This is a genomic window from Acidimicrobiia bacterium, assembly GCA_036396535.1.
Lineage (GTDB): Bacteria > Actinomycetota > Acidimicrobiia > Spongiisociales > UBA5794 > DASWKR01.
In genome coordinates, this window is record DASWKR010000057.1 from 56,725 (window position 1) to 114,395 (window position 57,671).

The 57,671-nt window shown below is 67.7% G+C and carries 51 protein-coding genes and 1 pseudogene (2 of these 52 only partly in view); 26 read left to right on the plus strand and 26 right to left on the minus strand.

What is annotated here, in order from left to right:
- The 7 genes from pyrB to VGC47_10095 all read left to right on the plus strand — a co-directional run.
- Positions 1-865: the 3' portion of an aspartate carbamoyltransferase gene (pyrB, locus tag VGC47_10065; protein ID HEX9855650.1), read on the plus strand. 89 nt of this gene lie to the left of the window's left edge; 865 of the gene's 954 nt are visible here — the last part of the coding sequence; the start codon falls outside the window, past its left edge; the stop codon is at positions 863-865.
- A 3-nt stretch (positions 866-868) separates the two neighbouring features.
- Positions 869-1,807, plus strand: coding sequence for a carbamate kinase (gene arcC, locus VGC47_10070; GenBank protein ID HEX9855651.1), 939 nt, complete (start codon positions 869-871; stop codon positions 1,805-1,807).
- Positions 1,804-3,039 (plus strand): threonine synthase, encoded by a 1,236-nt coding sequence (thrC, locus tag VGC47_10075; GenBank protein ID HEX9855652.1) that lies wholly within the window; start codon positions 1,804-1,806, stop codon positions 3,037-3,039. The genes arcC and thrC overlap by 4 nt, the downstream gene beginning before the upstream one ends.
- Before the next feature lie 407 nt (positions 3,040-3,446).
- Entirely contained in the window at positions 3,447-4,907 is a 1,461-nt protein-coding gene (locus tag VGC47_10080; GenBank protein HEX9855653.1) for a pyridoxal-phosphate dependent enzyme, read from the plus strand.
- A 225-nt stretch (positions 4,908-5,132) separates the two neighbouring features.
- Positions 5,133-5,933, plus strand: a complete 801-nt coding sequence (locus VGC47_10085) for an isocitrate lyase/phosphoenolpyruvate mutase family protein (GenBank protein ID HEX9855654.1) — start codon at positions 5,133-5,135, stop codon at positions 5,931-5,933.
- 48 nt (positions 5,934-5,981) lie between these two features.
- Complete coding sequence (locus VGC47_10090; GenBank protein HEX9855655.1) at positions 5,982-6,803, plus strand: LLM class flavin-dependent oxidoreductase; 822 nt, start codon at positions 5,982-5,984, stop codon at positions 6,801-6,803.
- Positions 6,804-6,972: 169 nt separating this feature from the next.
- Positions 6,973-8,265 carry a hemolysin family protein gene (locus tag VGC47_10095; protein ID HEX9855656.1) on the plus strand — a complete coding sequence of 431 codons (1,293 nt, stop codon included), beginning with the start codon at positions 6,973-6,975 and terminating at the stop codon, positions 8,263-8,265.
- Here the strand turns inward: VGC47_10095 and VGC47_10100 are convergent.
- The 13 genes and pseudogenes from VGC47_10100 to xdh form a co-directional block, all read right to left on the minus strand.
- Positions 8,250-8,828, minus strand: a complete 579-nt coding sequence (locus VGC47_10100; protein HEX9855657.1) for a TetR family transcriptional regulator — start codon at positions 8,826-8,828, stop codon at positions 8,250-8,252. The two genes, VGC47_10095 and VGC47_10100, sit on opposite strands and share 16 nt — an antisense overlap.
- Positions 8,825-9,682: an ABC transporter ATP-binding protein gene (locus VGC47_10105; GenBank protein ID HEX9855658.1), complete on the minus strand. Its 858-nt coding sequence runs from the start codon at positions 9,680-9,682 to the stop codon at positions 8,825-8,827. The genes VGC47_10100 and VGC47_10105 overlap by 4 nt, the downstream gene beginning before the upstream one ends.
- Positions 9,679-10,494 carry an ABC transporter ATP-binding protein gene (locus VGC47_10110; GenBank protein ID HEX9855659.1) on the minus strand — a complete coding sequence of 272 codons (816 nt, stop codon included), beginning with the start codon at positions 10,492-10,494 and terminating at the stop codon, positions 9,679-9,681. The genes VGC47_10105 and VGC47_10110 overlap by 4 nt, the downstream gene beginning before the upstream one ends.
- The gene (locus VGC47_10115) at positions 10,491-11,525 is read right to left on the minus strand and encodes an ABC transporter permease (protein ID HEX9855660.1); all 1,035 of its coding nucleotides are present in this window, start codon (positions 11,523-11,525) and stop codon (positions 10,491-10,493) included. The genes VGC47_10110 and VGC47_10115 overlap by 4 nt, the downstream gene beginning before the upstream one ends.
- 363 nt (positions 11,526-11,888) lie before the next feature.
- Positions 11,889-12,137 carry a hypothetical protein gene (locus tag VGC47_10120; GenBank protein ID HEX9855661.1) on the minus strand — a complete coding sequence of 83 codons (249 nt, stop codon included), beginning with the start codon at positions 12,135-12,137 and terminating at the stop codon, positions 11,889-11,891.
- Between the two features lie 207 nt (positions 12,138-12,344).
- Positions 12,345-12,440, minus strand: a pseudogene (locus tag VGC47_10125) (IS1 family transposase).
- A gap of 430 nt (positions 12,441-12,870) precedes the next feature.
- Complete coding sequence (locus VGC47_10130; GenBank protein ID HEX9855662.1) at positions 12,871-13,308, minus strand: hypothetical protein; 438 nt, start codon at positions 13,306-13,308, stop codon at positions 12,871-12,873.
- Positions 13,309-13,526: 218 nt separating this feature from the next.
- Positions 13,527-13,730 carry a hypothetical protein gene (locus tag VGC47_10135; protein HEX9855663.1) on the minus strand — a complete coding sequence of 68 codons (204 nt, stop codon included), beginning with the start codon at positions 13,728-13,730 and terminating at the stop codon, positions 13,527-13,529.
- Positions 13,731-13,854: 124 nt separating this feature from the next.
- Complete coding sequence (locus VGC47_10140) at positions 13,855-14,655, minus strand: alpha/beta fold hydrolase (GenBank protein HEX9855664.1); 801 nt, start codon at positions 14,653-14,655, stop codon at positions 13,855-13,857.
- The gene (locus VGC47_10145) at positions 14,652-15,323 is read right to left on the minus strand and encodes a GNAT family N-acetyltransferase (GenBank protein ID HEX9855665.1); all 672 of its coding nucleotides are present in this window, start codon (positions 15,321-15,323) and stop codon (positions 14,652-14,654) included. The genes VGC47_10140 and VGC47_10145 overlap by 4 nt, the downstream gene beginning before the upstream one ends.
- 27 nt (positions 15,324-15,350) lie before the next feature.
- Complete coding sequence (locus tag VGC47_10150) at positions 15,351-17,156, minus strand: 4Fe-4S dicluster domain-containing protein (GenBank protein HEX9855666.1); 1,806 nt, start codon at positions 17,154-17,156, stop codon at positions 15,351-15,353.
- A 2-nt stretch (positions 17,157-17,158) separates the two neighbouring features.
- The gene (locus VGC47_10155; protein HEX9855667.1) at positions 17,159-18,184 is read right to left on the minus strand and encodes an amidohydrolase family protein; all 1,026 of its coding nucleotides are present in this window, start codon (positions 18,182-18,184) and stop codon (positions 17,159-17,161) included.
- Positions 18,181-20,763: a selenium-dependent xanthine dehydrogenase gene (gene xdh, locus VGC47_10160; GenBank protein HEX9855668.1), complete on the minus strand. Its 2,583-nt coding sequence runs from the start codon at positions 20,761-20,763 to the stop codon at positions 18,181-18,183. The genes VGC47_10155 and xdh overlap by 4 nt, the downstream gene beginning before the upstream one ends.
- Before the next feature lie 119 nt (positions 20,764-20,882).
- On the opposite strand from xdh, the gene VGC47_10165 reads away from it, so the two are divergent.
- From VGC47_10165 to VGC47_10200, 8 genes are all read left to right on the plus strand, one after another.
- On the plus strand, positions 20,883-21,251 hold the full coding sequence (locus VGC47_10165; GenBank protein ID HEX9855669.1) for a metallopeptidase family protein: 369 nt from the start codon (positions 20,883-20,885) through the stop codon (positions 21,249-21,251).
- Positions 21,252-21,298: 47 nt separating this feature from the next.
- Positions 21,299-21,538, plus strand: a complete 240-nt coding sequence (locus VGC47_10170) for a thiamine-binding protein (protein ID HEX9855670.1) — start codon at positions 21,299-21,301, stop codon at positions 21,536-21,538.
- Positions 21,535-21,897, plus strand: a complete 363-nt coding sequence (locus tag VGC47_10175; GenBank protein ID HEX9855671.1) for a helix-turn-helix domain-containing protein — start codon at positions 21,535-21,537, stop codon at positions 21,895-21,897. Before VGC47_10170 ends, VGC47_10175 begins: the two co-directional genes overlap by 4 nt.
- A 31-nt stretch (positions 21,898-21,928) precedes the next feature.
- The gene (locus VGC47_10180; protein HEX9855672.1) at positions 21,929-22,726 is read left to right on the plus strand and encodes a hypothetical protein; all 798 of its coding nucleotides are present in this window, start codon (positions 21,929-21,931) and stop codon (positions 22,724-22,726) included.
- Between the two features lie 137 nt (positions 22,727-22,863).
- Positions 22,864-24,201 (plus strand): BMP family ABC transporter substrate-binding protein, encoded by a 1,338-nt coding sequence (locus VGC47_10185; GenBank protein ID HEX9855673.1) that lies wholly within the window; start codon positions 22,864-22,866, stop codon positions 24,199-24,201.
- A gap of 107 nt (positions 24,202-24,308) precedes the next feature.
- The gene (locus tag VGC47_10190; GenBank protein ID HEX9855674.1) at positions 24,309-25,778 is read left to right on the plus strand and encodes an ATP-binding cassette domain-containing protein; all 1,470 of its coding nucleotides are present in this window, start codon (positions 24,309-24,311) and stop codon (positions 25,776-25,778) included.
- Positions 25,775-26,812, plus strand: coding sequence for an ABC transporter permease (locus VGC47_10195; protein HEX9855675.1), 1,038 nt, complete (start codon positions 25,775-25,777; stop codon positions 26,810-26,812). Before VGC47_10190 ends, VGC47_10195 begins: the two co-directional genes overlap by 4 nt.
- A 1-nt stretch (position 26,813) precedes the next feature.
- Positions 26,814-27,752: an ABC transporter permease gene (locus VGC47_10200; protein ID HEX9855676.1), complete on the plus strand. Its 939-nt coding sequence runs from the start codon at positions 26,814-26,816 to the stop codon at positions 27,750-27,752.
- Here VGC47_10200 and VGC47_10205 read toward each other — a convergent pair.
- The 5 genes from VGC47_10205 to VGC47_10225 all read right to left on the minus strand — a co-directional run bounded on the left by VGC47_10205 (position 27,742) and on the right by VGC47_10225 (position 37,520).
- Entirely contained in the window at positions 27,742-29,982 is a 2,241-nt protein-coding gene (locus VGC47_10205) for a xanthine dehydrogenase family protein molybdopterin-binding subunit (protein ID HEX9855677.1), read from the minus strand. The genes VGC47_10200 and VGC47_10205 overlap by 11 nt on opposite strands.
- Positions 29,979-31,448 carry an FAD binding domain-containing protein gene (locus tag VGC47_10210; GenBank protein ID HEX9855678.1) on the minus strand — a complete coding sequence of 490 codons (1,470 nt, stop codon included), beginning with the start codon at positions 31,446-31,448 and terminating at the stop codon, positions 29,979-29,981. Before VGC47_10210 ends, VGC47_10205 begins: the two co-directional genes overlap by 4 nt.
- Position 31,449: 1 nt before the next feature.
- A complete protein-coding gene (locus tag VGC47_10215) occupies positions 31,450-32,040 on the minus strand; it encodes a nucleoside deaminase (GenBank protein HEX9855679.1) in 591 nt (196 codons plus the stop codon).
- 229 nt (positions 32,041-32,269) lie between these two features.
- A complete protein-coding gene (locus VGC47_10220) occupies positions 32,270-35,356 on the minus strand; it encodes a GAF domain-containing sensor histidine kinase (protein ID HEX9855680.1) in 3,087 nt (1,028 codons plus the stop codon).
- Between the two features lie 145 nt (positions 35,357-35,501).
- The gene (locus VGC47_10225; GenBank protein ID HEX9855681.1) at positions 35,502-37,520 is read right to left on the minus strand and encodes an ATP-dependent helicase; all 2,019 of its coding nucleotides are present in this window, start codon (positions 37,518-37,520) and stop codon (positions 35,502-35,504) included.
- A 144-nt stretch (positions 37,521-37,664) separates the two neighbouring features.
- Here VGC47_10225 and VGC47_10230 point away from each other — a divergent pair, with 144 nt between their 5' ends.
- From VGC47_10230 to VGC47_10240, 3 genes are all read left to right on the plus strand, one after another.
- Positions 37,665-38,081, plus strand: a complete 417-nt coding sequence (locus VGC47_10230; GenBank protein ID HEX9855682.1) for an Hsp20/alpha crystallin family protein — start codon at positions 37,665-37,667, stop codon at positions 38,079-38,081.
- A gap of 108 nt (positions 38,082-38,189) precedes the next feature.
- Positions 38,190-38,516 (plus strand): cupin domain-containing protein, encoded by a 327-nt coding sequence (locus VGC47_10235; GenBank protein ID HEX9855683.1) that lies wholly within the window; start codon positions 38,190-38,192, stop codon positions 38,514-38,516.
- A gap of 1 nt (position 38,517) precedes the next feature.
- The gene (locus VGC47_10240) at positions 38,518-39,513 is read left to right on the plus strand and encodes an ATP-dependent DNA ligase (GenBank protein HEX9855684.1); all 996 of its coding nucleotides are present in this window, start codon (positions 38,518-38,520) and stop codon (positions 39,511-39,513) included.
- 57 nt (positions 39,514-39,570) lie between these two features.
- Here the strand turns inward: VGC47_10240 and VGC47_10245 are convergent, their stop codons facing one another.
- From VGC47_10245 to msrB, 3 genes are all read right to left on the minus strand, one after another.
- Entirely contained in the window at positions 39,571-40,692 is a 1,122-nt protein-coding gene (locus VGC47_10245) for a ScyD/ScyE family protein (protein HEX9855685.1), read from the minus strand.
- 118 nt (positions 40,693-40,810) lie between these two features.
- On the minus strand, positions 40,811-45,580 hold the full coding sequence (locus tag VGC47_10250) for an NAD-glutamate dehydrogenase (GenBank protein HEX9855686.1): 4,770 nt from the start codon (positions 45,578-45,580) through the stop codon (positions 40,811-40,813).
- Positions 45,581-45,660: 80 nt separating this feature from the next.
- Positions 45,661-46,041: a peptide-methionine (R)-S-oxide reductase MsrB gene (msrB, locus tag VGC47_10255; protein ID HEX9855687.1), complete on the minus strand. Its 381-nt coding sequence runs from the start codon at positions 46,039-46,041 to the stop codon at positions 45,661-45,663.
- Between the two features lie 136 nt (positions 46,042-46,177).
- Between msrB and VGC47_10260 the strand changes: the two genes are divergently transcribed.
- From VGC47_10260 to VGC47_10270, 3 genes are all read left to right on the plus strand, one after another.
- The gene (locus VGC47_10260; GenBank protein ID HEX9855688.1) at positions 46,178-46,513 is read left to right on the plus strand and encodes a hypothetical protein; all 336 of its coding nucleotides are present in this window, start codon (positions 46,178-46,180) and stop codon (positions 46,511-46,513) included.
- A gap of 50 nt (positions 46,514-46,563) precedes the next feature.
- The gene (locus tag VGC47_10265) at positions 46,564-47,718 is read left to right on the plus strand and encodes an aminoglycoside phosphotransferase family protein (GenBank protein ID HEX9855689.1); all 1,155 of its coding nucleotides are present in this window, start codon (positions 46,564-46,566) and stop codon (positions 47,716-47,718) included.
- Between the two features lie 104 nt (positions 47,719-47,822).
- Positions 47,823-48,404 (plus strand): hypothetical protein, encoded by a 582-nt coding sequence (locus VGC47_10270; protein HEX9855690.1) that lies wholly within the window; start codon positions 47,823-47,825, stop codon positions 48,402-48,404.
- 145 nt (positions 48,405-48,549) lie between these two features.
- Here VGC47_10270 and VGC47_10275 read toward each other — a convergent pair whose 3' ends face one another.
- Both VGC47_10275 and VGC47_10280 read right to left on the minus strand, forming a co-directional pair.
- Positions 48,550-49,581, minus strand: a complete 1,032-nt coding sequence (locus VGC47_10275; protein HEX9855691.1) for an ATP-dependent DNA ligase — start codon at positions 49,579-49,581, stop codon at positions 48,550-48,552.
- A gap of 18 nt (positions 49,582-49,599) precedes the next feature.
- A complete protein-coding gene (locus VGC47_10280) occupies positions 49,600-50,790 on the minus strand; it encodes an MFS transporter (protein HEX9855692.1) in 1,191 nt (396 codons plus the stop codon).
- Positions 50,791-50,949: 159 nt separating this feature from the next.
- Here VGC47_10280 and VGC47_10285 point away from each other — a divergent pair, with 159 nt between their 5' ends.
- From VGC47_10285 to VGC47_10305, 5 genes are all read left to right on the plus strand, one after another.
- Positions 50,950-51,378, plus strand: a complete 429-nt coding sequence (locus VGC47_10285; GenBank protein ID HEX9855693.1) for a hypothetical protein — start codon at positions 50,950-50,952, stop codon at positions 51,376-51,378.
- 85 nt (positions 51,379-51,463) lie between these two features.
- Positions 51,464-51,946 carry a hypothetical protein gene (locus VGC47_10290; GenBank protein HEX9855694.1) on the plus strand — a complete coding sequence of 161 codons (483 nt, stop codon included), beginning with the start codon at positions 51,464-51,466 and terminating at the stop codon, positions 51,944-51,946.
- Between the two features lie 118 nt (positions 51,947-52,064).
- On the plus strand, positions 52,065-52,610 hold the full coding sequence (locus VGC47_10295) for a sigma-70 family RNA polymerase sigma factor (protein ID HEX9855695.1): 546 nt from the start codon (positions 52,065-52,067) through the stop codon (positions 52,608-52,610).
- Positions 52,600-53,274 carry a hypothetical protein gene (locus VGC47_10300; GenBank protein HEX9855696.1) on the plus strand — a complete coding sequence of 225 codons (675 nt, stop codon included), beginning with the start codon at positions 52,600-52,602 and terminating at the stop codon, positions 53,272-53,274. Before VGC47_10295 ends, VGC47_10300 begins: the two co-directional genes overlap by 11 nt.
- Positions 53,275-53,318: 44 nt before the next feature.
- A complete protein-coding gene (locus VGC47_10305; protein HEX9855697.1) occupies positions 53,319-55,142 on the plus strand; it encodes an ABC transporter transmembrane domain-containing protein in 1,824 nt (607 codons plus the stop codon).
- Positions 55,143-55,144: 2 nt separating this feature from the next.
- Here the strand turns inward: VGC47_10305 and VGC47_10310 are convergent, their stop codons facing one another.
- The 3 genes from VGC47_10310 to VGC47_10320 form a co-directional block, all read right to left on the minus strand.
- Entirely contained in the window at positions 55,145-55,855 is a 711-nt protein-coding gene (locus VGC47_10310) for a hypothetical protein (GenBank protein ID HEX9855698.1), read from the minus strand.
- Between the two features lie 28 nt (positions 55,856-55,883).
- Positions 55,884-56,612, minus strand: coding sequence for a hypothetical protein (locus tag VGC47_10315; GenBank protein HEX9855699.1), 729 nt, complete (start codon positions 56,610-56,612; stop codon positions 55,884-55,886).
- A gap of 129 nt (positions 56,613-56,741) precedes the next feature.
- On the minus strand, positions 56,742-57,671 hold the 3' portion of the coding sequence (locus VGC47_10320; GenBank protein HEX9855700.1) for a 3-hydroxyacyl-CoA dehydrogenase NAD-binding domain-containing protein. The gene runs 1,245 nt beyond the window's last position; only the last 930 of its 2,175 coding nucleotides appear in the window; its start codon lies off the right edge, out of view; it ends in the stop codon at positions 56,742-56,744.

Below are 57,671 nucleotides of genomic sequence, written 5' to 3' on the forward strand. Positions count from 1 at the left end.
GGAACCGATCGCCAAGGAACGCATCAACGTCGACCTGCTGTCAGGGAAGACCCTGGTCACGGCGTTCTACCAGCCGTCGACGCGCACCCGTCTGGCTCACGAGGCAGCCATGCACCGCCTCGGCGGCCACGTGCTCGGCTTCTCCGACGCCAAGATGACGCGGGCCGGCGACTTCTACCAGGAGTCGATCAAGGACACCGTTCACATGCTCGAGTACTACGGCGACGTCATCGTCATGCGCCACTTCCAACAGGGGGCGCCCCACGAGGCGGCCAAATGGGCGTCGATCCCGGTCATCAACGCAGGCGACGGCTGGGGCGAGCACCCCACCCAGGTCCTCACCGACCTCTACACCGTGCGGCGCGAACGGGGACACATCGACGGGCTCACGTTCCTGTGCATCGGCGACGGACGGATGCGCACGATGCACTCGATCGGCTACGCCCTCACCCAGTTCGACTGCCAGGCGATCTTCATATCGCCGGAAGAGATGGCGATCACCGACGAGTTCAAGGCAGAGCTGCGAGAGAGGAACCTCGATTTCCGGGAGGCGGACCACGTCAAGGATGCGATCGCCGACGCCGACGTGATCTACATGGAGCCGGTGGTCCAGGCCGACTACACCCAGGGCAGGGTCGGCAAAGAGGAGCAGTACGGCACAACCCCCGACAACTATCGGGTCACCCGCCGGCTTCTCGCCGACCAGGCGAGGCGTGATGCCATCATCCTCCACTCCCTTCCGCGGATGGACGAGCTCCCCCCGGACGTGGACGCCACCAGGCATGCTCGCTACTGGCAGGAGGCCTACTACGGCGTCGTCATGCGCATGGGCTTGCTCTCCCTCGTCCTCGGGGCCATGGAGTAGCTCATGCCGACGGCCGTCGTCGCCATCGGCGGCAACTCGCTGATCCTCGATGCGGCCCACCAGACGGTCGCCGACCAATACCGGGCGGCGGGAGAGACGACCCAGCACATCGCCGGCCTCATCGAGGGAGGATGGGATGTCGTCATCGTCCACGGCAACGGACCACAGGTCGGCTTCATCCTCCGTCGCAGCGAGCTGGCAGCCCACGAGCTGCACGAGGTTCCGCTCGAGGCCTGCGTGGCGGACACGCAGGGCGCCATCGGGTTCGCCATCCAGCAGAACCTCCAGAACGACTTGCGGCACATGGACGTGAGGCGGCGCGTCGTCACGATCGTCACCCAGGTCGAGGTGGCCGCCGACGACCCCGCCTTCCAGGATCCGTCCAAGCCGATCGGGTCGTTCATGGACGAGGAGCAGGCGAGGCAGCGACTCGCCCAGGGCTGGCAGGTGCGCGAGGACGCCGGGCGTGGCTGGCGTCGTGTCGTCGCCTCCCCGCAGCCGCTGCGCATCGTCGAGCAGGAGACGATCACCGCTCTGATCGACTCCGGGGCCGTCGTCATCGCCGTCGGCGGCGGCGGCATCCCCGTCATCAGGGACGCCAACGGCGATCTGCGCGGCGTGGCAGCGGTCATCGACAAGGACCGGGCGGCGGCGTTGCTCGCCCGCGACATCCACTCCGACCTGCTCCTCATCTCGACGGCGGTCGAGAAGGTGGCACTCGACTTCGGCACGCCGGAACAGCGGGACATCGACGTGATGCGAGCCGACGAGGCTCGGCGCCGGCTGGCCGAGGGGAGACACTTCGCCGAGGGCTCGATGGCGCCCAAGATCGAGGCGGCCATCTCGTACCTCGACGATGGAGGCAAGCAGGTGGTCATCACGGACCCGGCACACCTCGAAGAGGCTGTGAAGGGAGAGACAGGCACCTGGATCGTGCCGTGAGCCACGTCACCGACCTCGTGTGCACGACGTGCGCCAAACCGGTCGTGGCCGGCGCCCTCACCTGCCAGGACGACGGAGGGACACTCGACGTCCGCTACGACTACGAAACCGTCGGCAGGGTCATGTCGCCCGACACGCTCAGCGCCGACCGCAACCCGACGATGTGGCGCTATCGGGCGCTGCTGCCGATCGAGGACGACGCCCACCTCCCGCCCCTCACCGTCGGCGGCACGCCGCTCTACGCGGCGCCGCGCCTCGCCATCGACAGCGGCGTCGGGGCGATGTGGATCAAGGACGAGACCAGGCAGCCGACAGGATCACTCAAGGACAGGGCTTCGGCGCTGGCCGTCGTCAAGGCGAGGGAAGCGGGTGCAAAGGTCGTGACCACGGCGAGCACCGGCAACGCCGCCGCCGCGCTGGCGGGAATCAGCGCCAGCGTCGGACAGGAGAACGTGATCTTCGTCCCCGATGCCGCCCCTGAGGCGAAGATCGCCCAGCTGCTGGCGTACGGGTCCCGCCTCGTGCTCGTGAGGGGGAATTACGCGGCGGCGTTCGATCTGTGTTCCGCAGCCGTGGCGCGTTACGGCTGGTACGACCGCAACACCGGCATCAACCCGTACATGACCGAAGGCAAGAAGACGGTCGCCCTCGAGATCCTCGAGCAGCTCGAGTGGTCGGCCCCGGACGTGATCCTGGTGAGCGTCGGCGACGGCTCCATCATCGGCGGCGTCCACAAGGGTGTGAAGGACGCCCTGGCGCTCGGCTGGATCGAGCGGATGCCGCGACTCATCGGCGTCCAGGCGGAGGGCAGCGACTACATGGCTCAGGCATACGAGTCCGGCGAGAACGTGACGTCGAAGCCGCCGATCGAAGCGTCGACGATCGCCGACTCGATCAGCGCCGACCTGCCGAGGGACCGCGTCAAGGCGTTGGCCGCGGTCACGGAGACGGGCGGCGCCTACCTGCGGGTCACGGACGAGGAGATCCTGGCCGCCATCCCTCTGTTGGCGCGCGGCAGCGGCGTCTTCGCCGAGCCTGCGGGGGCGGCCGCGTACGCCGGGCTGCTGGCCGCCAAGCGGCTGGGACACATCGGCGGCGACGACGAGGCCGTCGTCATCGCCACCGGCAGCGGCCTCAAGGACGTCGCGTCGGCGCGGAGGGCCACCGCAGCCGAGACGCCGATCCACGTCGCTCCAGACATCGACGAGCTGGCCAGGGCGTTGGAGCCGTGAGGACGCTTGCGGCGAGGCGTCGCCGGCCAGCAGCAGGCCACCCTCTCGGCTCGGGGCTACGCCCGCTCGCCGATCTCCCGCAAAGCGGGAGATAGCGTCTCCCGCAAGCCGGGAGATAGCGTCTCCCGCAAGCCTTGAGATAGCGTCTCCCGCAAGCCTTGACGCTATCTCCCGCAAGCCTTGACGCTATCTCCCGCAAGCCTTGACGCTATCTCCCGCAAGCCGGGAGATAGCGTCAAACGCACGCTCGGCGACCTCCCGTCACGCGAACGATCGAGTCCCTACCGAAGTCAACGCCCACACGGCTGAGGGCAGCGGACGCTCGCACTCACAGAGTGAGAGGCCGCCCCGGTCCGGGAAGCCGCGTACGCTCCTTCTGCCGATGACGCAGCTGAGCAGGAGGAAACGTGATCGACCTCACCATCAACGAGGCGGGACGCCGCGCCGCGGCAGCCACGGCGAGAGGGCGGTCGATCCGCATCCCGACGTTCGCCGAGATGCGGGACCCGTCGCTCGTGCCTACCGACGTACGGGCCGCACTGGGTGGAGTGGGCCTCTGGGACCTCGACCCACTCAACCTCTTCCGGATCACGTGGCATAACGAGCCCGTGGCGCACGGCGGTGGCTTCGGTCCCGTCAATTTCGTCGAGCTTCCGCCCGAGCTGACCGGAGTCCCGGCCCGCATCATCCAGCTCATCGGCAAGTGGTTCCCAACCGGCGCCCACAAGGTGGGAGCAGCCTTCGGGTGCCTCGTTCCCCGGCTGGTGACCGGGCAGTTCGACCCGGGCACCCAGAAGGCGGTCTGGCCGTCGACGGGCAACTACTGCCGCGGCGGCGCCTACGACTCCCACCTCCTCGGTTGCGAGTCGATCGCCATCCTCCCTGAGGGGATGAGCCGGGAGCGCTTCGCGTGGCTCGAGGGCGTCGCAGGCGAGATCATCAAGACGCCCGGCTCCGAGTCGAACGTCAAGGAGATCTTCGACAAGTGCAACGAGCTGCGGGCGTCGGGCGAGGATCTCGTCATCTTCAACCAGTTCGACGAGTTCGGGAACTATTTGTGGCACTACACGGTCACGGGACCGGCGATCGTCGAGGTGCTCGAATCGGCCATGAGGCCCGGCGACGCCTATCGGGGATTCACGGTGACGACCGGGTCGGCCGGGACGATCGCCGCCGGGGATCACCTCAAGGTGGTGTACCCGACCTCGATGGTCGCAGCGGGCGAGGCGATCCAATGCCCGACGATGCTCTACAACGGCTTCGGGGCGCACCGCATCGAAGGCATCGGCGACAAGCACATCCCGTGGATTCACAACGTCAGGGACACCGACCTGGCGATCGGGCTCGACGACGAGGCGGCCATCACGACCCTCCGCCTCTTCAACGAGCCGGCCGGGCAGGCGTACCTCGTCGACCAGGGGGTCAAGCCGGACGTCATCGACCAGCTCCCGCTGCTCGGCATCTCGGGTGTCGCCAACATGCTGGCGGCCGCCAAGTTCGCCAAGTACTTCGAGCTGACCGAGCGCGACGTGGTCGTCACGATCGGGACAGATTCGATGGAGATGTACGGCTCCCGGCTCCACGAGCTCACAGACGAGCGAGGTGAGTTCACCCAGCTCGACGCGGCTGCTGCGTATCACCGCCACCTGCTCGGCACGGCGATCGACCACGTCCACGAGCTGAGCTACTGGGACCGCAAACGGATCCACAACCTCAAGTACTACACCTGGGTCGAGCAGCAGGACAAGACATACGCCGAGATCCAGGCACAGTGGTACGACCCCGACTACTGGACATCGATCCAGGCACTCGCCGAGCCGATCGACCGCCTCATCGACGAGTTCAACGGCATCGCGGCGGCCCTGTGAGGGCCATCCGACTCCCACTCGCCGGAACCGATCCCGGCCCCTCATCCGTGATCAACACGTGTGAACCCCGACGCGGAGTCTCCTGAGTCGCATCGACGCGGGAGCGAGCGTGCCGGAGGCCGACCGGAGCGTGCGCCCTGCACGCTCCGGTTTCGTCGGGGGTGCCCCCGGAGCGCCGGGCACCGTCGGACCCGGACCATCGTGCTGTCTACCGTTGTGGCTGTGGTGACACAGCAGCAGAAGTCGGCCCGGTTCAGGGAGCTCCACCAGTCCGGGACCTTCGTCATACCCAACCCGTGGGACGTCGGGTCCGCCAAGCTCCTCGAGTCCTTCGGCTTCCAGGCACTTGCGACGACGAGCTCCGGCATGGCATATGCCATGGGCGCAGTGGACGGGGGCGTCGGCCTCGACGACGTCCTCGACCACGTCCGCCGGCTCACCGAGGCGACATCGGTTCCCCTGTCGGTCGATCTCGAGAACGGCCACGGCGCGGAACCGCATCACACGGCCGTCGCCGTGCTGCGAGCCGCCGATGCCGGAGCCGTAGGCGGATCAATCGAGGACTACGACCACGAGCGGGGCATCTACGGCCTCGATCTCGCCGTCGAGCGCGTCAGAGCCGCAGTCAACGCCGCCCATAGCCTCTCCTTCCGGTTCACCCTGACAGCGAGGGCGGAGAATCTCATCCGTGGCAAGCCGGACCTCGTCGACACGATCGCCAGGCTCCAGGCGTACGAGGAGGCGGGTGCCGACGTGCTGTACGCGCCGGGTCTCCGTGACGCCGACGAGGTGCGCACGGTGTGCCACGCCGTGTCGAAGCCGGTCAACGTCTTGGCGCACTCGGGGCTCACGGTCGCCGCGATCGCCGAAGCAGGCGCCCGTCGGATCAGCGTCGGCGGGGGCCTGACGTGGGCCGCGGTCGGTGGGCTGCAGCGCGCTGCGATGGAGATCCTCGCCGAGGGCACGTTCGGCGCCTTCGCCGACAGCCCCCAGTACTCGGAGATCAAGGAGTGGCTCGGAGCCTGATCGCAGCCGGCGACGGTAGCCGGCAGGCGTCGGTAGCCTCGGAAACGCATGGTCCGATTCGGTATCTCAGTGCCCAACTTCGGCGACCTGGCGAACCCCGGCGTACTCGTCGACCTGGCGGTACGGGCCGAGCCCGCCGGCTGGGACGGGTTCTTCGTTTGGGACCACATCGTGATCGGCGACGGCGTCGCCGTCGGCGATCCCTGGGTGCAGCTCTCTGCGATCGCCCAGGCGACGGAGCGCATCCTCCTGGGGCCCATGGTCACGCCGCTCCCGAGGAGACGCCCGTGGGTCGTTGCGCGCCAAGCGGCCACACTCGACCACCTGAGCGGCGGCCGGCTCATCCTGGGCGTCGGCATCGGCTACCCACCGGAGACCGAGTTCGCAACCTTCGGAGAGCCGACCGGGGACCGGGTGCGAGCCGACATGCTCGACGAGGGCCTCTCGATCCTCGACGGGATGTGGAGCGGGTCGGCGTTCAGCCATACCGGCGACCACTACACCGTCGCCGAGACGAGGTTCGCCCCGAAGCCGATGCAGCAGCCGAGGATCCCGATATGGGTCGCCGCCGAGTGGCCGAACCGCAGGCCGCTGCGCCGAGCAGCCCGCTTCGATGGTGCCTTCCCGGTGAAGATGGACTTGTCGGACTGGACGCCGGACGAGGTGGCTGCGCTCACGACGATGATGCGAGCCGACCGAGGCGACGTGTCGGGCTTCGAGATCGTCGTAGGCGGATCGTTCGAGGCCGGCAGAGCGTTGGCGGACTCCTACGGCGAGGCCGGGGCCACGTGGTACCTGGCGAGCCCCGATCCCGATGGGACGACGGACGACCTGATGGCGACCGTCGCCGAGGGTCCCGGAGTGTCGTGAGCGAGAATCGGGATTCGAACCGACCTATCGTTGTAGAGCCATCGCGCCGACTCGTCATACCCAGCGGCAGCCACACGACCGAGCATCGGGCCGTGCGGGGCGCGGCGGCGTGACGCGACCGACGGTCCGACCGGCGGCGCACGATCGATCGCGACGCGGCGGCTGACCCGTGGACCTGTGGCTGCGGATCGGGATGGTGGTGGTGCTGGTGGCGCTGAACGGCGCCCTGGCAGGCAGTGAGATCGCATTGATCTCGCTGCGGGAGCCGCAGATCCGACGGCTCGAGGAGCGGGGCAGGACCGGCCAGGTCCTTGCCCGTCTCGCCAGGAACCCGAGTCGCTTCTTCTCCACCGTCCAGATCGGCATCACGCTTGCGGGATTCCTCGCCTCGGCGGCGGCGGCGGTGACGATCGCCGAGCCCTTGGAACGCAATCTGACGATCTTCGGGACGTGGGCCCGGCCCGTGGCGATCATCGTCGTCACTCTCGTGCTCGTGCTGTTCACGCTCGTGTTCGGCGAGATCGCCCCCAAGCGGATCGCGCTGCAGCGGAGCGAGCAGTGGGCCATTGCGGTCGCGCTCCCGCTGCACTACCTGGCTGCCGCGTTCCGGCCCGTGGTTTGGCTGCTCGGCGCGTCATCGGACCTGATCGTCAGGCTGGCGGGCGGAGACCCCGACCCTGAGAGGCGTGCCATCGATCTCGAGGAGCTGAAGGACTCGATCCTCTTCGAGCACGACCTCGCCGCCGATCACCAAGACGTCATCGTCGGGGCGCTCGAAGTGGCGGAGCGAATCCTGCGCGAGGTGAGCGTGCCTCGGCCGGAGGTCTTCGTCCTCGACGCAGACTCGTCGTGCAGCAGTGCGCTCGACGACCTGGTCGCCTCGCGCCACTCGCGGGCGCCCGTCGCTCCGGGCCGTGCCCTCGACCTGGCCGTCGGCGTCGTTCACGTGCGCGATCTCGTGATCGCCGCCGAGCGGCCGCGTGTCACAGACGTCGCCGTCGAAGCGCCCATGTTCCCCGAGACCCTCCCCGCCCTCGAGGCGCTCCGCAGACTGCAGGCCACCAGGCAGCAAATGGCGCTAGTCGTCGACGAGCACGGCGGCATCGACGGCATCGTCACCGTCGAGGACCTCGTCGAGGAGGTGGTCGGTGAGATCTACGACGAGACGGACCGCGACATCGTCTCCGCCACGAAGGCGGAGGACGGCTCGATCGTGGTTCCGGGGCGATTCCCGATCCACGACCTCGTCGATCTCGGCGTCGAAGCGCCGGAAGGCGAATACACGACCGTGGCCGGACTCGTCGTCGATCTGCTCGGTGCGATACCGGTCGATGCTGGGGAAACCGTCCGCATCCCCGGATGGGAGCTGACAGTGCTCATCGTGAGGAGAAACGCCATCCGATCGGTGAAGCTCACTCCGGCCCGGCCTTCGACGGCGGAGCCCAGTCAGCCGTCGAAGTAGCTCTGGAGGCGGGGACCGACGAGCACGACGAGCTCTTCGACCGTTGCGGCTCGGAGCGGCTCGATGCCGACCACGTACCGCAGCACCGCCACCCCGACGAGGTGGGCCGCCGCCAGCGCCACCCGCACCTCGGCGTCCTCGATGTCCATGGCGGCGGCGATGCGGACGAGCAGTGCCGTGCCGACGAACTCCCGCAACGCGTCCGCTCCGTGCTCGGTGGTGAGCGCCCCCCTGAGGAGCGCCAGCAAGGCGTCGCGAGTTGGCTGGCTCTCCCATGCGGACATGAACAGCCGGACGGCCCCCTCGCCTGCCCGCTCGAGCCCGTGCTGCATGATGATCCCTGCCGCATCCGCCGGCCTGAACGGCAGAGCGATGGACTCGGCGAACAAGTCCTCCTTCGACCCGAAGTAGTGGTGCACGAGCGCGGGGTCGACACCCGCATCAGAGGCGATGGCGCGGATCGTGGCGGCGTGGAAACCGTTGGCTGCGAAGGCAGAGCGAGCAGCGGTGAGGATCGCCCGGCGCGCCCCGGAGTCGCCGGGCCGGCGACCCGTCCGGCTCATGTCGCGATGATGGCGACGAAGGCCTCTTCGAGCGTTGCCGGGGAGTCGACGACGGAGCCGCCCAGGCCCGATGAGGCCAGCAGGTCGGCGACCTCCTCGAGCGTGGCACCGGGTACGCGGAGCCGCCGGCCGGCCGGGAGCACCGGTAACCGGCGATGCTCGAGGATGCCGAGGACGGCAGGCACGTCGTCCGTGTCGATCTCGACGCTCCTCACCCCGGACGTGATGTCGTCCACCGAGCCCGTCGCCACAGATCTCCCTGCGGCGAGCATGACGAGCCGATCGCATTGCTCCGCCTCGTCCATGTGGTGCGTGGTGACGAGAACCGCGGCGCCCTCCTCGGCCACGGAATGGATCGTCTCCCAGAGGTCGGCCCGGGCGAGCGGGCCGACGCCGGACGTCGGCTCGTCGAGCACGAGCAACCGGGGGAGGTGCGAAAGGGCCGCTGCGAACGCGACACGCCTCTGAAGGCCGAGCGACAGCTCGTCGACCAGAGTGTCGCTCACCAGCGCCAGGTCGGTCGCCAGCGCCGGGGGATCGACGCCGAACGCCGCTGACGTGAACCGCAGGTTCTCGGCCACGGTGAGGTCGCCGTAGAGGCCGAGACCTTGAGGGACATAGCCGAGCATGCGGCGCCCTTGTCGGGTCGGCGGCCCGCCGAACAGGCGCACCGAGCCCGCCGACACTGCCAGCAAGCCGAGCAACATGCGGATCAGCGTCGTCTTGCCGGCGCCGTTGGCTCCGAGCAGACCTACGACCTCGCCGGGATGGACCGACAGATCGACACCATCGACGACCGTGGCATCCGCGAACCGCTTCGTGACGCCGGCCGTCTCGGCGAGCGGCGCGCTCACGAGGAGGTTTCCCGGCGCGCCGAGGCAGCAGCGGTGACGACGTCCTCGAGGTCGACCGTCCCGGCCGACGCACCTTCCGGTGCTCCCCCCTGCCGGACCCACACCCTCCAAACCCTGCCTCGCCGCCAAGCGACGCTGCCTTCGGGGCGGGAAGATGTCGTGTACATGGCACCGGGGAATGACGCCCGGATCGACTCGGCAGTGCCCGCAACCAGCACCTTCCCTTCGTCGAGAACCACAACTCGTGCGGCACGCTCGGCTTCGTCGAGGTATGTCGTCGTCACCGCCACCGCCGCTCCTTCGGCTGCCGCCCTGGCGAGCAGGCGCCAGACATCTGCCCGGCTCAGGGGGTCGAGGCCGGTCGTCGGCTCGTCGAGGACGACGAGCTCCGGTCGAGGCAGCATCGCCATCGCCACCGCCAGCTTCTGGCGCATCCCGCCCGACAGGCGGCCGGCGAGGCGATCAGTCGCCCCGCTCAGGCCCGTCACCTCGACGAGCGAATCGATGCGCCCCCTGGCCTGGCGACCCATGCGATGGGCTGTCGCGACGAAGTCGAGGTTCTCCGCAACCGTGAGGTCCGCCCATGTGCCCGCAGCTTCCGGCTGGTATCCGATGCCGCGCCGGTCGGGGCGCCTCACCCGCCCGGCGGTCGGGCGGGCAAGCCCCACGAGGGCCCTGGTGCAGGTGGTCTTCCCGGCCCCGTCGGCGCCCACGATCACAACGGTCTCGGCCGGTGCCACGTCGAGGTCGACATCTTCGATCGTCGGTCCGGATGCGGTGTCGATGGTCACCGAGTCGAGCCCGTAGCTCATCCACCCTCCCCGGCTGGGACGAGTACCGACCGGAAGCGGAGTATCGCCAGCACGAAGACGACGAGACCGAGCACGCCGAGGAGGACCATCGCCTGAGCGACTGCCGCCAATGGGGCGGCCTTGAGCATCACGTCGCGGGCGATCTGGTTGAAGTACGTCAATGGGAGCAGGTAGCCGATCCACCTGACGCCGGCGGCCATGGAGTCGAGCGGGAAGATGATTCCACTGAGCAGCACCTGCGGGAGGAGCGTCATGATGGCGAGCTGGATCGCCTGACCCTGGTTCTCGGACACTGTCGAGATCAGAACCCCTACCCCGAGTGTGACGAACAGGAACAGGACGGCGCCGAGCGCCAGTAGCAGCACTGAGCCCGTGAAGGGCACGTCGAACAGGAACGAGCCGACGGCCAGCACGAGGATCAGATCGAGCGATGCCACGAGGAAGTACGGCGCGATCTTCCCCAGGAACACGTCACGGGGCCGGAACGGCATGACGGCGAGCTGCTCGAGTGTTCCGCTCTGACGCTCTCGGACCACGCCGAGGCTCGTCACGAGCGACCCGATGAAGATGAGGATCAGGCCGCCCAAGCCCGGGACCAGCACAGCGGACGTGTCGAGCTCGGGGTTGAACAACACGTCCACCTCGATCGGGATGCCTTGCCGGCCGGCCGAGGTGAGCACCTGGACGGCGGCACGAGCCGTGAAGAGATGGGCGCCGTCGACGCTGGCGACCGGCGGGTCTTCGGCCGTGTCGATCACCACGTCGGCCTCACCGTGCCGGAGCGCCTCCACAGGCGCACGCTCGACCGGGACGACGTGAAACGGCTCGGGCAGTCGATCTGCCACGGCATCGGCGCCGGGTCCGGTGACGCCGACGTCGATTGTCGCCACATCGAAGCTCGCCGCGTATCCGAACACGACGAGCAGGATCACCGGCATCACGATCATCATCGCCAGCGTGCGGCGATCCCTGCGCACCTGGCGCAGCTCCTTCATCACCATCGCCCACATGTCACAGCCCCCCGATTTCAACGGTCGTTGAATTCTATCGTAGGCCAGCCGGGCTGCAAGCCGCGGTAGTGGTTCAGCTTGACGAGTGAGGGGGCGGGTTCTGAAGATCGGCCCAATCGAGGATTGACCAGGCCCGGAGTAGACCTTCCTCGGGTAGAAGTCCGAATACGACTTGGACAAACTCCGTCACGGGATAGACGTAGGCCCGACCGTCAACATCGCCTCCCAGGTACTCCGTGAGGTTGCCTAGTTGATATGGGTCACGGGCGATGTGGCCTAGCGCTGCCTCGACGGCCCCGCGGTGCTCAGGGTGGCGAGCCAGGAAGGGCTCAATAATCTCTTCCAGAGAGAATCGGAGCCATTCGTGCGGTCCCTGGACCGCTGTCACCGGCCCGCTTCGAGACGCGCCCTCGTGTCCGGATCCAGTCCACGGTACAACTCTCCAGACTTCGTCGCCGCCACGTTCTTCTCCACATCCGCGACGAAGTCTGGGTGCCCACGGAGTACCGCCGTGGCGATCCAGTTGTTGATGAGGCTTCGCACTTCCTCGATAGACACGACGTCTCGCCCTCGGATGGCAGTTATCTGACCGACGATGACTTGCCAGTCGTCGTCTGTCAGATTGTCGAGCATGTTATGCGAACTCGGGACGGGGGAAGTGACCGCAGCAGATCGGTCGGTGGACATCGGCGAGAACCTTCCTCACTCATCGGTGGCCTCTGTTGAGTGTAGGGATGCCCCGCGACAGATTGTGTCGTTGCTGCTAGTCGCTAATCGAGCAAGTGTGCAATGTTCCACGTCGTCCAGGGGTGCTCAGCCAGATCGGCGGGCGTGCGCCAGGTTCTCGACCTTCTTCGAGATGCCGTTCGTCAACCGGGTGCAGCGGCGCATCCCCATCCTCATGGTGAGGTTCTGCCGTTCGACGTAGATGGTGGAGATCCGGTCGGGGCCGGAGTCGCCCATGAACGCCCGAACCTCGAATGCCGGTCACATGGGATGGCGAGTAGCGGCGCTGCTCACTCTCACTCTGAGCGCCGTGCAACTTCGCCGAGGTCGACCCGGAGCTTCGTCACAGTGTTCTTCGCGGCACCCGTCACGCGACGGTCGAACGGATACTCATGCCTTCCGTGAGACATCCGATGACTTGCGCCCTTCGTTCCGTACTCAACCTGTTCATCATGACCTGATGCCTGACCGAGTACGCAAAGTCAAGTCATGATTGACGCCGCGCGCCGCGTGTGGGAGAATCAGAAACGACGGACGCGGTAGGCAGCGGACTCGAACCGCACACCCCGAGGGGTGCCCGTGGGATCTTACAGCTGGACCACTCCTAGTGGCTTTACCTACCGAACGAGTGTGGCAGGGGTCAAGCCGACCCCTGCCACCTCGCCTTTCCGAGCCCTCCGGCGACACCCGACTGGTTGACGGGCTCTCCATCGGGTTTGGAAACCTCAGCTTCTACGGAATCGGTGACTTCGATCATGTCTGCCACGACGCGGTATTCGCCACGATCGACGTTCTCGACCACACCCTCGTTCGCGAGATGGTGTAGCGCAGATCGAATCGAGGCGCGAAGGTTCTTGACGCCGATTCCCGGTCGAAACTCAAGTGCGCTCTCCAGCGCATCGAGCGTCCAGACCTGCGGACTCGATCCGACAAGGTCGCGAACGGCGTCCTTGACCGACACTCGCGTCGAGAGCTCGAAGTCAGCGACCTCGGGCGGGATGTGGTACGGCGCCATCGCAGCCTTCTCACTCAATTCGGCTGCGACCTCCGAAATGGAGGGTGGGGACTCGCCGGTCAAGACACTGAACGCCCGTTCCAGTCGTAGAAGCTCGTCACCCTGCGGACCGGTGAGCCATGCACGGATGATGGCCTTACGGCTCTCCAGTATCGACCTGGCGATCTCTGCTGAGTTCAACATCCAGGAATCATAGACACACGATTGACAAAGTGACAAATCCGGAAACCCGGGTTTGTGATGAGTCGGGTTCTTGGGGGAGTCCGCGGAACGAACGAGAATTACTGTGAACGTTTCCAGCGGGCTCGTGCCGCTCGCCGTGCGATCTCGGAGCGTTCCTCGGGCGTCAACTTCTCCGCTCGGGCCTTGCCGCCCTTCTTGCCGCCCAACCGCCCCAGCTCGACAGCATGCGGGTTCTTCCCCTCGTATGCGTCGTCGCCCTGGTCGTTCGGGTCGGTCGCCTGCTCGACGAGCGCAGCGGCCATTGAGTTGAGGTCCCGGGGTTTGCTTGAGCGCTTAGCCGTACGCCCATCGTACGGCATCGAGACACGCCGATCTACAGACCGGCGGATTCAAATTGACCCACTACCAAGCGTGCCGAAGGTCGGCTCAGCCCGCCAGAAAAGGGACGAGGGTCCCGACGAGGGCGTCGGGCTGCTCGATCTGCGGGCAATGACCGCACTCGGGGATCACAACGAGGCGAGAGCCGGCGATGGCCGCTGCCAGGCCGGTCGCCATGAACGCCGGCGTCGTCTGATCGAGCTCGCCTGCGATCACGAGCGTCGGGACGGTGACACCGGCAACATCGCCCGACAGGTCCAATGCGGCGAGCGCCTTGCAGGCTGCGGCGAAGGCACCGGGGTCCATCGCGGCGAGCACCGCACGGCAGCGGGCGGCGAGCGCAGGACGCCCGTCGAGATATCCCGGAGGGAAGATCCGTTCGACCGCCACGTCGAGGACTGCTGCCATGCCTCCTTCGGTGACACGAAGGGCCATGGCTGTGAACGCCCCCCTGCGGTCGGCGGGAAAGGCAAGGCCCGTGTTGCACGCGATCATGCTCTCGAGCCGACCGCCGTGGCGGGCAGCCGTCATCGCGGCGACGAACGAGCCGAAGCCATTGCCGAGTATCGCCGTGTTCCGCCCGAGATCGAGGGCGTCGATGGCGGTCGCCACCCTGTCCGCATAGTCGGTGATCGTCGGCTCGCCGGGAAGCGCCGTGGATCCTCCGAATCCTGGAAGGCCGAGCCGGAAGACGCGTCTGTGCTGCGCCAGCTGCGGTACGACAGCGGAGAAGGCGGCCCCGTCCGTGAGCAGTGAATGGAGGAGCACGAGGGGGGGCCCTGCGCCTTCGACCTGGACGGCGACGGTACCGCCGTCCGCCGCCACGCTCGTCGGACCGACCTCGGTCACGGCATGCGCTCGCGGCGTTCCGAGACCGCCTCGGCCCACGTCTCCGTCATCCCGACGCGCTGCATCTCGACGTCGCCGGCAGCCGTTGCCCGGAGGAGCTCGTTGAGACTCGAGTCGCCGAACGCCGAGGCGTCGAACGGCAGCGGGACGTCCACCCGGATCGTCGCCGAGTTGCTGTCGGGCGTGATGACGGCGTCTGACAACCTGTCGACGATCCCGACGTTGTCGGAGAGGACGTACGCTCGGAAGCTGCGGATCCCGTTGGCCACCGCCGACTCGGCGAGCAGCCGAACGAGGATGGCCCCGATCCCGCGGCCCTGGTACCCGTCTATCACGACGGCAGCAGGCTCGGCGGTCGTCGGGTCGCCCGGCAGGCGAACGTATCGGGCGACGCCGACACCCTGATGCCCCGGATCGCCGACGTCGTGGGCAACCCAAGCGAAGTGGTCGTGGTAGTCGACCTCCGTGAGATAGCGGAGCTCTCGCTCCGTGAGGCGCTCCTTGGTCGCGAAGAACCGCAGATACCGCGACTCCGGCGAGAGCAGGTCGAACCCGGCAAGCATGTCGTCCTTGTCGCCGGGGACGATCGGCCTGACCTCGATCGTCCCGCCGTCGCCGAGGCTCACCCTCGCCGTGCGAGCACGGATGAACTCCGAGTCGACGTCCATGACGGCAGGGTACGCCGTCGCCGCCGGTCACCCGCCGGAGGCGGTCGAGAGGTGCGACGGCGGGATGGGGAATCCCTCGTCGGAGTTGAGGATGGCGGCGAGTCGGGCGCCGTCCTCGCCCGCGCCGTGCTCGTTCGGGAGCACCATGTACCCGCCGTCCGCCCGTGCCGCGACGAGGTAGGCCTGCTCGTCCGCTTCGAGCGCGAACCGCTCCGGGGTGGTGAAGATGCGCGGCTTGACATGGGCCGGATCGCCGTCTTCCGGACAGAACGTCATGCAGTTGCCGCACTCGTTGCACGCCTCGACGAGGACGAAGTACTGCTGCCTGCCGTCGATCCCCATGCCATCGGGGGTGGGCAAGCGGAAGAAGGCATCGTTGGGACACACCGTGACGCAGAAGTTGCAGGCGACGCACCCCCACATCTCGAGCGTGTGGTCGACCCGGCGCGGCAGCTTGGCGGTCCCTTCCCGCGTGTAGTCCCCGTTCAGCAACGGATCGTGGAGCGCGGCGACGTATGCGGCGAGGGCGCCGCCGTGTCCGGCGGCGCGCCCCGCCCCCGTCGAATGCGTCCGCCACTCGCTCAGCGACGCGCAGCCGGCGCCCTCCATCTCGGCCTCGAGCGCCTTGAGCATGGGTTTGAGCCTTCCGTAGCCCCCGGGCTTCAGCAGGTCGGAGCACACCGTGATGGGTTCGAGGCCGAGCCCGGCAGCTTGTGCGAAGTTCTCCCTCGTGATCCCTGCCGAGAAGCTGACCTGGATGCTGCCCTCTTGGCCGTCGACCCTGAGCCGACCCGGCAGGGCCCGGTCGAGCTCACCGAGCAATGTCGTCGTCACCACGTGGAGTGGAGCGCCCGACAGGTACATCGTCTCGTCCGGCATGAACGACCTGTGGTTCTCCACGACGAGCGTGTTCGTGAGCTTGATCCCGAAGTGCCTGCCGTTGGCGGCCGCGAACTCGTCGAGCTCGTCGATCAGCTCGATGCCCCGACCGAGCTGCAGATCGTTGTCGAAGTCGGCCTGGCGCAGCCGCACGTCGTGGTACCCGAGCTCGTCGTTGACGATGCGGCGCACCGGGTCGAAGCCGAGGAGGGTCGGGTTCAGCTTGACGATGACGTCGAAGCCGTGGCGCGTCATGAGGTGCTTGGTGATCCCCTCGATCTCGTCCGGTGGACAGCCGTGGAACGTCGACAGCGTGACCGTGTCCGAGACCCGGCTTCGATATGGATGGTCGCGCCACGATTCGAACGGTGCCGGTATCTGCGACCTGAGCCGGTCGATCACACCCGAGGCATCGAGCATCGACTCCAAGTAGTGGGCGACGGTCGGCGACGAGATGCCGGCGAGGTCGTATCCGACCGAGATGTCGAACACGTGCGACCCCGGATCGTCCCCGATGTGTGGGGTGAGCTCGTCCCAGCCGGCCAGGATGTCGAGCATCATCCAAGCCTTGACGTACTCCTCGATCGACTCGTCGATCTTCAGCTCCTGGCTCCACTCGATGTTGTAGCCGACGGTCTCCATGTCTATGCACGGCCGGCCGATCTCGAGCTCGTCGAGCACCTGGACCGTCTTCAGCTCGATGAGCCGCGCCCCGCCGAGCCACGCCAGCACGACGTTCTGCGCCAACTGGCTGTGGGGACCGGCCGCCGGGCCGATCGGGGTGGCGGCGGGGCGGCCCATGAAGCTCATCGTGAGGTCTGGGCCGTCGGAGGCGTCGTAGAGCCTGGCGATCGGCAGATCGAAGATGCGGCGGCGGCTCTCCCACTCGTGAGCCACGCGGGAGAGGAGCACGTCGAGGGGGAACGGGGTGAGCGGTGGTATCTGCCTCGTCACCTTCACAGCCTCGCGTGGAGCCGGGAGGCCTGCTCGGCGGCCCTGGCCCTGATCTCGGTGGGATCTACCCGCGTGGACCTGCCTTCCGACAGGACCGTGTCGCCGTCGACGACGACATCGACGGGCCTGATGCCCGGCGTGAATGCCACATGCCACGGGTCCATCGGCTCGTACGACCAGGTGACGACGTCGCCGCGAGCTTCCGGCACGAGCTGCCACCCGGCCTCCAGCCAGCCCCACGCCGTCTCGGGCGTCGCCGTCACGTCGGCCGAGCGGTGCATCACATACGCCAGGCGGAACGACTCCACGACGTTGCCGCCGATTCCGTCCGTTCCGAGCGCAACCGGGTTGGTGAAGCGGGCGGGCTCGGCGTACCCGACTGCATTGTTCAGGTTCGACATCGGATTGTGGAGGATGGTGCCCTTCAGGCGGTGGTCGGTGGGCAGGTGGACGCCATGGGCGAGCAGCCAGCCGTCGCCGGTGAGCTTCTCGAGTCGTTCTGCGGCTTCGGCGTCCTCGGGGCCTTCGGCGACGTGGATGTGGACCCCGACGCCGTGGTCGGAGGCGAGCGCCGCAGCGTCTTCGAGGGTGGCGTCGCTGCAGGTGAAGGCGGCGTGCACCCCGACGAGGCCTCGTCCGCCCGCATCGAGGAAGCGCCTGTTCTCCTCGAGGCCCCGCTTGGCGCCGTCCGTTCCATGCCGGTCGGTGACTCCGTAGGCGGCGACGAGGCGCACGCCAACCTCGGCACAGGCGGCGGCGATGACGTCGAGGCTTCCCTCGATGGCGCTCGGCGACTCGTGGTGGTCGACGATCGCGGTCGTCCCGGACTCGAGCGCCTCGAGAGCCCCGAGCATCGCCGACCAGCGGATCATCTCGAGGTCGAGCGCCGCGTCGAGGCGCCACCACACCTGCTCGAGGATGCCGCGAAAGGAGGTCGGTGTCACTGGTGGCGCCGGCATGCCCCTGGCGAGCGCCGAGTAGAGGTGGTGATGGGCGCAGACGAGCCCCGGGGTCTTGGCCCCGCTCATACGCCGAGTGGCTGGTGAACCTGCATCGGCAGCTTCGTCCGCCACACGCCGTCGACGTCGTGGAACGCCGCGGCGACGGCGCCCGCAGTCGGCACGAGCCCGATCTCACCGACGCCCTTGATCCCGTACGGGGCGTTCGGCTGTGGCGCTTCGACGAGGATCACCTCCACGTCCGGCATGTCTTTCGGGCGGATGATCCCGAGCGACCGCAAGGTCATGTTGGTCGGACGCCCCAGCTCGTCGGCCGGGAACTCCTCGGAGAGGGCGTACCCCAGTCCCATGTGAACCGAGCCCTCGATCTGCCCGGAGCACAAGAGCGGGTTTACCGCCCGGCCGACGTCGTGTGCCGCCACCACCTTCTCGATGGCCCCCGTCGCTTTGTCTGCGATGACGACCTGGGCGGCATACCCGAACGTCGAGTGGATGATCGGGTGCTCGACGGCGTCCTCGAGCTTGTTGGTCCAGTCGACGCGGTACTCGCCCGGATAGTCGACGCCCGGCGCCATCCCGCTCTCCTTGGCGAGGCGGCACGCGTCGGCGACTGCGCCCGCCCCCATGAGGGTGCCCCGCGAGCCGGTCGTCTGACCGGCGCCGAGCTCCCTGGTCGTGTCGACGACCACCCGGACCTTGGCGGGATCGACACCCAACTCCTCGGCTGCAACCTGCTGAGCGACGGTGTGGATCCCCTGGCCCATCTCGGTCCAGCAGTGCCGCACCTCGACACCGCCGTCGGCGTCGAAGCGGACGACCGCTCTGGCGATCTCCTTGAAGCCGTTGCCGAGCCCCGAGTTCTTGAGCCCGAGCCCGAGCCCGACGGCCTTGCCGTCCGCCTTCGCCTGGTCGTAGACGGCCCGAACCGCCTCGAGGCACTGCTTGGCACCGATCGACCCCTCGTCCATGATCTGGCCCGGTCCCCACACCGCCCCGGGCTCCACCGCGTTGCGCCACCGCATCTCCCACCCGCTGATGCCGACCATCTCGGAGAGGCGGTCGATGATCCCCTCGGTGGCGAACTGGGCTTGGTTGGCGCCGAAGCCCCGAAAGGCGCCGCACACCGGGTTGTTCGTGCGCGCTGCCACCGACTCGACGTCGATGTTCGGGAAGGCGTACGGGCCGCTCGCATGGCCGGCGGCGCGCTCGAGCACCTTCATTCCAACCGAGGCGTACGGACCGGAGTCGCCGAGCATGCGCGCCTTGAGGGCGGTCAGCCTGCCTCGGGCGTCGCAGCCTGCCCACATCTCGACCCGGATCGGGTGCCTCTTCGGGTGGAGGAGCATCGACTGCTCCCTGGTGAGGGTGCACTTGACCGGCCGGCCGATCAGGAAGGCGGCGAGCGCGGTTTGCGCCTGGTTGGACATGTCCTCCTTGCCGCCGAAGGCGCCTCCGTTCGAGACGAGCTCGACGACCACCTTCTCCTGCTCGACGCCGAGCACAGATGCGATCTGGTCACGGTCGTCCCAAACTCCCTGGCCGCCGCTGTACACCAGCAAGGTCCCATCCTGGCGAGGCACGGCGAGGGTCGACTCCGGCTCGAGGAAGGCATGCTCGATGCGCGGGGTCTCGAAAACCTCGTGAACGGTGTGGGCCGACCCGGCGAGAGCCGCCGCCACGTCTCCCCTTTGGTACCTCGAGACGGAGAGCGTGTTGCCTCGAAGCCCCCACACGGCGTCCTCCTCGGATGCGATCGCCTTCGCAGGGTCCGTGAACGGTGCGAGGACCGTGTACTCGACGGAGACGGCGCCGGCGGCGAGCCGTGCCGTGACGACGTCCTCGGCCACGACGAGGGCAAGCACGTCCCCGAGGTACGAGGTTCGCCCTCCCTCGGGGATGAACACCGGCCAATCCGTGTGGATGATCCCGACCTTCAGCTCGCCGGGGACATCGGCCGCCGTGAGAACCCGCACGACGCCGGGCATCGCCTCGGCCGCCGAGGTGTCGATGCGCACGACGTCGGCCCTGGCGTGGTCGGCGAGCCGCACGGCGGCGTGCAACATCCCGGCAGGCCGCATATCGTCGACGTAGTCGCGGTCGCCGAGGGCCAGTTCGTGGGCCTCGTACTTCACCCCCGACTTGCCGATGCCGGAGGCCCGCTCGGGGGCGGGGATGTGGCCCTTGGCGAGCATCTCGATGGCGTCGAAGATCTTGGTGTAACCGGTGCAGCGGCACAGGTGCCCTCCGAGCCGTCCGGCCGCCGTCTCCCTGGTGAGATCGCTGCCCTTGTCGTCGAGGAGCGCCTTCGTCCTCACGAGGATCCCCGGTGTGCAGAATCCGCATTGCAAGGCGCCGGTCACCGCGAACGCTGTTGCGAGGCGCTCCCGTTCCGACTCGTCGAAGCCTTCGAGGGTCACGACCTCGGACCCGGCGACCTTGTCGAGTTGTGTTTGGCACGAGATACGAGCCTTGCCGTCCACGAGGACCGCGCAGCAACCACACTGGCCCATCGGGGCGCAGCCGTCCTTCGGTGAGGTGATACCGAGCTCCTCGCGCAGGGCGGCGAGCAGGTGGGGGTGCCGATTGGAGACCGTGGCCTCGGTCCCGTTGATGATGAAGGTCGTCGTGTCCTCGCTGATCAGCGTCATCACGTGCTCCTTCTCCAGGTACGAGACGATACCGGGCGGGCGCCCGCCGAGATCCGCTCATTTTACATTTTGTCAAAGAGAGCGGAGGAGCGGCTCCGCCGACGGCATACGATGGCGCGGTGAATCCCGGATGGATCGCACAGGACGAGTTCGATCGCGTCGTGGCCGACGCATTCGAAACGTTGCCCGGTTGGGTCCGCGAGGCGATGCGCGACGTGGCGATCATGGTCGAGGACGAGCCGCCGGACGGAGCGGGGCCCGAGCACGGGCTGCTACTCGGCATGTACCACGGAGTCCCCCTCACTCGTCGTGGAGCCAGGGCGGCGGGATCGATGCCGGACTCGATCGTCCTTTACCGCCGGCCGATCTTGCGGGCCGTGCGCCGCCGCGCCGACGTCTCCGACCGGGTGCGCGCCGTGCTGTTGCACGAGATCGGCCACGCCATGGGGATGACCGAGGCGCGCCTCCGCGAGATGGGCGTCCACTGACCACTCCCTCCTGAGGTACTTTACGAAACGTCGAGTCCGGGAGACGCATGCCGACGTGTCGCGCCGAGTTCACGATCGAGCCCTTCGAGGAAGGCCACCAAGGGCCGCACGTCACCGCGGCGATCGAAGCGGTGGTTGCTGAGGGCCTTTCACCGGACGTGGGGCCCTTCGGCACGGCCATCACGGGCGACTCGAACGCAGTCGTCGGTGCGATCGCCCGCGTCATCGACGCCGCCACGGGTGCCGGGGCGACCCGGGTGACCGTCAACCTCGAGGCTCGGCCATGAGCGCCAACGGCGCGCATCCGCTCCTCGAGGCGGTGCAGGACGTCGCGGAGGCGGTCGGCGGCAGAGTCATCTCCCTCGACGAGGTGACCGAGGGCGACGTCGAGCTGCGATGGGACGGCGAGATCGTCGGAGGATTCCGCTTCGACATGCAGGGGGCGCTCGATCGAATCGTCGGCACAGTCGAGAGGGAGCTCGGGGCCGGGCTGTCCGGGCTCGACCGCGTCGGCAAGCAACGGGCCGTCCGCCTGCTCGACGAGCGGGGCGCATTCGAGCTGCGCCGCTCGATCGACGACGTGGCGGATCGCATGGGCGTCAGCCGCATCACGATCTACAACTACCTGAACACCGTGCGACGGTGAGCCGCCTCTGCCGCTGGGGAGGAACCAGGGGTTGAGAACCCGCCGTCACAACCGCATGCACCTCCGTGGCCTCCTGCTCCTGGTCGTCGTGGCAACCGCTTGCGATGCGACCGCCGCCACCACGAGCAGCCTGCTGGAGACCACGGGGACGGTGCCGCCGACGGTCGCTCCAGCGGCTCTGCGGGCTACCTGCGGCGCCGTGAGCCTGGGCGAAGGAGTCAGGCTTCCCGAAGAGCCGCTCGACGATGACGGCATCGCGGCGCTGGCGGCGACCCCCGACCAGGTCGGCGGCGAGGCGAGCTTCTTCCTGTTGTACGAATGGTTCACAGCGGCGCGCTCGGCAGACTCACTCGTTCTGTTCGGCAAGCCGACCGACGACGCCATCGACCCCACGTATGCATACGCCGAGTTCGAGCTCGTCGACGGGACGTGGACCGCCCGCGGCTGGGGGCAGTGCTCGACCCAGGTCGAGGCGCCGGGATTCGGGAACGCCGCGTGGGTGCTCGACGCCGCCATCGCCCCGCATCCGGATGCCACCCAGCTGGCCATCGAGATCAACGAGCGTAACTGCGCCAGCGGCCAGCCCCCTGTGAGCCGCGACGTCGTTCCGGTCGTCGTGGCCGACGCCGACCGGGTGACGATCGTCGTCCTCGTCGAGCCCGTCGCGGGCTCCGCCGACTGTCAGAGCAATCCTTGGCATCCCGTCGTCGTCGAGTTGGGAGAGGCGCTCGGAGATCGGGTGCTCTACGACGGGCACGCCATCCCGCCGCTGCTCCGTCCGTGGCCGCCGACCGAGTCGAGCATCGGGTCGATCGGCTCCGAGGAATGAGCCTTCGGACCGCGAAATCGTCGTCTGGCGGGAAGTTCGCGGCCGCTTGCGACGCGGTATGGTCTCCGCGCGAAGGCTTCCTCGCACGCTGGAAGCGAGATGCGGGCGAGGGTTCGTCAAATGGAGGAATCAACGACATGAGACTCGAGCGTTGGCGCAACTGGATCGCGGCTCTCTCCGTGCTCGCCCTCGTCGGTGCGGCGTGCGGAGGAGACGGCGAGGCGACGACCACGGCCGGCGACGCCGCCACGACCACGACAACGGGCGACACGACGACGACCACCGCCGGCGAGGCGACCACGACGACCGCGGGCGAGGAAACCACAACGACGGGCGAGGCGACGACGACCATCCCCGAGGACTTCAAGATCGGCATGATCCTCGTCGGCCCACAGAACGACACCGGGTGGAGCCAGGCGCACTACGAGGCCGGGCTCTACGTGATGGAGCAACTCGGCCTCCCCGCCGAGAACATGATCGTGCTCGACAAGGTCAACACGGCCGACCGGCCGGAGACGAGCATCCCGGCGGTGGTCGACGACATGCTGTCGCAGGGAGCCCAGCTCATCTTCGCCACGTCAGACGACATGAAGGACGGGATCCTCGAAGCGGCCGCGGCGAACCCCGACGTCCCGATGATCTGGTCGTCCGGCGACAACGCCTGGACCGACGGGGAGGATTACCGGGCCGACCTGTCCAATCTCGGCAACGTGATGGGACAGATGGAGTTCGGCAAGATGATCGCCGGGTGCTCGGCTGCTCTCACCACCGAGACCGGGTCGATCGCCTACCTCGGACCACTCATCAACGATGAGACCCGCCGGCTCGTGAACTCGGCGTACCTGGGCGCCAGGTACTGCTGGGAGTTCTTCCGGGGCAACGACCCGGTCGACCTCGCCTTCCAGGTGAAGTGGATCGGGTTCTGGTTCAACATCCCGGGCTTCACCCTCGACCCGACCCAGGTCACGAACGAGTTCCTGGCGGACGGTGCCGACGTCGTGATCTCGGGCATCGACACCACAGAAGCCCTCGTCAGGGCGGGCCAGGCAGTCGACTCCGGCGAGTCGGTGTGGGCCGTCCCGTATGACTACGGGCTGGCATGCGACACGGCCCCGAGCGCCTGTCTCGGCGTCCCGTATTTCAACTGGGGACCGGCGTACGTCGAGGTCGTCCAGTCGGTGATCGACGGCGACTTCGCCGCCGAGTTCAGCTGGGTCGGGCCCGACTGGGATGACATCAACGACATCGACTCGAGCGCGGTCGGCTGGCTCGACGGACCGGCGCTGTCGGACGACGCGGCCGGCACCCTGGCAGACTTCATCGATGGCCTCGGCAGCGGGGTCATCGACCTCTGGCAGGGACCGCTCACTTACCAGGACGGCACCGAGTACGTGGCGGAGGGGGCGCGGGCCACCGACGTCCAGATCTGGTACACGAAGCAGCTCCTCGAAGGTATCGAGGGGGCGAGCTCCTGACCATCTGACCGCAGGGCGATCCACCATCGGGGGAGGCCGACCGGGCTCCCCCACGGCGCTGGCGTCATGGCACGGGCGAGACCCGCCTGGCTACGCTCGCCACCGCCATGGCGCTCGAGTTGCGGGACATCCACAAGCACTACGGGCCCGTGCGCGCCAACGACGGCGTCACACTCACGTTCCAACCGGGGGAGCTGCATGGGCTGCTCGGCGAGAACGGCGCAGGCAAGTCGACCCTCATGAAAGTGATCTCGGGGTTCATCGAAGCCGACTCGGGTGAGGTCGCCATCGACGGGACACCGATCGACTTGCGCTCCCCGGCGGATGCCATCACGGCAGGCATCGGAATGCTCCACCAGGATCCGCTCGTCTTCTTGCCCTTCACCGTGCTCGACAACTTCCTGGCAGGAAGCGGAGGAGGTGTCCGGCTCGACCGAAAGGAAGGCGCCGCCCGCCTCGAGGAAGCGGCCCGGCGCTACGGGTTCACCTTCGACCCCCACACGCTTGCCAGGAACCTCACGGTCGGGGAGCGTCAGCAGCTCGAGATCGCCCGGTTGCTCTGGCTCGGCGCCAGGGTGCTGATCCTCGACGAGCCGACGACCGGAATCTCGGCCTCGCAGCGCGAGAAGCTCTTCGAAGTGCTGAGGAGGCTGGCGGAGGACGGGATGATCGTCATCTTCGTCTCGCACAAACTCGAGGAGATCGAGCAACTCTGCGATCGGGTGACCGTGATGAGGCACGGAAGAGTGGTGGGGGACGCAGTGATGCCCGTCCCCGCCCACCAGCTCGTCCAGCTGATGTTCGGCGACATCACGACGACGCCCGGCCGGCTGCCCGCCGCCCTCGGCGACATAGCGGTCAGGCTCGCCGGCGTCACGGTGACCGAGCGTCTCGTCACCGTCTCCGAGTTGGACCTCGAGGTGCGGGAGGCAGAGGTGCTCGGCCTCGCCGGCCTCGAGGGCTCGGGGCAGCGCACCCTCCTGCAGGCCTGCGCCGGGCTGATCCCGCCGCGGCGCGGGTCACTGACTATCGGGGGCCGGGCGATGGCCGGCTCGGGCTATCGGGAGTTCAGGGCGGCGGGTGTCCACTACCTCCCGGCCGGGCGTCTCGAGGAAGGCCTGGTGAGAGGGATGAGCCTCGCCGAGCATTTCGAGCTGACGAGTGACAGGACCTCGTTCTTCGTGGACTGGGGCACCGCCGCCGAGAGGGCGGACGAGGGGATCCGGGCGTACTCGATCAAGGGCGGAGCGGCCTCCACGGCCGAGTCGCTCTCCGGAGGCAACCAGCAGAGGCTCCTGCTGGCGATGATGCCCGGCGCCACCCGGCTGCTCCTGTTGGAGCATCCGACGAGGGGCCTCGACATCGAGTCGGCCGAGTGGGTGTGGAACCGCCTCCTGGAACGGAGGGCTTCCGGCACCTCCATCATCTTCGCCTCCGCCGACCTCGATGAGCTCCTGCGCTACAGCGACCGGGTGGCCGTCTTCTTCGCCGGCAGGGTCATCAGCGTCGTCGAGACACCGTCGACGACGCCGGACGAGCTGGGACACCTCATCGGCGGCAGGTCAGGGCCGGCGTGAGCCGCTTGAGCCGCATGAAGGCGCCGCTCATCTCGATTGCGCTGGCACTGGCGGCCACGGTCGGACTCTTGCTCGTGGTCGACGCTCCGCCGATCGAGGCGCTCGGCCAGTTGTGGGACGGATCGCTCGGACGCCTCGAGAAGATCCCGGACACCCTCATCACCTGGTCGCCTCTCGTCCTCGCCTCTGCCGGGCTCATCGTGACGTTCCAGGCAGGGATGTGGAACATAGGCGTCGAGGGACAGATCATCGCCGGTGCGATCGGCGCAGCCCTGGTGGTTCGCGAGCTGACCATGCCGGCCGTCGTCGTGATCCCGATCGCCTTCGTCGTCGGCACGGCATTCGGCTCGGCTTGGGCCGTCGTCCCGGGATGGCTGCGAACCCGCTTCGGCGTGCACGAGATCTTCTCCGGCGTGGCGCTGACCTTCCTGGCCGGGTCGGTGGCGGTGTACTTGATCATCGGGCCGTGGTCGCGAGCGGGCATCGCCTCGACGAGCGGCACAGATCCGTTCCCCACCGAGTACTGGTTGCCGACGGTCGGCGACTACTCGTGGGTCGCCATCGCTCTCGCACTCATCTCCGTCGCCGTGGTCTTCGTGCTCATGCGAGGCACGCGCTACGGGCTCCGGCTCAAGGCCGTTGGCCGGAACGAGTTCAGTGCCTTCCTCATGGGCGTGCGCACGAAGCGGTACATGCTCTCCTCGTTCGCGATCTGCGGGGCGCTCGCCGGCGTCGCCGGGACGGTCCAGGCTCTCGGTTTCCACCACAAGCTCGTGCCTGCTGTCTCGGGAGGCTACGGCTTCCTGGCGATACTCGTCGTCCTCCTCGCCGGGTTCCGGGCGCTTTGGACCCCCGCCATCGCCTTGTTCTTCGCGGCGGTCTTGGTGGGGAGCACGCAGCTCAGCTTGCGCTTGAACATCGACTCGGACCTCGCAGGTGTGATCCAGGGTGTGCTCGTCCTGGCCATCCTCGTCGTCGGCGGCTGGCAAGCCCGCCACGCCCGCCATACGGCGCGTCAGGGAGAGGAGGCCTGACGTGGAAGTCCTCGCCGGCATCGTCGCGGCAGCATCTCCGCTCGTGTACGCCACGATCGGCGAGACGATCAGCGAGAAGGCGGGCGTCATCAACCTGTCGCTCGACGGCACGATCCTGCTGTCTGCGATGACCGCCTTCGCAGCGGCATCGGTGAGCGGGAGCGTCGTCGTCGGCTTCGCGGCGGCCGTCGCCGTCTCGATGACAGCCTCTGCAATCGTCGCCTTCTCGAGCATCCGGCTGAGGCTCAACCAGATCGCCGTCGGCTTCGTCCTGTTCATCCTGGGGCGACAGCTCGCCAACTTCCTCGGGAACTCGTACGTCGGCGTGTCGGGACCGAAGGTCCCGGCATGGGACGTGCCTCTCTTGTCCGACGTCCCTTGGATCGGCGAGATCCTGTTCACGCACAACGTGTCCGTGTACGGGAGCTACATCGTCGTCGGACTGGCGTACTGGTTCATCTACCGGACCCGACCAGGACTCGAGCTGCAGGGCGTCGGCGAGCGCCCCGAGGCGGCGTTCGCCAGGGGCATCGCGGTGAACCGCCTGCGGTACCTGTACACACTCGTCGGCGGAGGACTCGTCGGAGTTGCGGGCGCAGCCGTGTCACTCGATCAGATCGCCGGCTGGCGCGAGAACCTGACGACGAACCTCGGCTGGATCGCTCTCGCCTTCGTGATCTTCGGCGGCTGGCACCCGCTCAGGGTGGCGGCGGCCTGCTATCTGTACCGAGGCCTGCTCTTCGTCGCCGGACAGTTCCAGGAGACATTCGGCGACTTCCTCCAGGTCCTCACGCAGCTCCCGTTCCTACTCATGATCCTGATGATCACGCTCATCAACACGGAGTGGTTCAAGCGCCTCGGCGACCGCTACCCACGATGGCGCAACTTCCTGGCGAGCAGCGCTCCTGCGGGAAGTGGTTCTGTGTTCGTCAGGGAGTGACGCCGTTCGCCCGGAGGGTGGCGACGACTCGGCCCGGCGTCAGCGGGAACTCATCGAACCACACACCTGTCGCGTCATGCATCGCGGCGGCCACCGCAGCGGCATACGGGATGAATGGCATCTCCGCCATGCCGCGCACGCCCCATGGCCCGCGCGGGTCCGGCACTTCGACGATCACGCTCGTGACCCGCTCAGGAATATCGCCGATGCCTGGGATGAGATACGTGCTGAGCGTCGGGTTGAGGATGCGCCCCTCGCCCAGCTGGAGGTGCTCGGTGACCGCGTACCCGTGCGCTTGGACGACTCCCCCCTCGATCTGGCCCTCGATCAGCGTCGGGTTGACGGCGCGGCCGACATCGGTGGCGCAGACGACCCACGACACGACGACGTGGCCCGTCTCGATGTCGACCGAGACGTCGGCGGTCTCAGCAACGTAGCCGTAAGCGAAGTTCGGCTCCGAGGGCCCGCCGTGTTGGTCGAGCGGCTCCGTCGGGGGCGGCACGAAACGGAACTGTCCGGTCGCCGGCCTGGCGCCGTCGTTCCACGCCTTCATCGCCTCCTCGGCGGCCCCGAGGATGGCGTTGCCTGCCATCCAGGTCATCCGTGACGCCGACACCGAGCCCGAATCGGTCGTTCTCGCCGTGTCGGACCAGACGGCCGCCACGTCCTCGACCGGGAGTCCCAGTGCCTCGGCAGCCATCTGGGTGAGGGCCGTGTGCGTTCCCTGGCCGACCTCGGCGGCAGAGTGGTAGAGGACGGCACCACTCGGTTCCTCGTCGCCGTGCACCTCGATCTCGGCGGTGCAGCTCTCGGGGAACCCGAACGAGAATCCGATGTTCTTGTAGGCGCAGGCGAACCCGCGGCCCGACCGAACGGCCCCTCGCTTCGCCGGCAGCGACTGGAAGGCGCTGAATGGTGCCGTGATTGCATCGTTGCCGCCCTCGGGCCATCCCGCCGCCTGAGCACACGCCTCGATGACCTGGGTGAGGCTGACGCCCTCCGGCATGGCGGTTCCGGCGATGCCGATGCTTCCCTCCTGGTACCCGTTGCGCAGGCGCAGCGCCACCGCGTCCATGCCGAGCGCCGCGGCGAGCTTGGTCATCTGGGCCTCTGCGACGAAGGCTCCCTGGGGAGCCCCGAATCCTCTGAACGCCCCGCCGGGGACGGTGTTCGTGTAGACGCCGTAGGTGTCGATGCGAGCGTTGGGGATCTCGTACGGGCCGGCCACCGTCAAGTGCAGGTTGCCTGCGACCTTGTTCGTCGTGTAGTTGTATGCCCCGGCGTCGAGGTAGGCGTCCGCTTCGACGGCGACGATGTCACCTTGCGTCGTCGCTCCCCAGCGGGCATGGATCACGCCACGATGACGCTTGTGGTGCCCGACGATGGACTCCTCGCGCGACCACACACAGCGCAGCGGCCTCCGGATGCCCCGCTCGTGGAGCCGCATGGCCGCCAGCGCCATGACGATCTGGAGCGACATGTCCTCGCGTCCCCCGAAGGCGCCGCCGATCGCCGGGTACACGACGCGCACTCGATCCTCGGCCAGGTCGAGTGCGTGGGCGATCTGGGCGCGATCCTCGTGGGTCCACTGCCCGGCGATCTCGACGGTGACGCGACCCTGATCGTCGATGTAGCTGACGGCGGCCTCGGGTTGCAGGTAGGCGTGTTCCTGATGGGGGACGTGGTACGTGCCATCGATGATGACGTCGGCGGCCGCCCACCCTGCCTCCATGTCGCCCTTGCGGGCCTTGTAGTGGACGTAGGCGTTCGTGCCCTTCTCGGGGTGGACGAGGATCTCGTCGGTGAGCGCCCGGTCGATGTCCGCCACGAGTGGCAGCGGCTCCCATTCGACGTGGATCGCCGCCGCTCCGAGAGCGGCAGCCCGCACCGTCTCCGCCACGACGACCGCGATCTGGTCCGCCTCCCACCTGCTCACGTCCGACGGGACCTCGCTACGGCCGGTGGCGTCGACGCCGACGAGCACGGGCTGGTCGAACACCGTGAGCCCGTATTCGTTGACCGGCACGTCGGCCGCAGTGAACACCGCCACGACCCCGGCGACGCCGAGTGCGCTCGTGACGTCCATCCCGGTCATCCTGGCGTGCGGCTGATCTGAGAAGACGACCTTGACCGCAAGGGGGTCGCCGGGAGTGAGATCCGCCGGGTAGAGGGCATCCCCCGTCACCTTCCCGATCGCATCGACCCGCCTGCGGGAGGTGCCGATGCTCACGGGACGTCTCCACGGAGCTGTGCCGCGGCGGCATCGACGGCGTCCATGATCTTGTAGTAGCCGGTGCAGCGGCACAGGTTGCCGCTCAGAGCCGTCCTCACCTGATCCCGGCGGGGGCTCTCGACTTCCTCGAGCAGCTTGGCGCCGGCCATCAGGAACCCGGGAATGCAGAAGCCGCACTGGACGGCGCCCAACTCGACGAAGGCGTCCTGGAGTGGGTGGAGCCGGTCCCCATCGCCGAGGCCCTCAATCGTGACCACGTCCGCCCCGGACGCCCGCGCCGCAGGGACGAGGCACGCCATGACTGCGATCCCGTCGAGATAGACGGTGCACGCTCCGCACTCTCCCTCGGCACAGCCCTCCTTGGTTCCGGTGAGCGACCCACCCGAAGCCGGGCCGGCGTCATCCCGCAGCCAATCGAGGAGCGTCTTCCCGGGAGCGTTGGCGGCGACTACCCGCTCTCCGTTGATCCTCGCGGAAACCGGGGTGCCCGCCTCGACGTGGGCTCGATACTCCGGTCCTGTCGGAAAGTGCCCGTGCCGCACGGCGCCCCACAGTGTCACCGGATCGACCGGTGAGACCACGGCATCGTCGGACAGCGCCGTCAGGGCACGCTCGACCATCACCCTGAGCTCCGCTCTCCGGTAGTCGGCCGTGCCTCGCAGGTCGTCGATCGGGCTCGGGATGGAGGCGGCCAGGTCGGCGGCGGCTCCGATCGTCACCGGGTCGAGGGTGGCGCCCCGGAGCATCTCCTCGACGGGAGTCAGGTCGATGATCGTCGGAGCGACGCTCCCGGCGGCGATCCGCGCCGAGGCAACCCGCTCGCCGTCGAACACGACGACGGCGGCGACGTGCACGACCGAGATGGCCTGGGCGCGACGCAAGCCGAGCTTGACGAACACGCCGCGCCCCGTCTCCGGGATCGCCGGAAACCGGATCTCGGTGAGCGCCTCGTCCGGCTCCATGACGGTGCCACGCACGCCCGTGTAGAAGTCGGCGAGCGCCACCGATCGGCTGCCACGTGTCGAGGTGAGCGACACCGATGCGTCGAGGGCTCTGAGCGCCGAGATCGTGTCGTTCGCAGGGCTGGCGGTGATGAGGTTGCCTGCCACGGTTGCCCTGTTGCGAAGCTGCGGCGACCCGATCTCCCAGCACGCTTGGAGCAACGGCGATCCGAGCTCGGCGACGGCGGCGGAGCGGACGACCTGGTTGTGGGTCACGAGCGGTCCGAGCACCACCGTGCCACCGGCCACCTCGATGTCCGACATGCCGTCGAGGCGCGTGATGTCGATGAGGACTTCGATACCGGTGCGCACGCCTCGGTCGATCTCGAGCAGCAGGTCGGTGCCGCCGGCGATGATCCGCGCCCTGGTGCCGTGTGTCTGGAGAAGGGTGAGCGCCTCATCGAGGGCTCCGACGATCTCGACGGTGGTCGGACGGGCCAGGTGACGCTGCGCGTGGTGCATCTCAGTCACCCCTCCGTCCGTTGTAGATGACGCCCCCGGCCGACGCGTAGTCGGCGAGCAACTCGGCGCCCTCGGACCGGCGAACATCGCGGACGACCTCGATGCCGCGCGACTCGAGCGCCGCCACCCACGAGACCGGCTTGGCTCCCTCGTCGAAGCCGACGGCGGTGGCGTCCTCGTCACGCGCTCCGCACACGAGCCTCCTCACGCCGGACCAGGGCACCGCGCCGAAGCACATGGCACACGGCTCCGTCGTCGTGACGAGCTCCATCGCCGGGAGCCCGGGAGCACCGAGGTCGTACGACCCGACGGCCCGGCAGGCGATGGCGATGGCGACGATCTCGGCGTGAGCTATCGAGACGGCGCTCGGCACGACGACGTTGAGGCCGGCTGCGACGAGTGCTCCGCTCGCCGACTCGAACACCGCGGCTGCGAACGGCCCTCCCGTGGCCTCCTCGACGTTGCGACGTGCGAGCGCCAGCACGAGATCCATGCGGACCAGGTCGTCCGGCCACTCCACGGATGCCGACCCGACGGCCTCGCCCATCCACTCGGGGAGGTCGATACTCACTCTGAGGAGCTTGGAATCCATCGCCGGGAGTCGAGGCTACCGCGCTTGCCCGGACCTGCCGCCCTAGCCGGCACCTCGCTCCCGGATGAGCCTGGCTCGACAGACTTCGCCGCGCCGGCGAGCGGCAGATGCGATTGGGTGCGCCGGCACGCTCTCCGGGGCAGCAGGTGGGCGCTTCGGCATCGACGGATCGGATGGTCCGGGGCTCCTGCCTCATCTCAGGCAGCGTCGGGGCGCCTCGGCGCGCCCGTCACGCCGGATCGCCGGCCATCACCATCTCCGGCGCCGGGAGCGTCAACTCGAACTGGCTCCATCCGTCGAGGTAGCGGTAGGCGAGCGTACCCCCCATGAGCTCGGCCAGCCTCCTGGCGACGGTGAGGCCGAGCCCGACGGATCCCGGCTGAGTCGGTCTGTTGTGCGCCCGCTCGTAAGGAGCGAAGACCCGTTCCCGGTCCTCCCGGGGGATCCCGGGACCATTGTCGACGACCGAGAGCCGGATCCTCCCACCCCTGTCTCGGGCCGTGATGCGCACGTCGTCGCCTCCGTATCTCATCGCATTCGTGATGAGGTTGCGGAGGATCTGGCGCACCCGGGTCGGGTCGGCCCACACGACGAAGCTAGGCACCTCGACGGCGAGTCTGCCGCGGCCGACCATCTCGACGAAGCGACCGCTGACGAGCTCGGTGTCGACGAGCTCCTTGAGATCGACGGCAACCGGCATCACCCTGATCGAGCCCGTGTCGGCCCTGGCGGCAACGAGCAGGTCCTCGATGATGTTCGCCACCTCTTGGCTCTGGTCGGCGATCAGATCGATGAGCTCCGCCGTCGCTTCCGCGCCGAGCGTGCCGTCATCCGATGAGAGCTCCTCGGCCAGTCCGACGACCGCGGTGAGCGGAGTCCTCACCTCGTGCGACACGCTGGCGATGAACTCGTCCTTCGCTCTGACGAGGGCTCCAAGGCGCTCGAGCGTCTGCCTCCGTTCGAGGTATGCGCCGATCATGTCTGCCGCGGCCCGCAGCGCAGCCACCTCGTGCTCGCTCCAGGAGCGCTCCTCGCGATAGTCGGCGAACCCGACCGAGCCCGCCCATGCACCGTCGATGTAGAACGGCAGAACCAGCTCCGAGCGCAACCCATCCGCCTCGTAGATCTCACGGGCCTTGCCCGTCTGCTCACTGGCTATGACGTGGACCGCCCGCCCGGACGAGAGCCCGTCCAGCATCTCCGGGAAATCTGCGTGAGGGCCGCCGAACCACGGCAAGTCCCCCTCGCGTCCCGACACCTCGTCACGCTGCGCCTCGTGGATGATCCGCGAGCACAGGCCCATGTCGGGGTCTTCGTAGTTCATCTCGACGTAGACGTAGTCGGCCGTCGTGGCCTCGAGCAGCGCAGCCAGTGCCACGGTCACGGCCTGGTCGTCGGCGTCGGCGAGCAGGGCTTGTGACGACGCGATCAGGGCCGTCTCGAAGACGTGGCGACGATCGAGGTCGTTGACGAGCTCCTCGAGCCAGGCGCGCGACGACTCGCGATCCCATGCGACGCCGATCATGTCTGCCAGCGTCTGGAGGACGGTGACCTGGGTCGTCCGGTCCGGCTCGGCGGAGGGCGGCGGTCGCTCGGAACCCGGTGCCTGCACCCCCGCCGTTCCCGGCTCGACGATGCGCGATGCCTCCTCGGCGGTCGTCGCTCCGACCGTCCCGAGCCACTCTCCCCTCACGATCACAGGAAGCCGAATGAGCACGTCCGCTCGATCGTCTCGGTAGCGCTCCTTCTCCTGACCTTTGAGCTCCCAGAAGGGCATCGAGACGACGGATCCTGCCGACAGCCACCCGGCGACCGCGTGGAGCTCGTTCCAGGAGAGGTCCGGGGCGCGGTCGAGGGTCTCCTTCAGGACGCCCACAGACTCGACGACCCGCGAGGTACGCATCCCTGCCGCGTCGACGTTCCTCTCGACGAAGACGGATGAGGCGGCGATGGCACTGGAGACGGATTCGAGCGCGACGGCGAGCCCGTTCTGGTCGGGAGCCATGAACAGCGCCCGTGAGCACTCGGCGATGGCCTGGAGCATGGCCACGTTCTCGCCGAGCTCCTCGGTGAGCTCCTGCACGGCGCTGAGCGATCGCTCGAGCCGACTGTTGCGAACTCCGATCGACACCTGGCGCGCCAGGTCGCCGAGCAGTCTGAGGTCCGAAGCGTCGAACCGGCGCAAGTCACTCATCGGCGACGACGCCACAAGCATGCCGATCGTCGTGCCATCGGCGTCGAGCGGTGCGGCGATCGCCGGCCGCGTGGCGTCGAGGCCCGGCACCGCTGGATCGCTGGGTGCCAGGTCGGCGGGCCCCGTCATCGCTTCGGCGTACGAAGCCAGGCCGGACGAGTCGATCGTCGACACCTGAGCCATGCCAGCCTCGACGCCCTGCTCGCCGACGATGGTCCGGAAGGCGCTGAGCCCGCCACTCGAGAACAGCACCACGGCGGCGCGCTCCACCTCGAACACGTGCCGGGCGTGGCCGAGTACGTCACGAATGCCGATCTCGATGTCCTCGGCTTCATGCAGCAGCCTCGTCGCCTCGTAGATCCAGCCGAGCTTCTCCCGCTCGTTGCCGCTGCTGACGAAGCCGCGGTATCCGAGATACACAGCTCCCGGAACGACGACGGAAGGGATCGCAACGATCGGATCGGCAACGATGACGTGATACAGCACGATGCCGAGCGTGGCGTTCATCACAGTCGCGACGCTGCCGAACGCCACCGTGCTGTTGATCTCACTCGATTCGAGCTCCGCCCCGGACAGCCGCATGGCGCCGTTGATGAGCACCACAGCCAGGCCGAAGGCGATGAGGGTTGCGAAGCCGACCGCCATCCATCCGGAGGCGGACTCCAGGGAGGCTCCCGTTGCGAGGAGGCCCCGGAGAACGACGATGGCGATCGCCGACTGGAAGGCGAGCTGGCCCAGGTTGAAGGTGAGCTTCAGCGGGGCCTGGCGGCGGTGGACGGCGAGGGCCACGCCCGTACCCACCACCTGCGCGGCGAGCAGCGTGAGCGGGGCGGCCGCAACCAGCCCGACGACCAACGGAACCTCGCCCATGGAGAACGAGTGGGCATGGTGCCTGACCCGGAGATGCACGACGGCGACTTCGGCGGCGTAGAACCCGGCGGCGAGCAGCCAGAATCCCGCTCGGCTGTCAGGTGTGAGCGGCTCCATGCCGAGCATGGCCGTCCCGAGCGAAGCGGCCGCCGCCACGATGGTCGCCAGGAGCAGCCAAACCGACTCGGCGCCACCCTTGACGAGAGAGCGCCCCACGGTCGGCGGCGCGTGAGAGGCGGGGTGGATCGTCACGAGCGCCTCAGCGACGCATCGACCGGGAGGCGTGCTGGCACGTCGCGCTCCGGCGCGTTGCGCTCTGTCGCGCCCATCTCACCTTCCTGGCTGCAGAGGAGTCATCTGGCTTCCTCCAGGAATATCGGTTCGATCCCGGCGAAACTTACGGATTAGGCGTCCACAGGGCAGAGAGCAGCTCGGCGACGGGATCGAGCCGCCGGTCCGAACCGGACGAGCGCTCGGTCACCGGGTCGACGCCCGAGTAGCTCCGGACGAAGCGCTCACCGACCCCTTCGAGGAACCGACTCGGAGGTGCATACGAGTACGCCGCGTCTGCACCGAATCGACGGTGGTAATAGCGCTGCGGCACGCTGACGACGAGCTCGTCACGCGCTCGAGTGAGTGCGACATACAGCAGACGCCTTTCCTCCTCGAGGCCGCCGGGCTCGCCGAGGGCCATGTCGGATGGGATGTTGCCGTCCGAGACATGGATCACATGGACTGCCCGCCACTCCCCACCCTTCGCCGAGTGGATGGTCGAGAGGACGAGATAGTCGTCGTCGAGATGCGGAGCGCCGGCCAGGGCGCCCGTGCTGACAGGGGGATCGAGTGCGAGCTCGGCGAGGAAGCTCGACCGGGTCTCGTGGCGCGCCGCCATGAGGACCAGGGAGTCGAGGTCGCCGAGCCTCACCCCCGGATCGTCGTAGCAGTGCTCGAACGTGATCTCGCAGAACTCGAGCATTGCTTCGATCTGCTCGGCCGGAGACGGCGTGGATGCGGCCCCGGCGAGCCCCGCCTGGAGCGCCTCGAAGGCCGGCCGCGCCTCGGCGGGGAGGTTCACATCGACCCGGCACAGGGCGGTGGCGTCCCGGCCATCGGCGAGCACGAGGGACGTGACCCTGGTGGCGGTTGCCTGGCCAACGCCCGGCACCAGCATGAGAACCCGGTTCCAGGCGAGCTCGTCCCGAGGGTTCTCGAGGACTCGCAACATGGCGACGAGGTCCTTGACGTGGGCAGCCTCGAGGAACTTGAGACCGCCGAACTTGACGAATGGGATGTCGCGCCGCGCCAGCTCGAGCTCGAGCCCTGCCGAGTGGTGCCCGGTCCGGAACAACACGGCCTGTTCGCGCAGAGAGACGCCCCGCTCGCGACGCTCGAGCACGCGGTCGCACACGAGGTCGGCTTGGGCCCCCTCGTCGGCACATGTCACCAGCTCGGGCACCGGACCGTCGCGCCGTCGAGACCACAGCCGCTTCGGGATGACGTCGATGGCCGGCGCCATCACATCGTTGGCCGGGGCGAGGATCTGAGGCGTCGAGCGATAGTTCTCCTCCAGCCACACCGTCACGGTGCCGGGGAACCGCTCTGAGAAGGCCAAGAGGTTCCCAGCGCTCGCAGCCCGAAACCCATAGATCGCCTGGGCGTCGTCGCCGACGACTGTCAGGTTGCCGGTCGAGCCGCACAGGGCCTCGAGGATGTCGGCCTGGACGGCGTTCGTGTCCTGGTACTCGTCCACGAGCACGTGGTCGAACAGCCCGGCGACTGCGGTACCCGACTCGGATCCGAGCAGGGCGCGCCAGTAGAGGAGGAGGTCGTCATAGTCGAGGACGTTGTGGCGTCGCTTCCGGTCGGAGTACGCCACGAAGATGCCGGCCAGGGCGGCCTCGTGGTCGGAGCACCACGCGAAGTGTTGCGCCAAGACCTGGTGAAGCGGCTCCTGGGCGTTCACGCACCGCCCGTAGGCGGCCGCGATGGTCTCCTTCCTCGGGAAGCGCCGCTCTCTCAGGTCGATGTCCGCCTCGGCGCGCAGCACGCCGAAGAGGCCTTCGGTATCTGCCTGGTCGAGGATCGTGTAGGAAGGGTCGAGACCCACGGCCTCCCCGTAGCGTCGCAGGAGCCGATGCGCCGTGCCATGGAACGTGCCGCCCCACACCCTGCCGACCGGTCGCCCGCGAATGAGCCTGTCGGCGCGGCGCAGCATCTCGCCTGCGGCACGCTTCGTGAACGTGAGCAGCAGGATTCGCTCCGGTGGAACGCCACCATCGACCAGGGCCGCCACCCTCGCCGCCAGCGTCCTCGTCTTTCCGGTGCCTGCTCCGGCCACGACGCGGAGCGGACCCCCGCCGTGCTCGACGGCAGCCCGTTGCTCGGCGTTGAGATCCTCGATCGTCGCGGCGAACATCCGTTCGATCCTAGGGGCTGGGTGCTCGCCTGGGGTGGTTTTGGCGGCACGGTGGCTGGTCGCAAGCAGGAGTTGTCATAGAATATGAAGGTGATATACTCAAGTTAAATGACGCGAGAGACTGAGAACTATGGAGGGTGAGCAATGACGATGGTACGATTCGACCCGTTCAGCATGTTGCGGGACTTCGACCGCATGTTCGACGAAGGAGGCATGACTCGCCTGTCGACGTGGATGCCTCGTCTGGATGTATTCGACCGCGAGGACACGCTCGTGGTGCGGGCAGAGCTGCCGGGTATCGACGGCGATTCCCTCGACGTCACGGTCGAGGCGGGCACGCTGATGATCACCGGCTCCAGGACGCTCTCGTCCGAGGAGAACAAGGACGCCTACCACCGCAAGGAGATCGCAGAGGGCAGCTTCAAGCGCACCGTGCTCCTCCCGGAGGGCACCGACCCTGAGGCCATCTCGGCGTCGTCGAAGGACGGGATCCTCGAGATCGTGATCCCGAAGAAGCCTGAGATCCTCCCCCGCAAGGTCAACGTGGACGTGCAGCGGTAACTCTTCCTCCCACGGAACCGCTGACACCGGCGGCCCGTCTCGTCATGAGGCGGGCCGCCTCTTCTTTCGCGAACCGTCGGGCGAGCCCCGGGAAGTACGATCGGCAGGATGGACGCCGACCCCGTCTCGATAGACGAGTTGATCCGGGACCTCGCAGGACCGTGGCTGCCGGAGGACGTCGTGTCGGTGAACGATGCGGTAGTCCGTCTCGCCAGGCTCGAAGGCGTGTTCCCATGGCACCACCACGACGAGGACGAGCTCTTCCTGTGTTGGGATGGGGAGTTCCGCATCGAATTGGCGGACGACGGCCCGGTCATGCTCCGCCGAGGAGACGTTTTCGTCGTGCCTGCCGGTGTGGAGCACCGTCCGGTCGCCGACGTCGTCTCGCACGCCCTCCTCCTCGAGAGGCCGGAGACCAAGCAGTACGGGAGCTGACGTGGCGGTGAGCGAGACGTACGTCGAGGTGGCCGGGGAGGCCTTCCGCATCTCGAGCCCGGAGAAGCTGATGTTCCCCGAGCAGGGATGGAAGAAGCTCGACGTCGTCGAGCACTTCGTCATGTGCGTCGCCGGGGCGCTTGGAGGCGTGCGCAACCGGCCCTCGCTCCTCAAGAGGTGGAACGGAGGCGTGTCGGAGCCTCCGCTCTTCGTCAAGCGCCCCAAGGACGCGTCGAATCTCGTCGACGTGACGTTCCCGTCAGCTCGTCCCGGCAAGATGTTCGCCCCGCTCACCGAGCGAGACGTCATCTGGATGGCACAGATGAACTGCCTCGACCTGAACCCCTGGAATGCGCGAGCCGACGACCTCGAGCACCCCGACGAGCTCCGCATCGACCTCGACCCGACCGACGACTACGACTTCGAGGCGGCCCGAGATGTGGCGTTCGCCGTGAAGGACGTCCTGGACGAGATCGGACTGGTCGGCTGGCCGAAGACTTCGGGTAACCGCGGCATCCACGTCTACGTCAGGGTTCAGCGGGAGTGGGACTTCTACGAGCTCCGGCGAGCGGGCCTCGCCATCGCCAGGGAGGTCGAGAGGCGACACGATCTGGCGACGACCGCATGGTGGAAGGAGGAGCGCACGGGGGTGTTCATCGACTTCAACCAGAACGCCTGGGACAAGACGATCGCCAGCGCCTATTCGGTGCGGCACACGGGATGGGTCTCGACGCCGTTCTCATGGGACGAGCTGGCCACGATCGATCACAAGGCGCTCGACCTGATGTCGTTCAAGGGCCGCTGGGATGACGTCGGAGACCTCACTGCGGGCATGGACGACGCCGCCGGCCGGCTCGACAAGGCGATGGAGATGGTGGCCGAAGATGAGGAGCGGGGCCTCGGAGAGGCACCATGGCCGCCCCACTACCCGAAGATGCCGGGTGAGCCGCCGAGAGTCCAACCGTCCAAGAAGGTCGACGAGCATTGGACGGACTGACCGCCGACATGCGGGCACGAGGGGTGCGGGATGAACCCCGCCCCCCTCGTCAACTGTTCACAGGCTGACTTTGAGGAGCTCGCCCACACCAGGGCAGACGCCACAATTGGACACGTACACGTCGCCGGAGCGGCTCACGTCCATGCCGCCGGGGAAGAAGAGCGGCTCGCTCAGCAGCAGATGGCGTGACCCATCGTGGTCGACGGCCCACAGCGCCCCTCCCGGATCACCGAGCAGCGAGTTGGTGGCGATCTCCAGCACGTAGAGACGCCCGTCGGGGCCGAAGTCGATGTCGATGATGTTCGTGAATCCGTCCGCGAACACCTCCGGCTCGTGGCCGGGAACAACCCGCCACACCGCGGCGCCGCCGACGGGGAACGGGAATCCGGTGAGCTGACCGACATACAAAGCCCGGTCGGGGCCGACGACCACAGATGTCGGGACAGCGTCCATCGGGATCTGCGTCCCGGGTGGCAGCCCGAGGAACGGGGGTGCATCGACGAACTGGACCGGGAAGACGGCGACGGTGGAGACCGCGCCGCCCTTCTTCACCTCGAGGAGGGCATTGCCTCCGGCGTCCGAGACGTACAGCTTGCCGCGCCGGGTCGTCACCGAGTTCGGATTCGTGTCGAGAGGACCGCCGTCCGGGTTCGCTGCGATCTCGTACTCGCCGATGTCGGCGACCTGCCGGACGACTCCCCGATGCGGCTTCATCTTGAGGAGCGACGCCAGCAGCTCACCGTCGGGACCGAAGCCGGGGATGGCGGATGGATCGCCCCCGAGCCCGACCGTCGCATATGTGCGACCGAACCGCCGCAAGACGTCCGACGGCCCGATCGCCGCAGAGCCATCGGCCGCCGCGAAGCTCGGGAGACCCTCGACGACTCGCTTGCTCGATCCGTGGCGCACCCGGGTGATCGAGCCGGTCAGCCCAAGGCACACCTCGGCTTCCGGATCCTCTGGGTCGGCTACACAGATGCCTGTGTCGCCTCCGAGGCCCGCTTCAGCGACGAGGACGGCCCCGTTCGCCCGTACGTGCACGCCTCTCGGGTTGTTGAGGCCCTCGGCGATGACCTCCCATGATGCTTCGCCCGACGTGTCTCCCGCCGTTGCGACACCAGGCAAGAGGGTCACCGTGAGTACGGCGGCGCCCGCCAGGACAAGATGTCTCTTGACCATTCCCCTACTCCCTTCGTGTGGAACGAGGCCAAGCTACCCGCCTTGACGTCGCTCTATTCGGGGATGCCTCACTCTGGGTCACCGTCGTCCACCAGGAGTGGCCGGCAACGGCGGAGGCTCACCGCAGCAGGTTGCGGATGTGCTTCATGGCGACGAGCACGGTGGCGACGTCGTCCACCCCGTCTGCCGCGAGCGCCTGGGCGAACCGGGTGAGCTGGGCGACGCCCGCCGTCCTGTCGACGAGGTACGAGTCGACCGCCGCTTCCGGAGTGGCACCTCTTGCCGACTCGAGGATCCTCTCGGCGAGCTGCCTGCGCAGAGCCGCCAGCTCGTCGCCCATCGCCTGGGCGGCCTGGCGGTGCCATCGTGACGCCGAGGGGAGCGAGTCGAGCTGCTTCTCGAGCCAGTCGATCTCGAACGCCGGGCCGACGAGCAAGAAGACCTCAGCTACGTCGCGCAGCGAGTGGCCTGTGCGGTCGGCAACTTCGATGATCGCCGGGGCGTGCACCAGATCCTCGAGATAGGCGTGCGCCGCCGCGACGTGGGAGGGCACTCCGAGCGCCTCGAGCCTGGCGATCTCGCCCTGTCGCTCCTCACGCCATGCGGAGGGGCCGATCGTTCCGATGATGGCGGCCAGCTCGTCGAAGCTCGGCTTGGCGCCGGCGACGACCTGGCGCGTCGGGATGTTGCCCATGTGGGCGAGGTTCCACCTGGCGACGGTCTCGGCCAGCTCGTCGATGCCGGTGAGCAGCTCGCGCTCGGTCTCGGGGGCGATGACGCCGACCAGGGACTCGACGGCCGACCAGCGCTCCTCGGCCCCCGTCACGCGCCTGGCGACGCGGTAAGCCGTCACAACCTGATCCGGGCGGGCCCCTGCCTCGGTGGCGAGACGCGACACGAAGGTGATCCCCTCGGAGTTCACCACTTCGTTGGCGACCATCGTCGCAATCAGCTCGCGGCGCAGCGGGTGCCTCTCGAGGAGGTGCCCGAAGAGCTCGACCACCGCCTCCGGGAAGTACGAAGCGAGCTCCTCATCGAAGTCATCGGCTGCCGTCAGGTCGGAGACGACGAGCTGGTCGCGCAGCACGCGTTTGGCGTATGCGAGAAGCACGGCCAACTCAGGCGCCGTGAGCCCGGCCCCCGATCGCGAGCGGTCGCTCATCTCGTCGGTCGAGGGGAGCCGCTCGATCGACCTGCTGAGGAGTCCCTGCATCTCGAGCTGGTGCATGAGATCCTCGTGGGCCTCGATACGCCAGGGAGCCGCGGCGACCTCCTGGGCGAGGATCTGTGCTTGCAGGAAGTTGTCGTAGAGGATCTTCGCCACCACGTCGTCGGCGACCGCGGCGACGACCTCGTCCCTCGCCTCCCTCGTCAGCTCGCCCGCCTCCTCGGCGAGACCGAGCAGGATCTTGAGGTTGACCTCGCGGTCCGAGCAATTGACGCCTCCCGAGTTGTCGATGAAGTCCGTGTAGATGCGGCCACCGCGGCCGGCGTACTCCACCCGGCCGAGCTGAGTGAATCCCAGGTTGCCGCCCTCGCCGACGACCCGGCACCGCAGCTCGGACGCATCGATCCTGACGGGGTCGTTCGCCCGGTCGTCTGCCTCGTCGTTGCCCTCCGTCGACGCCTTGACATAGGTTCCGATGCCGCCGTTCCAAAGGAGCGTCACCGGCGCCCTGAGGATCGCCTTGATGGCCTCGCTCGGGGTGAGGGCGACGGCGTCGATCCCGAGGGCGGCGCGCGCCTCGGGCGACAGGTCGATTCGTTTGGCGGTGCGTGGCCACACCCCGCCGCCGTGTGAGATCTGGTCGCGGTCGTAGTCGGCCCACGAGGAGCGGGGAAGCTCGAAGAGCCGCTTCCGCTCGGCGTGGGAAGCGGCCGGGTCCGGATCAGGATCTATGAAGACGTGGCGATGATCGAAGGCTGCGACGAGCTTCACCTTGTTCGACAGGAGCATCCCGTTGCCGAAGACGTCGCCCGACATGTCGCCGACGCCGACCACCGAGAAGGCCTGGTGTTCGGGGTCGATCCCGAGCTCCCGCAAGTGCCAGTTGACGGACTCCCACACACCCCGCGCCGTGATGCCGAGTGCCTTGTGGTCGTAGCCGGCCGATCCGCCTGAGGCGAATGCGTCTCCCAGCCAGTAGCCGTAGCCGGCGGCGATCTCGTTGGCGAGGTCGGAGAACGTCGCCGTCCCCTTGTCGGCGGCGACGACGAGGTACGGGTCGCCGCCGTCGTGTACCACCACATCCGGGGGATGGATCACACGGCCGGCAACCAGGTTGTCGGTGACGTCGAGGAGTCCGGCGATGAACGTCGAGTAAGCCTGGCGCACGCCCTCCGGCGTCGGAGCGTCAGCTGACGTCCCGCGGAGGACGAACCCGCCCTTCGAGCCGGTAGGAACGATGACGGCGTTCTTCGTCATCTGTGCCTTCATGAGACCGAGCACCTCGGTGCGGTAGTCCTCCTTGCGCACGGACCAGCGGATCCCGCCCCGAGCGACCCTGCCACCCCGGAGGTGGATTCCCTCGACGTCCGGGGCGTACACGAACACCTCCGTGAAGGGAGCAGGCGCCGGCATACCGGGTACCCGGGCGGAGTCGAACTTGAACGAGAGCGAGCGGCGTCCGGGAACGTGCACGTTCGTGCGCAGAGTCGCCAGCACAAGGCCCAGGAAGCCGCGCAGGATCCTGTCCTCATCGAGCGAGTCGACTGCATCGAGCCGGTCCTGCAACTCGTCGACGAGGTCGACCTCTCGCTCCCACCCGGCGCCGGAGGCGTCGAAGCGCGCCTCGAAGAGGTCTGTGATCAGCTCTGCGATGAGCGGGTGCCGGGCGAACGTCCCGTTGATGTATGCCTGCGTGAATCCGGAGCCGACCCTCTGCCAGTAGGTGCGGTATGCCCTCAGGACGGTCACTTGGTCATGTGTCAGCCGTGAGTTGACGATCAGGCGGTTGAGACTGTCCGACTCGGACGCCCCTGTGAGCGCAGACCTGACGGTGGCGGCGACTCGGCTGCCGCACCGGTCCACCTCGATCGGCGCGCCTTCCGGGTCGAGGACCCCGAAGTCGTGGATGAAGATCGTCTCCTCACCGTCTTGAACCCGCGTCGGAACCTCCTCGACGACGCGCAGGCCGAGGTCCTCGAGGATCGGCATCACAGACGACAGCTCCAAGCGGGTTTCTGATCGATAGATCGTGAGCCGGGAGAGGGACTCGCCGTTGCGGTCCTCGTGCTGCACCCCGACGACGACCGCCTCGCCTGTGCTTGCGAGCTCCTCGAGCCTGGCGAGATCTCCGATGGCGACGTCGAGGTGGGTCGACGACTTGTAGTACTCGGGGAGGCACGGCGACCATGCCTCGACGAGCCTCTTGGCGGCGGCGCGACCCCGGTGAGCCGACATCCTCTCGACCATGATCTCGTCCCATGTCCTCGTCACTGCGACGACACGGTTCTCGAGCTGTGCGAGCGGCACCTCCGGCACTCTCTCGTCGACCCACACGGTGAAGTGCATGCGCGCCGTGCCGGTTTCGCCGAGTGAGAGGCGGTAGTCGACCGACGCCCCGCCGTACTCCTGACGGACGATCTCCTGGATCTCCATGCGGCGCTCTCCGTTGAAGCGGTCGCGCGGGACGACAACGAGGACGGAGACGCTCCGGCGGAGCAGATCGGGTCGCACGAAGACCTTGACCTGCTCACGCTCCTGGAGGCGGACGAGGCCGACCAGGCTCATCCTGATCCCCTCGGTCGGAGTTGCAAAGAGCTCGTCCTTCGGGAAGCTGTTGAACAGCTGGACGAGCTCCTTGTAGTAGTGCGAGCCGACGATCGTGTCCTCGGCGTCGAGGATCTCGGCCAGCTTGCTGCGGAGCTCGGGCAATGTGTCTGCCGGCGCCATGTACGCCTTCGACGTGAAGAGCCCGAGCATGCGGGCCTCGCCGATGACCCGACCGTCACTCGACATGTGCCTGATCCCGACGTAGTCCATCCTCACTCTGCGATGCACCCGTGACTCCGTGTTTGACTTCGAGATCACGAGGAGCCTCCCCTCCTCGTACCGGGCCCGCAGACGAGGCGAGAGGGTGCTGATGAGCACGGGCTCGGCGAAGCGGGACGTCGCGGTGCCGCGCAGGATGCCGAGCCCCGACCCGGGCACCGCAGAGATGACGTCGCCCTCGTCTCCGGGAGCGATCGCATACTCGCGATAGCCGAGGAAGACGAAGTTGTCCTCGAGGAGCCATTCGAGGAAGGCGATCGCCTCGTCCACGGTGGCGGCGGGATACGCCGACGTGCCCGCCTTGGCCAGGTCGATCATGCGATGAACCGCCTGCTGCATGGGGCGGAAGTCGTCGACGGCCTTGCGGACATCTCCGAGCACGGCGGTGAGGCGCCGTTCGAGCCCCTCCATCTCCTCGCCCGACAACGAGGCGCTCAACTCGTAGTGCTGGAACGACTCTCGAGCCTCGGCGGCCCTTGCGGGAACGACGTCGACGAGCCGCCCGGCGGCGTCCCGCACGGTGCCGATGACCGGGTGGAACACGGCGTCGACCGAGTAGCCGAGGAGCTGGAGCTCGTTCGTGACCGAGTCCACCAGAAAGGACATGTCGGGCGAGAGGATCTCGATGACCGTCACCGGGCGCTCGTAGCCGTTGCGCTCGATCGTCGGGACGAACGCCCTGACGTGAGAGGGGCCGGCAGGTGCCGAGTCGACGAAGGCGAACGTGTCCTCGACGAGGCGCCTGGCGGCGTCGACTCCGAGCGAGTCCAGCAGGTCGAGCGGAAGCCTGCGGAGGAAGATCCTGGCATAGCTCTGGAGAACCGACGAAGCATCCGCCTCACGGAGCCGGTTCAGCACGGCCTCGGTAGATCCCTCGATTTCGCTGTCGACCAATCGTCCACCACGCGAAGTGTCTCACCGACTCTATCGGCAGTCGCCACGGAAACGCTGAACCCTGATAGCGACGCGGCCGCTCAGCCGCCCTCCAGGCGCAACGAGGCCGAGTTCATGCAGTAGCGGGTCCCAGTCGGGCGCGGACCGTCCGGGAACAGGTGACCGAGGTGGGCACCGCACGAGGCACACTGCACCTCCGTCCTGACCATGCCCATGCTGCTGTCCTCATGCGTGGCGACGCGGTCGTGGTCGATCGCTTCGAAGAAGCTGGGCCAGCCGGTGCCCGAGTCGTATTTCGCTTCGGACGAGAAGAGCGGGGCGTCGCACACGATGCAGCGGTAGAGCCCATCGCCCTTGCTGTCCCAGTACTCGCCGGTGAAGGCCCGCTCGGTGCCGGCCTCTTGCGTGACGTGGTACTGGAGCGGTGTCAGGCGGTCCCTCAGCTCAGCGTCGTCCGTCATGGGCTCAGCCTAGGAGGGTGCCGGAGGAATGCCGCCAGGCTGACCGACGGCGGATCCACGGGCGCCGCGCTCGAGCCCGCCGATGACGGGACCCGCCATCGATCGATAGGCCGAGGCCACAGTTACCCTGGCCGTCATGACAGCCCGAGATGATCCCGGGATGCCCGACGGGCGCTCCCTCGTCGGCTCGATGGAGTGGGATTCGCTGCCCTACGGATGCGTCGGCATGACGCGGCGAGCTGAGGTGGCAGGCAAGTCTCTTTGGTCTTGGCTCATCCTCGTCCCGTGGGCGGTCAACGACGCCAAGCCATGGATCGACGGCACGGAGCTCATCGAGAGGCCCCTCATGCCGATCGACGACCAGAAGGAGCTCGTGCTGTCGAAGATGCGAGAGATCCTCGACGAGCGGTACGGCGAGTCGGTCGGGGGCCAGACGATCGATCGCTTCATGAGAGAGCTCGGGGCAGACTGAGCGGTCACCTGCCAGGAGGCGCCGACGTCACCGACCCGAAGCTGCCCGCCGTGGCGGCGCTGCTCGGAGAGGGAGGTCCCGATCTCGTCCGTTCCGTCCTGGCGGGTGGCAGCGTCGGCGCAGTACGGATCGTCCAGGTTCGGTACGTCCCACGCCGCAACATCACCGTCCAGTTCGTCGTGACCGTGGCGGGGGCAGAGGTGATGGTGACCGCCGTGTCCGGGCTCGACGTGCCGGACGACCTTCCGAGCGTCGAGGCCGCCGGGCATCGCATCGCCTTCTGGCGATTCCCGCACGACCCATTCCTGCCCGGCCTGGCGTCGGCGGTCGACGCCGATCGGGTGCGGGGCTTGCTCGAGACCCTCGGAGCCGCGGGGAGAGACGTTCGCGTCCGGACCAGGACGTATCGGGCGGGCAGGCGAGCCGTCGTCGAGGTGACGACAGAAGAAGCACGTGTCTTCTTGAAGGTCGTGCGGCCGCACCGCACTCGAGCACTGCACGACCACCATGTCGCATTGGCGGACGAGGTCCCGATCCCGCACAGCCTGGGGCTGGCAGCCGACCTCGGGATCGTCGCCCTCGAGGCGATGCCCGGGCGAACGCTGCGAGACGTCGTCGAGGCAGGTCGAGCGAGGCCGAGTGGTCGAGCCCTCGTCGACCTCCTGAACCGCCTACCCCTCTCGCCCACGTCAGGGAAGGTGGCCGGACCCGACGACCGGGTCGCCGATCACGCCAGACTGCTCGAAGCGGTCCTGCCGCGCCAGGCGGGGCGCATCGCCGACCTGGCGAGGCGGGCCGGTCCGCTGGGGGATGACTCAGCATCGGTGGCGGCTCATGGCGACTTCCACTTGGGACAGGTGCTCGTCGACGAAGGTGACATCGTCGGGCTCGTCGACGTCGACACCGCAGGAGCGGGGCGCCGAGTCAACGATCTGGCGCAGATGCTCGGCCACGCCGCCACGGTCGCCACCATCTCGGCAGCTCCGGCTGCGGTGCGGTCCTACGGTGCCGATCTGGTGAGGGACTTCGACGCCGTCGTCGATGGTGCGGCCCTGCGCAGGAAGACTGCTGCCGCAATATTCGGGCTGGCCACGGGTCCCTTCCGGGTCCAGGAGGAGGACTGGCCGGCGAGGACGAGCGAGCGGCTCGCACTCGTCGAGGCTTGGCTCGACTCGGTAGACACGATGTCCACCCCGATCGTGTGACGCTGCCATCCGATTGAGATTCGCGGTCGCTTTGTCGTCGGTTGATGCACCGTTAACGCGCTCTCATCGACGATCACAGTCCATTCGACGGCAAGGAGGCCAACGTGGTTGTAGCAAAGAGATGGAAGGTCGTTGGGGGATCGCTCGTGATGGTGGTCACCACCGGTACCGGGGCCGCCATCGCACGAGACGCCGGCAGTGCACCGCCGATCGACCTCGACGAGGTGGTGCGCCTCGAGCAGGTGACGCCGGCGCGGATCGCTCGCCTGACTTCCGATCGACCTGTCGTGACGATCGAGCGCGGTGACTCGGCGGCGACGCCTTTCGATGCAACGGAGACCAGCGGCTCGACCGACACGACCGACACGACCGGCTCGACCGACACGACCGACACGACCGACACGACCGGCTCGACCGACACGACCGACACGACCGACACGACCGACACGACCGACACGAGTAACGACGACGACAACAGCGGCCCCGGCGGAGACGACGACAACAGCGGCCCCGGCGGAGACGACGACAACAACACCGGCCCCGGCGGAGACGACGACAACAACACCGGCCCCGGCGGAGACGACGACAACAGCGGCCCCGACGGAGACGACGACGAGGGTGACCAAGACAGCGCCGATACGTCCGGCTCCGCAGACACCAGCGGCTCCGCAGACACCAGCGACTGACCGCCCCACGGATCAGCCGACGGTTCGGGAGCCTTCCGACAAGGAGGGCTCCCGAACGTCGAGGGGCGGGCGTTGTCTCGACTGCCCGGGCCCAGCGAATCGATACCTGCCGTGCGACGGCGGCGTAGCTCGAGGCGGTTGGGAGTCAGGAGACCACGGTGCTGAACCCGACCACCTTGGGGCGTTCGAGCTGATCCATCGTGCACTGCTCGGCGGGCTTGTCCGGGCGCCACCGCTCGAACCTGGCGGCGTGCCGGAAACGCCCGCCTTCGAGCTGATCGTACGACACCTGGACGACCACGTCCGGCTCGACGGGGATCCAATCGAGATCCTTGCCTTGCGACCAGCGGCTGAGGGCACCGGGCATACGCGCCGCATCCCCTCCCCCGAAGCTCACATCGGCCCGAAGCTCCTCGAATCGGGCGAGCAGCGAGGATCGGTCGCTGTCCGAGAAGCCGGAACAGTGCCCGATGAAGTGGAGGTCGCCGGCATCGTTGTAGACGCCGAGGAGCAAGGAGCCGATCTTGCCGCCGTCCTTGTGGACGCGGTACCCGCCGACGACACAGTCGCAGTCACGGCGATGCTTCCACTTGAGCCAATCCCGCTTGTCCTGGCGGTACACGCCGTCCGCCTGCTTGCAGATGATGCCGTCGCAGCCTGCGCCTTCGAACGCATCGAACCACTCCGACGCCACTGCGAGATCGTCCGTCACCGGCGTGAGGTGCCATGGGTGGCCGACCCGATGGAACAACGATTCGAGCCGCTGGCGCCGCTCGGTGTAAGGCCGCTCCCGAAGGTCCTCGCCGTCGTGTGCCAGGAGATCGAACGCCACCAGCTCCGCAGGGATCTCGTCCGAGAGCATTTCAACGCGAGACCGAGCCGGATGGATGCGGAGCTGCAGCTGATCGAACTGGGTGACGTCGTCGATGATGACGACCACCTCACCGTCGACGACCGAACCCGCAGGAAGCTGGCGCAATGCGGCCTCGAGCTCGGGGAAGTACCTGAGCAGCGGGCGCTTGTTGCGGCTGTCGAGGCGAACCTCCGTGCCGCCCCAGGCGATCGCTCTGAACCCGTCCCACTTCGGCTCGTACACCCACCCGGGAGGCTCGGGTGGCGATTCTTTCACCTTGGCGAGCATCGGCAGGATGGGCGGTTCGAATGGCCATTCGCTCATCGCGCCACAATACGGACGTCAGACCGCCTCGGGAACCGAGGGAGGCGTGATGGGCGACGGGCTCGGCCGCAGGGACCGATCCCACCAGGCGTACACGAGAGCGCCCGCGACAACTGCGATGCCGACACCGCCGAAAGCAGCCGGATAGCCGCTGAGGTCGATCGTGAGACCGACGAGGGGGGTGACGGTGAAGAGGGCGACGTCGAATATCGACGTGAAGATGGCGATCGCCGATCCGCGCTCGGCGGCCCTCGCCCGGGACACGATCTGTGACGACAGGATGGGGTAGGAGAGCCCGTGCCCGAGGCCGGACAGCGCAGCCGCGACCATGAATGTCGAAAGCCGGGTGGCGCTGCCCGCCAGGACGATCCCGGCCCCGATGGCAGCGATCGACGATACGAGGAGTGCCCGCTGCGGCGCCCTGTCGAAGCGGCTGCTCGCCGCAACCCGGCCGGCGATGGCGACGGCCCCGTACACGCCGAAGAAGAGGCCGACGGTGCCGACGCGCCGCTCGTCGACCATGGTTCGCGTGAAGGTGAAGATCGTCTCGAGCCCGGCACCGAACAAGATCGCCATGAACCACATCGGAAGGAGGTCGCGCTGCGCGAGCGCCGCCCAGAAATTGCGGCGCGGCTCGACGCCGCGCGCTCCGTCGGGCAGCGGCGGGAGCGCCCACACCAGCGCCCACGAGACGAGCTGCGCCGCAGCCGCGGCAACGAACAGGCCATCGAATCCGACCCGGCCGATCACGACGTCTCCGAGCGCCCCTCCGGTGGCGATCGGGATCAGTCCTGCCAGCCCGAACAGGGCGAGGCCCTTCGTGCGATGTCGCTCGGGTAGCGAGTCGGCCTCGTATGTGAGCATCGCTGTGAACATCACGATCTGCAGGAAGCGATGGATCACGTACACCGCCACCAGTGCTCCTCCGAGCGTCTCGAACATCGTCAGCATCATCAGACTGCCGGCGTTGAGCACTCCGACGACGAGCAGGACGGTGCGGCGTCTCGTGTGATCGAGCACCTTTCCGATGACCGGACGCAAGGCGAGTGCGACCACCGAGGCGGCCGCATACACCAAGCCGATGCGTGACTCGGTCGCCCCGAGCTCGGACAGGTGACCGGGAAAGTGGACCATCAGGCTGTACGACAGCTCCTGGAGGAACCCGGCGATCCACACCCGGGCGAACTGCGGCGTCATGACTCGATCCATGGAGGCCGCAACGCTAGAGCACGGTGGGCAGCAGCCCGTCCAGCCCGGCAGGGGTGCAATTCCACGTGGTCGGCCGGGAACGCGGTGGTCGCCGCGCCGCCTCAGTCATGCCGCGGAACATCCGTGTCACCCTGCGAGGGCTCCAGATCGTCTGTCACCATGTACACACTCGCCAAGGAGGAGCTCACGGTGGAATGGTGGACGCTGGAGATCATCACTGCAGCCATCCTCGTCGTCATCGTCGCGGCGCTCGGCCCACTCATCAAGAGGTTCGGCAAGAGCTACGCCGCCGACGTGTTTCGCGCAAACCCAAGGACGGGCAAGAGCTATCTGGTACTGATGGATTTCGCGTACTACCTGATCTTCGGGGCGTACATCCTGTTCAGCATCCGCTGGCAACGCGATACCGGATGGAGTCCGGAGGTGAACGGGCAGCAGCTCCAAGCGTCAGTGATGCGCATCGGGGGGATGACCCTCCTCATGGGCCTGCTGCACGGCCTCAACGTGCTCAGCTTGCCGGTCATCGGCAGGCTCTTCAGCCTCAACAAGCAGCTGGACGAGGAGCCACGCCACATCGAAGCGGCCTGAGGGCCGCCGCCTCACAGATGATCATGATCACCCGCTCGCCACGGGGGGCCGGTCCGCCACCGGTCACGGATCAGGGAGAAGGACCATGAAACGAAGAATGGCCGTCACAGTGGCTGCGCTCGCGGTGCTCGGAGCAGTGAGCACCACGCCCGCCACCGCGCACACTCGAGCCGAGGTCACGGCAGGGCGTTTCCACACGCTGCCGGGAGGAGAGGCGCTCGGCTACCACGTCACCGGCCTGGCCGTCATGGTCAGGACGTCGGCACACGGCGGCACGACCTCGGTGGTCGCCGCCGTTCGCGGCCTCGATCCGAACACCACCTACCCGTCGCACGTGCACAATGCCCCCTGCAGCGCCACGCCTCCCGGAGGTGGTCACTACCAGCGCCAGGTCGGTGGGGCGGTCGACGCGGTCAACGAGATCTGGCCGACGATCACCACGTCAGCGGCAGGGAACGGGCTCGGCACCGCCAGCCACGGTGATTGGGCGAGGGAGGAAGCTCAATCGATCATCATCCACTACCCGGCGAACACGTCCATACGGCTCGCATGCGTAGACCTGCGCTGACCCAGATGGCGAGCGAGGGAGGGCGGCGGCTCCAACCGCCGCCCATCCCTGTTCCGCCCGCGCCACATCGACACGACCGCAGCGGAGATGGAGCGCGTCTACGGGGAGCCCGCCGGACGTGACGGCGAGAGCCGAGCGAATCGACGCATCGATGAGCGGCCGGCTCGACCCAGACGCTCTCGTCGCCGATCTCTTCACCCGACAGGGGGCATCGCTCGTTCGGCTGGCGCGGATCTTCACAGACGATCGCAACGCGGCGGAAGATCTCGTCCAGGAAGCATTCATCCGGCTGCACCGCTCCGCAGATCGGATCATCGACCCGGAGAAGGCGGTTCCGTACCTGAGATCGATCGTCCTCAACCTCGCCAGGGACCACAACAGGAGGGGGCTGATGTCGTTGCGGCATCGCAACTCGATGCTCCCGGAGTCGACTATGGCTTTCGAGGAAGACGTGGTCGACGCGGCCGCAGACGCAGTGGTCCTCGATGCGCTTGGCGACCTGCCCGCCCGGCAGCGCGACTGCCTCGTGCTGCGCTTCTACCTGGAGCTCTCCGAACGCGAGATCGCAGAGACCCTCGACATCTCACCCAACTCCGTGAAGACGCATTGCCGGCGCGGGTTGGCAGCGCTCGAGACACGATTGGAGGCGTCGCATGACCACTGAGCAGCGCCTCGCCGCTGCCCTGCGACACACCGCCGGGCTCGCCCCGAGCGAGGACCTGTGGAGCAGGGTGCTGTACTCCATCGAGGAGGACAAGGCGCACAGGCGAAGGATCCGACTCGTCGTCTTCGTCGTGGTCGCCGTGCTGACCGCCGCCGTCATCGCGGCAGCGTTCGCGGTGACGAACGGCGGAGGCAAACGCATCGACTGGGTTGCCATCGAAGCCCTGGAGACGGTCGTCCTCGTGACGCTGACGGCTGCGCTCGGCCCAGCGATCCGCCGCTTCGGAAGGGATTTCGCCAGCGAGCTGCTCCACTCCGAGGACCGCGGTGCCCGCTTGCTCCGCATGCTCGACATCGCCTACTACCTGGTCTTCGCGGGATACGTCCTGCTGACGGCCCGACTCGAGGCCCCGGCTGCCTACGCCGAGCACATGATCGGTGTCCAGATCTTCGAGGCCGCCGCCCGGGTCGGCGGTCTGTTCCTCATCATGGGGGTGCTCCACGCCGCGACGATGATGGCGCTCCCGCTCGTCGCCCTCGTGAAGAACTCGACGGATGCCGGGGCCAAGCTCCCCCGCTGGGTGGCCTGGCTGCTCGTCGCCGCTGCGATCGGGGTCGGGTTCCTGCTCGCTTGGACTTCCATCGGCATCACGTTGGGAGACTGACGGGAGACGTCGGCCCACCTGGGCCGCCTTACGATTGTGCCGTGATGCGGCCAACCCGTCCCGCCCGCCGCGCCGACACCGGTGCTGGGCGCCCTACCAGGGCAGACCTGGCTCAGTTGCGGCGCATGCTCGCCTTCGTGCGCCCCTATCGGCGCCGGCTCGCCATCGCCCTCGTCGGCGTCCTCGTCGCCACCGCAGCCGGCCTGGTGTTCCCGAGGATCCTGGGGACCCTGGTCGACAGCGCACTTGCCCGGAGCGCCGCCGGCGACACCAGGGAGGTCGACCGGTGGGCAGTGATCCTGGTGCTCGTCTTCACGGTGCAGGCGGGGTTCAACTTCGTGCGCCTGTACTTCCTCTCATCCATGGGAGAAGGAGTGGTAGCCGACCTGCGCAAGGCGGTCTACGCGCATCTGATGCTGTTGCCCGTCCGCTTCTTCGACGGCCGCAAGACCGGCGAGATCACCAGCCGCCTCACGTCCGACGTCGGCACGGTGCAGGGCGCCGTATCGACGGCGTTGGCTCAGGCGCTGGCTCAGGTGGTCACGTTCATCGGCGCGGTGACGCTGATCGTCATCATCAGCCCGCCGCTCGCCCTCTCGGTACTCCTCTTTCTCCCGCCGATGATCATCGCCGGGGCGTTCTTCGGAAGGCGTTTGCGGCGGATATCGACGGAGTTCCAGGACAAGGTCGCCGAGGCGAATGCGATCGCGGAGGAGTCGATCGCCGCCAGCCGGGTGGTCAAGTGGTTCACATCCGAGCCCGAGATGATCGGGCGGTACGGATCGGCCGTCGACGAGTCGTACCGGGTGGCGCTGCGCAGAGCGAGGTGGCGTGCCGTGTTCACGCCGACGATCACGCTCGTGGCGTTCGGGACGCTCGCCTTCGTCCTGTGGCGCGGCGGGCGGCTGATCGCCGAGGGCTCGATGACGGCGGGAGACCTCGTGACGTTCCTCGTGTACACCCTCACGGTCGCCGGAGCCCTCGGGACGTTCACCGGGTTGTACGCCCAGCTCCAGGAGGCACTCGGCGCATCGCGCAGGATCTTCGAGCTCCTCGATGAACGAAGCGAGGTCACGGAGGTCGAGCACCCGACGGTCCTCGACGAGGTGGCAGGGCGGATCACCTTCGAATCCGTCTCGTTCGGATACGGCGACCGGGACGTCCGCGTGCTCGACGACGTGACGTTCCAGGTGCAACCCGGGGAGCTGGTCGCCCTGGTCGGTCCGAGCGGGGCAGGCAAGTCGACACTCGTGCAGCTGATCCCGCGATTCTTCGACCCCGATGCGGGGACGATCCTGCTCGACGACGTCGACGTGCGCCGGCTGCGGATCTCCGACCTCCGCAAGCACATGGCCGCCGTACCCCAGGAGACGCAGCTCTTCTCCGGCACCATCGAAGAGAACCTGCTGATCGGCAAGGCCGATGCTGTGCAGGAGGAACTCGAGGCGGCCGCGGCCGCCGCCAACGCCCACGATTTCATCGCCTCCTTCCCAAGCGGCTATCGCACGGTGGTCGGCGAACGTGGGGTGAAGCTGTCGGGTGGCCAGAGGCAGCGGGTCGCCATCGCCAGGGCGGTGCTCAAGGACCCGCGAGTCCTGATCCTCGACGAGGCGACCAGCTCGCTCGACTCCGAGTCCGAATCACAGGTCCAGGAGGCCCTCGATCGCCTCATGGGTGGCAGAACGACCATCGTCATCGCCCACAGGCTCTCGACCGTCCGCAACGCCGATCGGATACTGGTGATCGATGGTGGGCGCATCATCGAGGATGGCACCCACGACTCGCTGATCGCCCGGGCCGGGCTGTACGCCGACCTCTTCGAGCTCCAGTTCCGCGACGAGCCTACTCCGGCCTCCCCGCCCGACTGAGGTCAGGCGCCGCAGTCGAACAGGCGGAACACGGCGCGATTGTGGGCTCCCGGATCGCCGACGACCCAATAGGCGCGAACCCTCACCTCGTCGCCCGGCCCGTACTGCAGCGGGATGTCCCGAGACTTCGTGACCTTCTCACCCGGCTCCATCATCCTGAAGTCGTCGTTGTTCGGCCAAAGCTGCACCTCGTTCTGGTTGGAGTGGTTGGTGAGCCTGATGTCCACCGGCTGGGCGGTCGACTTGTTGTTCTTGACCGAGAATCGAACGCGATTCTCGCCGCTCGCACCGCAGTGCTGACCGGCGATGAACCACGGGCCGCGGGCCGCTCCCTGCTCGCAGTTGTCCGTCCGGAACCTCAGCTTGGCACGATGGGACGAGTCTTCGTCCTTCCACCTCGCAACCACCGAGCGTGACTTGTTGGGAGGCAGGTCGTAGACGAACTTGCCCTTCACCGTCTCGCCCCTCTTGACGGTCACCGGCCCGACGACGCGGTCCCCGTCGACCTTGATGACGAGCTGGTGCTTCTCCGAGTCCTTGTTCGTGACGCGATACCTGACGTATGGCGACCCCGTGTCGCATTGCCCGCCTGCCATGAAGAACGGCAGCGGGGTTGCCGGGATGGCCGAAGCACCCGGCGTCGGGAGGGCCGCCAGACCGACGGCGAGGATGACTGTCGTCGAGATCGTCCTCATCTTCCTGCCTCGGGTCATCACGAAAGTCCTCCTGTGCGCTTCCTCGTCATGAGCTTCCTCCGCAATCGAGGAGCTCGAACGCCACCCGGTTGTGCGCGCTCGGGTCGCCCGTCAGCCACCAGCCCCGCAGCCTGACCTCGTCACCAGGGCCGTACGGCGCCGGGATGATACGGTTCTTCGTGATCCTGGCACCACTTGCCATGGCCTTCGATGGTGCATCCGACGGCCAGATGCGGGTGGAGCCCTGGTTGAACTCGTTCGTCACCGTGGCGCTCATGGCGATCGTCTCGTCCGCGGTGTTCTCCAGCTTGAAGCGGACCTTGTTGTTGCCCGCTTTGCAGTACTGCCCCGCGATGAACCACGGCCCGCGCGGCTCACCGCCCGAGCAGAGGCTCAGGTGCATCAGGAGCGTGGCGGCGGCCTGGTGACCCACGTCGGACCAACGAGCGACCACCGACTTCACCGCGCTCCCGCTTGCTGTGTGCGAGAGCGTGCCAGACCTCGTCACACCCGGCTTGACCTTGATCGGGCCGACCACGTCCTGGCCCTCGACGGCGATCACGAGGTGGTGGGTGACGGCCTCCGTGTTCTCGACGCGCCATCTGATGTACCCGACGCCCTCGTCGGAGCATTGTGGGCCGGCCATGAAATACGGGACCGTCGTCTGTGGGACGGCCTGGGCAGCCGCGCCGATCGCGGTGAGCAACGTCGCGACGACGAAGGCGATGGCGGCGCACGGGAATGCGCACCTCAGGGTGAAGTTCCTACCAAGCATCTGTACGTGATCGTCCGAAGAGTCGCTGCCTGTCTCGGCCTGCTCCCACTGGACACGTGCTTCGACGCGATGCAGCGCGTGCGGCCCTACCGCCACGGATAGTAGTCGATGGTCACGTCAAGGCAAGGCTCATCCGTGGAATGATCCTCCGCTCTCCGCAAGGCTCGTGAGCAGCGGCGACGGCTCGAATCGACTCCCATGGTGCTCTGCGAGCCGGCGCAAGCGAGCCACTGCGCCGCCCGCGCCCAGGCGATCCAAGTACGCGAACGGGCCCCCGAGGTGCGGGGGGAACCCGAGCCCGAGCACGGCCCCGAGGTCACCGTCCGTGGCCCCACTGAGCACGCCGTCGTCGAGGCACCGCGCCGCTTCGTTCACCATCGCCAGGATCAGCCGGTCGCTGATCTCCTCCTGGGACGGCTTGGTGACGGACGTCGCTCCGACGAGGGCGGCGACCGTCGGGTCGGGCCGGCGCCTCTTCCCGCCCTCGTAGGTGTAGAACCCCAGTCCCTTCTTCCTCCCCATCCTGCCTGCTGCGACCAGGGAGGCGAGGCCCGGAGGCGGCGCCATCCGATCGCCGTATGCGTCGTGCAACACGGTGGCGATCTTGGCGGCCACGTCGATGCCGACCTCGTCGAGCAACTCAAAGGGGCCGACGGGGAAGCCGACCTGCTCCATCGCGCCGTCGACCACCCTGATCGATACGCCTTCGCCGAGCATCCGGGCCGCTTCGTTCACGTATGGACCGAGGATGCGTGTCGTGTAGAACCCTGGAGCGTCGTTGACGACGATCACCGTCTTGCCCTGGCGCCTCCCCAGATCCGCTGCGGTGGCGATCACGTCGCCGGACGTCTTCTCTGTGACGACGATCTCGAGAAGCGGCATCCTCTCGACGGGAGAGAAGTAGTGCATACCGATGACCCTGGTGGGGTCGGCTGCGTTCGCAGCGATGCGCGAGATCGGAATCGAGGACGTGTTGGAGGCAAAGACGGCGCCGGGGCCCGCAATCTCCTCGAACTGGCGCAGTACTCCGGTCTTCACCTCCAAGTCCTCGAACACCGC

Excerpts from the sequence above, each read along its gene's own strand:
- arcC (HEX9855651.1), top strand. The coding sequence starts at position 869 with ATGCCGACGGCCGTCGTCGCCATCGGCGGCAACTCGCTGATCCTCGAT.
- VGC47_10090 (HEX9855655.1), top strand. The coding sequence starts at position 5,982 with ATGGTCCGATTCGGTATCTCAGTGCCCAACTTCGGCGACCTGGCGAAC.
- VGC47_10100 (HEX9855657.1), bottom strand. The coding sequence starts at position 8,828 with ATGAGCCGGACGGGTCGCCGGCCCGGCGACTCCGGGGCGCGCCGGGCG.
- VGC47_10110 (HEX9855659.1), bottom strand. The coding sequence starts at position 10,494 with ATGAGCTACGGGCTCGACTCGGTGACCATCGACACCGCATCCGGACCG.
- VGC47_10120 (HEX9855661.1), bottom strand. The coding sequence starts at position 12,137 with ATGCTCGACAATCTGACAGACGACGACTGGCAAGTCATCGTCGGTCAG.
- VGC47_10135 (HEX9855663.1), bottom strand. The coding sequence starts at position 13,730 with ATGGCCGCTGCGCTCGTCGAGCAGGCGACCGACCCGAACGACCAGGGC.
- VGC47_10145 (HEX9855665.1), bottom strand. The coding sequence starts at position 15,323 with ATGGACGTCGACTCGGAGTTCATCCGTGCTCGCACGGCGAGGGTGAGC.
- VGC47_10155 (HEX9855667.1), bottom strand. The coding sequence starts at position 18,184 with ATGAGCGGGGCCAAGACCCCGGGGCTCGTCTGCGCCCATCACCACCTC.
- xdh (HEX9855668.1), bottom strand. The coding sequence starts at position 20,763 with ATGACGCTGATCAGCGAGGACACGACGACCTTCATCATCAACGGGACC.
- VGC47_10170 (HEX9855670.1), top strand. The coding sequence starts at position 21,299 with ATGCCGACGTGTCGCGCCGAGTTCACGATCGAGCCCTTCGAGGAAGGC.
- VGC47_10175 (HEX9855671.1), top strand. The coding sequence starts at position 21,535 with ATGAGCGCCAACGGCGCGCATCCGCTCCTCGAGGCGGTGCAGGACGTC.
- VGC47_10185 (HEX9855673.1), top strand. The coding sequence starts at position 22,864 with ATGAGACTCGAGCGTTGGCGCAACTGGATCGCGGCTCTCTCCGTGCTC.
- VGC47_10190 (HEX9855674.1), top strand. The coding sequence starts at position 24,309 with ATGGCGCTCGAGTTGCGGGACATCCACAAGCACTACGGGCCCGTGCGC.
- VGC47_10210 (HEX9855678.1), bottom strand. The coding sequence starts at position 31,448 with ATGCACCACGCGCAGCGTCACCTGGCCCGTCCGACCACCGTCGAGATC.
- VGC47_10215 (HEX9855679.1), bottom strand. The coding sequence starts at position 32,040 with ATGGATTCCAAGCTCCTCAGAGTGAGTATCGACCTCCCCGAGTGGATG.
- VGC47_10225 (HEX9855681.1), bottom strand. The coding sequence starts at position 37,520 with ATGTTCGCCGCGACGATCGAGGATCTCAACGCCGAGCAACGGGCTGCC.
- VGC47_10230 (HEX9855682.1), top strand. The coding sequence starts at position 37,665 with ATGACGATGGTACGATTCGACCCGTTCAGCATGTTGCGGGACTTCGAC.
- VGC47_10235 (HEX9855683.1), top strand. The coding sequence starts at position 38,190 with ATGGACGCCGACCCCGTCTCGATAGACGAGTTGATCCGGGACCTCGCA.
- VGC47_10245 (HEX9855685.1), bottom strand. The coding sequence starts at position 40,692 with ATGGTCAAGAGACATCTTGTCCTGGCGGGCGCCGCCGTACTCACGGTG.
- msrB (HEX9855687.1), bottom strand. The coding sequence starts at position 46,041 with ATGACGGACGACGCTGAGCTGAGGGACCGCCTGACACCGCTCCAGTAC.
- VGC47_10260 (HEX9855688.1), top strand. The coding sequence starts at position 46,178 with ATGACAGCCCGAGATGATCCCGGGATGCCCGACGGGCGCTCCCTCGTC.
- VGC47_10275 (HEX9855691.1), bottom strand. The coding sequence starts at position 49,581 with ATGAGCGAATGGCCATTCGAACCGCCCATCCTGCCGATGCTCGCCAAG.
- VGC47_10280 (HEX9855692.1), bottom strand. The coding sequence starts at position 50,790 with ATGGATCGAGTCATGACGCCGCAGTTCGCCCGGGTGTGGATCGCCGGG.
- VGC47_10285 (HEX9855693.1), top strand. The coding sequence starts at position 50,950 with ATGTACACACTCGCCAAGGAGGAGCTCACGGTGGAATGGTGGACGCTG.
- VGC47_10290 (HEX9855694.1), top strand. The coding sequence starts at position 51,464 with ATGAAACGAAGAATGGCCGTCACAGTGGCTGCGCTCGCGGTGCTCGGA.
- VGC47_10300 (HEX9855696.1), top strand. The coding sequence starts at position 52,600 with ATGACCACTGAGCAGCGCCTCGCCGCTGCCCTGCGACACACCGCCGGG.
- VGC47_10305 (HEX9855697.1), top strand. The coding sequence starts at position 53,319 with ATGCGGCCAACCCGTCCCGCCCGCCGCGCCGACACCGGTGCTGGGCGC.
- VGC47_10310 (HEX9855698.1), bottom strand. The coding sequence starts at position 55,855 with ATGACCCGAGGCAGGAAGATGAGGACGATCTCGACGACAGTCATCCTC.
- VGC47_10315 (HEX9855699.1), bottom strand. The coding sequence starts at position 56,612 with ATGCTTGGTAGGAACTTCACCCTGAGGTGCGCATTCCCGTGCGCCGCC.